The sequence below is a fragment of the Bacillus sp. EB01 genome, from assembly GCF_000613125.1.
GTDB lineage: Bacteria > Bacillota > Bacilli > Bacillales > Cytobacillaceae > Bacillus_D.
This window is the reverse complement of sequence record NZ_HG964497.1, coordinates 1,956,295-2,013,965: the sequence shown is the minus strand read 5'-3', so window position 1 is coordinate 2,013,965 and position 57,671 is coordinate 1,956,295. Positions and strand designations below refer to the sequence as shown.

41 protein-coding genes and 1 riboswitch are annotated in these 57,671 nt (G+C 42.1%); of the genes, 19 read left to right on the top strand and 22 right to left on the bottom strand.

Annotated features, from left to right (window positions below; translation table 11 throughout):
* Positions 1-93 precede the first annotated feature (93 nt).
* Complete coding sequence (locus TY16_RS08960; protein WP_043931520.1) at positions 94-1,257, bottom strand: FtsW/RodA/SpoVE family cell cycle protein; 1,164 nt, start codon at positions 1,255-1,257, stop codon at positions 94-96.
* A 548-nt stretch (positions 1,258-1,805) separates the two neighbouring features.
* Here TY16_RS08960 and TY16_RS08955 point away from each other — a divergent pair.
* Positions 1,806-2,588: an undecaprenyl-diphosphate phosphatase gene (locus TY16_RS08955; RefSeq protein ID WP_043931518.1), complete on the top strand. Its 783-nt coding sequence runs from the start codon at positions 1,806-1,808 to the stop codon at positions 2,586-2,588.
* Between the two features lie 22 nt (positions 2,589-2,610).
* Here the strand turns inward: TY16_RS08955 and TY16_RS08950 are convergent, their stop codons facing one another.
* Positions 2,611-3,252: a DUF998 domain-containing protein gene (locus tag TY16_RS08950; protein ID WP_197028375.1), complete on the bottom strand. Its 642-nt coding sequence runs from the start codon at positions 3,250-3,252 to the stop codon at positions 2,611-2,613.
* A gap of 82 nt (positions 3,253-3,334) precedes the next feature.
* Positions 3,335-4,000, bottom strand: coding sequence for an FMN-dependent NADH-azoreductase (locus tag TY16_RS08945; RefSeq protein ID WP_043931516.1), 666 nt, complete (start codon positions 3,998-4,000; stop codon positions 3,335-3,337).
* 388 nt (positions 4,001-4,388) lie between these two features.
* Here TY16_RS08945 and TY16_RS08940 point away from each other — a divergent pair, with 388 nt between their 5' ends.
* The 6 genes from TY16_RS08940 to TY16_RS08915 all read left to right on the top strand — a co-directional run bounded on the left by TY16_RS08940 (position 4,389) and on the right by TY16_RS08915 (position 10,515).
* Positions 4,389-5,336, top strand: coding sequence for a substrate-binding domain-containing protein (locus TY16_RS08940; protein ID WP_043931515.1), 948 nt, complete (start codon positions 4,389-4,391; stop codon positions 5,334-5,336).
* Positions 5,329-6,174 (top strand): substrate-binding domain-containing protein, encoded by an 846-nt coding sequence (locus tag TY16_RS08935; RefSeq protein WP_043931513.1) that lies wholly within the window; start codon positions 5,329-5,331, stop codon positions 6,172-6,174. Before TY16_RS08940 ends, TY16_RS08935 begins: the two co-directional genes overlap by 8 nt.
* Before the next feature lie 641 nt (positions 6,175-6,815).
* Entirely contained in the window at positions 6,816-7,514 is a 699-nt protein-coding gene (locus TY16_RS08930) for an ABC transporter permease (RefSeq protein WP_043931512.1), read from the top strand.
* Positions 7,511-8,245, top strand: coding sequence for an ABC transporter ATP-binding protein (locus TY16_RS08925; protein ID WP_043931511.1), 735 nt, complete (start codon positions 7,511-7,513; stop codon positions 8,243-8,245). Before TY16_RS08930 ends, TY16_RS08925 begins: the two co-directional genes overlap by 4 nt.
* A 112-nt stretch (positions 8,246-8,357) precedes the next feature.
* A complete protein-coding gene (locus TY16_RS25155) occupies positions 8,358-8,837 on the top strand; it encodes a hypothetical protein (protein WP_052342658.1) in 480 nt (159 codons plus the stop codon).
* Between the two features lie 514 nt (positions 8,838-9,351).
* Entirely contained in the window at positions 9,352-10,515 is a 1,164-nt protein-coding gene (locus TY16_RS08915) for an SDR family oxidoreductase (RefSeq protein WP_155922332.1), read from the top strand.
* Between the two features lie 362 nt (positions 10,516-10,877).
* On the opposite strand, the gene TY16_RS08910 is transcribed toward TY16_RS08915, so the two are convergent.
* Positions 10,878-11,228 (bottom strand): hypothetical protein, encoded by a 351-nt coding sequence (locus TY16_RS08910; RefSeq protein WP_155922194.1) that lies wholly within the window; start codon positions 11,226-11,228, stop codon positions 10,878-10,880.
* 279 nt (positions 11,229-11,507) lie between these two features.
* Here TY16_RS08910 and TY16_RS08905 point away from each other — a divergent pair, with 279 nt between their 5' ends.
* The 3 genes from TY16_RS08905 (at position 11,508) to TY16_RS08895 (ending at position 17,310) form a co-directional block, all read left to right on the top strand.
* The gene (locus TY16_RS08905) at positions 11,508-14,753 is read left to right on the top strand and encodes a glycosyltransferase (protein ID WP_043931509.1); all 3,246 of its coding nucleotides are present in this window, start codon (positions 11,508-11,510) and stop codon (positions 14,751-14,753) included.
* A 344-nt stretch (positions 14,754-15,097) separates the two neighbouring features.
* Positions 15,098-15,763, top strand: coding sequence for a hypothetical protein (locus TY16_RS08900; RefSeq protein ID WP_043931508.1), 666 nt, complete (start codon positions 15,098-15,100; stop codon positions 15,761-15,763).
* A gap of 23 nt (positions 15,764-15,786) precedes the next feature.
* Entirely contained in the window at positions 15,787-17,310 is a 1,524-nt protein-coding gene (locus tag TY16_RS08895; protein WP_043931507.1) for a glycine betaine uptake BCCT transporter, read from the top strand.
* A 54-nt stretch (positions 17,311-17,364) separates the two neighbouring features.
* Here the strand turns inward: TY16_RS08895 and TY16_RS08890 are convergent, their stop codons facing one another.
* Positions 17,365-17,631 (bottom strand): hypothetical protein, encoded by a 267-nt coding sequence (locus TY16_RS08890; protein ID WP_155922193.1) that lies wholly within the window; start codon positions 17,629-17,631, stop codon positions 17,365-17,367.
* Positions 17,632-17,874: 243 nt separating this feature from the next.
* A complete protein-coding gene (locus TY16_RS08885) occupies positions 17,875-18,309 on the bottom strand; it encodes a MarR family winged helix-turn-helix transcriptional regulator (RefSeq protein WP_043931504.1) in 435 nt (144 codons plus the stop codon).
* Between the two features lie 304 nt (positions 18,310-18,613).
* Here TY16_RS08885 and TY16_RS08880 point away from each other — a divergent pair, with 304 nt between their 5' ends.
* The gene (locus tag TY16_RS08880) at positions 18,614-19,888 is read left to right on the top strand and encodes an MFS transporter (RefSeq protein ID WP_043931502.1); all 1,275 of its coding nucleotides are present in this window, start codon (positions 18,614-18,616) and stop codon (positions 19,886-19,888) included.
* Positions 19,889-20,430: 542 nt separating this feature from the next.
* On the opposite strand, the gene TY16_RS08875 is transcribed toward TY16_RS08880, so the two are convergent.
* Entirely contained in the window at positions 20,431-21,369 is a 939-nt protein-coding gene (locus TY16_RS08875; protein WP_043931501.1) for a hypothetical protein, read from the bottom strand.
* 294 nt (positions 21,370-21,663) lie between these two features.
* On the opposite strand from TY16_RS08875, the gene rluF reads away from it, so the two are divergent.
* Complete coding sequence (gene rluF, locus TY16_RS08870; protein WP_043931500.1) at positions 21,664-22,371, top strand: 23S rRNA pseudouridine(2604) synthase RluF; 708 nt, start codon at positions 21,664-21,666, stop codon at positions 22,369-22,371.
* Between the two features lie 256 nt (positions 22,372-22,627).
* The gene (locus TY16_RS08865; protein ID WP_043931498.1) at positions 22,628-24,073 is read left to right on the top strand and encodes a DEAD/DEAH box helicase; all 1,446 of its coding nucleotides are present in this window, start codon (positions 22,628-22,630) and stop codon (positions 24,071-24,073) included.
* 111 nt (positions 24,074-24,184) lie between these two features.
* Here TY16_RS08865 and TY16_RS08860 read toward each other — a convergent pair whose 3' ends face one another.
* The 5 genes from TY16_RS08860 to TY16_RS08840 all read right to left on the bottom strand — a co-directional run bounded on the left by TY16_RS08860 (position 24,185) and on the right by TY16_RS08840 (position 30,592).
* Positions 24,185-25,063, bottom strand: a complete 879-nt coding sequence (locus TY16_RS08860) for a DMT family transporter (protein ID WP_043931497.1) — start codon at positions 25,061-25,063, stop codon at positions 24,185-24,187.
* A 138-nt stretch (positions 25,064-25,201) separates the two neighbouring features.
* On the bottom strand, positions 25,202-26,443 hold the full coding sequence (fabF, locus tag TY16_RS08855; RefSeq protein WP_043931495.1) for a beta-ketoacyl-ACP synthase II: 1,242 nt from the start codon (positions 26,441-26,443) through the stop codon (positions 25,202-25,204).
* A gap of 514 nt (positions 26,444-26,957) precedes the next feature.
* On the bottom strand, positions 26,958-28,133 hold the full coding sequence (locus TY16_RS08850) for an amidohydrolase (protein WP_043931494.1): 1,176 nt from the start codon (positions 28,131-28,133) through the stop codon (positions 26,958-26,960).
* A 2-nt stretch (positions 28,134-28,135) separates the two neighbouring features.
* Positions 28,136-29,365 carry a Zn-dependent hydrolase gene (locus TY16_RS08845; protein WP_043931492.1) on the bottom strand — a complete coding sequence of 410 codons (1,230 nt, stop codon included), beginning with the start codon at positions 29,363-29,365 and terminating at the stop codon, positions 28,136-28,138.
* 18 nt (positions 29,366-29,383) lie between these two features.
* Positions 29,384-30,592 carry a hypothetical protein gene (locus TY16_RS08840; protein ID WP_043931490.1) on the bottom strand — a complete coding sequence of 403 codons (1,209 nt, stop codon included), beginning with the start codon at positions 30,590-30,592 and terminating at the stop codon, positions 29,384-29,386.
* A gap of 767 nt (positions 30,593-31,359) precedes the next feature.
* On the opposite strand from TY16_RS08840, the gene TY16_RS08835 reads away from it, so the two are divergent.
* Entirely contained in the window at positions 31,360-32,256 is an 897-nt protein-coding gene (locus tag TY16_RS08835; RefSeq protein ID WP_043931489.1) for an EamA family transporter, read from the top strand.
* A 65-nt stretch (positions 32,257-32,321) separates the two neighbouring features.
* Here the strand turns inward: TY16_RS08835 and TY16_RS08830 are convergent, their stop codons facing one another.
* On the bottom strand, positions 32,322-33,671 hold the full coding sequence (locus TY16_RS08830) for a M20 family metallopeptidase (RefSeq protein ID WP_043931488.1): 1,350 nt from the start codon (positions 33,669-33,671) through the stop codon (positions 32,322-32,324).
* 25 nt (positions 33,672-33,696) lie between these two features.
* The gene (locus TY16_RS08825) at positions 33,697-34,929 is read right to left on the bottom strand and encodes an MFS transporter (protein WP_052342657.1); all 1,233 of its coding nucleotides are present in this window, start codon (positions 34,927-34,929) and stop codon (positions 33,697-33,699) included.
* A gap of 394 nt (positions 34,930-35,323) precedes the next feature.
* On the opposite strand from TY16_RS08825, the gene TY16_RS08820 reads away from it, so the two are divergent.
* Positions 35,324-36,505, top strand: coding sequence for a NupC/NupG family nucleoside CNT transporter (locus TY16_RS08820; RefSeq protein ID WP_043931486.1), 1,182 nt, complete (start codon positions 35,324-35,326; stop codon positions 36,503-36,505).
* A gap of 152 nt (positions 36,506-36,657) precedes the next feature.
* Here the strand turns inward: TY16_RS08820 and TY16_RS08815 are convergent, their stop codons facing one another.
* A complete protein-coding gene (locus TY16_RS08815; protein WP_043931484.1) occupies positions 36,658-37,512 on the bottom strand; it encodes an MBL fold metallo-hydrolase in 855 nt (284 codons plus the stop codon).
* A 313-nt stretch (positions 37,513-37,825) separates the two neighbouring features.
* Between TY16_RS08815 and TY16_RS08810 the strand changes: the two genes are divergently transcribed.
* Positions 37,826-39,211, top strand: a complete 1,386-nt coding sequence (locus TY16_RS08810) for an amino acid permease (protein ID WP_043931483.1) — start codon at positions 37,826-37,828, stop codon at positions 39,209-39,211.
* Positions 39,212-39,427: 216 nt separating this feature from the next.
* Here the strand turns inward: TY16_RS08810 and TY16_RS08805 are convergent, their stop codons facing one another.
* From TY16_RS08805 to ligD (TY16_RS08795), 3 genes are all read right to left on the bottom strand, one after another.
* On the bottom strand, positions 39,428-40,177 hold the full coding sequence (locus TY16_RS08805) for an SDR family NAD(P)-dependent oxidoreductase (RefSeq protein ID WP_043931482.1): 750 nt from the start codon (positions 40,175-40,177) through the stop codon (positions 39,428-39,430).
* Between the two features lie 767 nt (positions 40,178-40,944).
* Positions 40,945-46,290 (bottom strand): OmpL47-type beta-barrel domain-containing protein, encoded by a 5,346-nt coding sequence (locus TY16_RS08800; RefSeq protein ID WP_043931481.1) that lies wholly within the window; start codon positions 46,288-46,290, stop codon positions 40,945-40,947.
* A 282-nt stretch (positions 46,291-46,572) separates the two neighbouring features.
* Positions 46,573-46,655, bottom strand: a riboswitch (cyclic di-GMP riboswitch).
* Positions 46,656-47,040: 385 nt separating this feature from the next.
* Complete coding sequence (gene ligD / locus TY16_RS08795) at positions 47,041-47,991, bottom strand: non-homologous end-joining DNA ligase (RefSeq protein ID WP_331281056.1); 951 nt, start codon at positions 47,989-47,991, stop codon at positions 47,041-47,043.
* A gap of 66 nt (positions 47,992-48,057) precedes the next feature.
* Here ligD (TY16_RS08795) and ligD (TY16_RS08790) point away from each other — a divergent pair, with 66 nt between their 5' ends.
* Complete coding sequence (ligD, locus tag TY16_RS08790) at positions 48,058-48,957, top strand: non-homologous end-joining DNA ligase (RefSeq protein ID WP_231505588.1); 900 nt, start codon at positions 48,058-48,060, stop codon at positions 48,955-48,957.
* Positions 48,958-49,329: 372 nt separating this feature from the next.
* On the opposite strand, the gene TY16_RS08785 is transcribed toward ligD (TY16_RS08790), so the two are convergent.
* The 4 genes from TY16_RS08785 to TY16_RS08770 all read right to left on the bottom strand — a co-directional run bounded on the left by TY16_RS08785 (position 49,330) and on the right by TY16_RS08770 (position 53,828).
* Complete coding sequence (locus tag TY16_RS08785) at positions 49,330-50,070, bottom strand: DUF4230 domain-containing protein (RefSeq protein WP_043931479.1); 741 nt, start codon at positions 50,068-50,070, stop codon at positions 49,330-49,332.
* A gap of 356 nt (positions 50,071-50,426) precedes the next feature.
* Positions 50,427-51,506, bottom strand: coding sequence for a GGDEF domain-containing protein (locus tag TY16_RS08780; protein ID WP_043931478.1), 1,080 nt, complete (start codon positions 51,504-51,506; stop codon positions 50,427-50,429).
* Positions 51,507-51,760: 254 nt separating this feature from the next.
* Positions 51,761-53,134 carry an ATP-binding protein gene (locus TY16_RS08775; RefSeq protein WP_043931477.1) on the bottom strand — a complete coding sequence of 458 codons (1,374 nt, stop codon included), beginning with the start codon at positions 53,132-53,134 and terminating at the stop codon, positions 51,761-51,763.
* A complete protein-coding gene (locus TY16_RS08770; protein ID WP_043931475.1) occupies positions 53,112-53,828 on the bottom strand; it encodes a response regulator transcription factor in 717 nt (238 codons plus the stop codon). The genes TY16_RS08775 and TY16_RS08770 overlap by 23 nt, the downstream gene beginning before the upstream one ends.
* Before the next feature lie 1,368 nt (positions 53,829-55,196).
* On the opposite strand from TY16_RS08770, the gene TY16_RS08765 reads away from it, so the two are divergent.
* Both TY16_RS08765 and TY16_RS08760 read left to right on the top strand, forming a co-directional pair.
* Complete coding sequence (locus tag TY16_RS08765) at positions 55,197-56,573, top strand: sensor histidine kinase (RefSeq protein WP_043931474.1); 1,377 nt, start codon at positions 55,197-55,199, stop codon at positions 56,571-56,573.
* A gap of 105 nt (positions 56,574-56,678) precedes the next feature.
* Positions 56,679-57,308 carry a hypothetical protein gene (locus TY16_RS08760; RefSeq protein WP_043931473.1) on the top strand — a complete coding sequence of 210 codons (630 nt, stop codon included), beginning with the start codon at positions 56,679-56,681 and terminating at the stop codon, positions 57,306-57,308.
* Positions 57,309-57,671: the final 363 nt, after the last annotated feature.

The following is a 57,671-nucleotide window of genomic DNA, read 5'->3' as shown; positions in this document are numbered from 1 at the left end:
CACGTGTTGCCAATAAAAGCGAAAAGGGTGCCTCCTTGCGGGGGCACCCTTTTCAATTTACAAGTAAACCTTTATTCGGTTTATTGAACATCGTTATTCTGATGTTGAGAACATATAGCGTTTATAGTGGTAACGGATTGAGAAAATAAGAGCAATGGCCAGCATGTTACCCATGAGAGAGCTTCCTCCGTATGAGACGAACGGGAGCGGAATACCGGTTATAGGCAAAAGCCCTATGGTCATGCCAATGTTCTGGAAAACGTGGAAGGTGATCATCGAGATAACACCGACACAAATGTACGTATAATAATTGTTTTTTGTTTCCATTCCTACCTTTGTAATATGGTAGATGAGCATAAAGAACAAGCTGATCAAGACACTTGCGCCGATAAACCCGAATTGCTCACCGATGACGGAAAAAATGAAATCAGTATGGCTTTCGGGCATATACACCTCAAGTTTGCCAATCCCCTTCCCTTCCGTTTGTCCGGATCCGATTGCAAGCAGTGACTGTGTCAGCTGGTAGCCAATTGTACTCTGGTAGTTAAACGGGTCAAGCCACGAGTATATCCGGCCAAACTGGTATTGCTGGACGCCAAGATATTTTTCAAGCAGTTCGGGCTTCCAAATGACAAGCGACAGGATTCCTCCTGCTAGGAGTGCTCCTCCCCCGAAAATTGGGACAAGCAGCTTCCAAGTGATGCCAGCGATAAAAATCATTCCAACCATGATTGCCAGGAACACAAGCGAGGTACCAAGGTCAGGCTGCTGCATGACGAGAAGTAATGGCACGAATGTCACTGCGCCAATCTTTAAAAGAAGCATAAAGTCGGTACCAAGTGACTTTATCGGGTTATTCTGATGATGGTCCCAAATGACACGGGACAGCGCTAGAATAAGAAATACCTTAACGAACTCCGACGGCTGGAGCGAGCCAATCCCAGGTGCGCGGAACCATGATTTCGCGCCATTTATACGCGGTGCGATTGATTCAGGTGCAATAATGACCGCAATCAGCAGGACGAGGCCAAAGCCGTATGCGTACCAGGTCACTCTCTTAAGCTGATCGGAATCAAGCGTAATCACAGCTGCGATAATCCCGCAGCCCACCGCATACCAGACAATCTGCTTAACAAGAAAATTGCCCCCATACTGCCCCGAACTCGTCTGCGCACTATAAATCGCCACACAACTAGCCAAAAACAACAAAAACAAAATCAACACAAGACTATAATCAATTTTAGAAGGCTGCTTCATTCGTAGAAATCTCCTTTAAAAACAGGGGTCAGACCCCTCAAATGGACAAACCGCCCTTTTTGTCCTCCACACACGGACACCGGATGGACGGTGACCAATGAGATGTGGTTGTTTGTTGGCGGACTACAATAGTTCATTATATTTTTTTCTGGGGGGATTCTCAATTATTTGCATTGGTTTGGTTAAAATTGGCTGGTTTTCTGAGGAAGGATTGGTATGTTTAACCGTCATCCAGCAACACTTATGAAAAATGAAATTCCTTGTATTCAAAGTTCACGCGACATCCATTCTTCAGCCATTAGAGAAGCCCACCCCTGATGAAATTTCATTTTACCCTCGATTTGCCAATATTTATCCTTGACGCTTTGAAATCCCGACCACTACAATAAAATGGTGCGTATTGGAAATTCACTGTTAGTGTTTCCACCAAAATGCTATTCACCCGAACTATTTATAGTTTTTTTAACATACATATGTAGGGGCATGTCTCGCCCCAAGCGTCTATCATTAAAGACTACTTTTCGAACATTACTACTTGGAGGTACGTTATGCTATCAAAAATTGAAGCGTTTATCCTTGGGTTGATTCAAGGCTTGACCGAGTTCCTGCCCATCAGCTCGACCGGTCACCTGTATCTGGGCCGTAACTTATTCGGGCTGCAGGAAGCGGGCCTGCTGCTCGACACGATGCTGCACGTTGGGACCCTGGCCGCCGTTTTCGTATTCTACCGGCATGAGTTTTTAAAAATCCTCAAAAATCCGTTTGGCAAGCTGACCTGGCTGCTTGTGATTGGAACCATTCCTGCTGTGGTAGTGGGTTTGACACTGGAGGACTATATTGACGAGATCTCCAAGACCGGCTCGACGATAGGCTGGGAATTCCTGATTACCGGTGTATTTTTGTGGATGGCCGATTCAATCAAAAACGGCCACAAGAAAATGGAGGACATCTCCTACAAGGATTCATTCATTATCGGACTTTTCCAGGCTGCGGCGATCATGCCGGCCATTTCCCGTTCCGGATTCACGATTGTCGCCGCGCTCTGGCGAAAGCTCGACCGCGAAACGGCAGCCTACTTCTCCTTCCTGCTTTCAACACCAGCAATCGTGGGCGCTGTATTGCTGCAGTCGCTTGACTTGATGGAAGGAGGCGGCGAACAAATTTCATTGTCAGCGCTAATCGTTGGCATCATTTCATCCGCGATTTTCGGCTATATCGCCGTGAAATGGATGATCGGCTACCTAAAAAACCACTCCCTAAAGCCATTCGCAATCTATGTGTGGATACTTGGCGCAGTGGTTCTCGCATTCCAGTTCACAGGGAAGTTTTAACACAAAAACGCGGCTCAGGAAATTACTCCTGAACCGCCTTTTTTTCAAGAAAAGTATAGTAAAAAGACAAGAAAAAAATAAATGCCTGGATTGTATAGATGACCAATCGCTCCGTCAAACCGAGAATATTCAGTCCTAGATTCATTGAAATCGGGTTCAAAACCCCAAACAACGTAATCAAAGTCGCAAAAGCAAGGCTGATTTTCCCCAACCGGAACATCCTTTCCTGCTTCAAAAACCCCAATGCCAGCAAAAACGAAGCAGCTATTATAGTGAAAACGACCATAAGGGTAACAACCAAATGCATGGCATTTTGAAAACTCATTTCAGTTTTGTCGCCTGTTAACGGAAACAACTGATACCCGATAAACGAAGCAACTTGCATAATCAGCAAAATGACAGAGCCAGCTTTTAAAAAGCTATGGTATTCCCGAAATGCTTTAAAAACCAGCGCACTCACCATTAAAATCATGCAAATGCCATACACCATCCCAAATCCACTAAGCAGCTCCGCATTGGGTGCCCCGTCCGCAGTAAGTGTACTTATATCCGTCGTAATCGGGTTATACTCCGGCCACAAGAGGTTCCCCAAAATGGTGTGCAGCAAATAAAAGACCACGCCAACCATCCCAAGAGGCATAAAGAATTTCATAATTCTCTCCATAACCAAACCCCTTCTTCCTACCAAAAAAACTCCCTATGGAATCTGCCAGAGGGAGCCTTTTTGCATGAGTGTATTCTATAAATTATTCAGCTGTGACCTTGCTGCGAGCCATCTCACGCGCCGCTGCTGCAGCCTTATCCTTTGCCGCTGCCATAATCGCTGGCACTTCTTTCGGGAAGTGGTCGACACCTTCTGCATAGACAGTCGGCAGCACTTCCATCCCAAGAAATCCAAGTGCGGTAGTCAAATACTGGTCGCCGAAATTAAAGTCCTTCAGAGGGCCTTCAGAATAAATGCCGCCGCGGGTCTGCAGGTGGATCGCTTTCCGGCCAGTCAACAGCCCATGACGATTGCCAGGATCCGGATCGAACGTCTTTCCAGCAATGAACAGGTTATCCATAAACGACTTCAGAATCGCAGGCGAACCAAGATTCCAGATCGGCGAAACAAATACATAGTAATCATGGTCGATAAACCGGTCAGCCAGAGCATGCATCTCAGAAATCTGCTTCTGCTCGCCCGCCGAAAGATCCTCAAATTGCTTGCCCATAAAGCTCAACTTCGCGCGGGCATAAAGCATATCCATATCAATAACCGGAATATCCATATCATAAAGGTGCATATGAGTGACTTCCACATCAGGCTGCTCCTGCTTGAACGCCTCAATAAAGGCATCCCCAAGCTGCATCCCTTTCGAAAACTTGCTGTCCGGTTTCGGGGTCGCAGTAACATAAAGAAGCTTTGCCATAAAAACATCCCTTCCTCTATAAACGATTTTTCATACTACCTTCCATTTTAAAGTAAAAACCATCTGTGTAGCATTGAACAAACCGTGACGTTTGTGGACATTGTGTGAAGGCCCTTTTTGGAAAAAGGGGTCGACGCCCTCTAGTCTCCCCTCGTTATCCCGATGCGAACGCCACAAATTTACCTCGGGAACGTGCTCCATAACCACGGAAAATTAGTCAAAAGAAACCCAACAAAACCAAACAAAACTTAACGAAACTAAATAAAAGTCAACAAAATGTAACAAAACTCACTTCCGCTTTATTTTGAAATCGTTTACTATGAAACTATCATATTAAACGGCCAAATGTTATGAACAAAAAACTTATCTATTAAAGGAGGCTTCTTCCGTGGAGATAAAAGCGTATACGCCGGATGAAGTGGCTCAAATTTTTCAAATATCGAAGCACACTGTGTACGAGCTCATCAAGCGCGGCGAACTGCAGGCGTTTAAGATCGGTAATAAAATGCGGATTGAACATGAAGAGATGGAGCGGTATAAGGAAAGTATGAAGGCGCCAGCCCGAAAGCCAGTCCAGGAAACGGCCCAGCCAGCCGTAACTCAGCACATCCAGACTCGGCTTGCCGGAAGCCATGACTTTCTCGTAGAGCATCTGGTCAAAGAAGCATCAACTACGCTCCGCGTCCAGGTCCAGCCTACCTATATCGGCAGCCTTGAGGGCCTGATGATGCTGTACCGCGGCCAGGCAGACATTGCCGCAATGCACTTGCTCGACCCGATGTCCCACGAGTATAACCTGCCGTTCATACACCAGCTGTTCGTCTATGAAACGATCAGCGTCATGCGCTTTGCGGCGCGGGAACAGGGCTTTATCGTTGCAAAAGGAAATCCGAAAGAGATTCATGATTTTAAAGATCTGACCCGCAAGGATATCAAGTTCATCAATCGGCAAAAAGGCTCAGGCACACGGTTTCTGCTCGATTCAAAGCTGATGGCGGCAGGAATCAGTCCGTCGGACATCAACGGCTACGATACGGAGGAATGGACGCACCTGTCGACTGCCTCCCATATTGCCCGTGGTTCTGCCGATGTGGTGTTTGGAATCCGCTCGGCCGCAAGCCACCTTGGCCTTGACTTTATCCCGGTTGCCAAGGAGCAGTTCGACCTTGTATTCCGGTGGACCGGAGAAAACCGCGAAACGCTTACGAAACTCGTTGCTTTTTTACAAAGCGAAGAATTTAAAAACAGCCTTTCCAATCTGGAGGGCTATTACATCGAAGAACTCGGCAGCATTGTATTCCAAACGAAACACCAGGAGGAATCAATAAATGCTTAAAAATCGTTATTTACACATCATCATGGCGCTCTTTCTTCTCTTCCTAGCCGCATGCGGCAGTTCGGATAAAACAGCAGGTGCCAACAAGGACGAGCCCAAGGAGCTTATTCTCGCTACAACAACCAGCACCCAGGACAGCGGGCTTCTTGACGAGCTGCTGCCGATTTTTGAAGAAAAGTATAATGCAAAGGTAAAAACAATTGCTGTCGGAACTGGCCATGCGCTTGAAATGGGCAAACAAGGCGAGGCTGATGTGCTTTTGACACACGCCCCTGCTTCCGAGCAAGAACTCGTTGATGCTGGCGATGTTACCAACTACAAGCGTGTTATGTACAACGACTTCATCGTGGTCGGCCCGAAGAGCGATCCTGCTGGTGTAAAAGGCCTGCCAACTGCTGATGCATTCAAAAAGCTGTTTGATTCAAAAGCGATTTTCGTATCGCGCGGAGATGACTCCGGCACACATAAAAAAGAGCTTGGCATCTGGGGTAGTCTTGGCATCACACCTGCTGGCGACAACTACGTCTCGACTGGCCAGGGCATGGGACCTACCTTGCAAATCGCATCTGAAAAACAAGGCTACACCCTGACTGACCGCGCTACATTCCTGGCGCAGGAAAAGAATCTGAAGGATGTTGCCATCATTGTTGAAGGCGACAAGGACTTACAAAACATTTACCACGTCATGCAAGTCAATCCTGAAAAGAATAACAAAATCAACTCTGAAGGCGCCAAGCAATTCGTCGAATTCATGATTGCCGACGAGACCCAAAACACAATAGAAGAATTCGGCAAAGAAGAATACGGCCAATCCCTATTCTTCAAGTACACCGAATAAGAAGACTGGGAAGAAACGAAATTCCTGCTTATGGAGTAGGTAACTTCCATAAAAAGGGGCTTTCTAGAAGTTTCTGATCTACCGAGATAGAGTTTTGTCTAGAAAAAGCGGTTTACTCGAAGTTTCTGCTCTCGCAAGGCTAGGTTTTGTCTAGAAAAAGCGATTTACTCGAAGTTTCTGCTTTCACAGGCCTAGGTTTTGTCTAGAAAAATGCATGTTCTGGAAGTTCCCATTCTCTCCCAGGGGGCAGAGATGATTCCAGTCTGCCAAACCAAGATCGTGGGCTCTAACCTTTATTAAATGAATGTAGACCAGAATAAACCCCTATTCTGTTTCTATATAAAGATCCTTTCCGTTAACTAGCCCTCGTTTTCGCCAAGAACGGGGGTATCCCTATATTTACGGGGCTTCCCTTAGTCTCCCTGAAATTCAAGGGGTAACTTCCTTTAAGTATTTTTTTATAGTTTAATAGTATTTGAGAACGTATCTATTATAGGTTGTTTTAGACTCCAATTCTCCTTCCTTATGGACAAACTGATACACCAATCTGTCCAAGGTCTTGACAACACGAACGACGGTTCACCAAAACGTGATAAGAACCGTCCCTAATTAACCAAATTACCCAGAAAGGCCTGGCTGCGATGGATTTGATTGTTGATGGTTTTCAGAAAGCGATTGAGATGCTTTTGTCGGGAGACAGTGAAATAGTCGGGATTACGCTGTTGACGCTGAAGGTCTGCTTCCGGGCAATTCTATTCAGTACGCTGGTCGGGATTCCGCTCGGGATGCTGATTGGGCTCAATCAATTCCGGGGACGGCGCATTGTCATGGTTTTCATCAACATCGGGATGGGGATACCACCCGTCGTTGCCGGTTTGACGATTACGATGCTCCTATGGCGCTCGGGCCCGCTCGGAGACTTGTCACTGCTCTATTCGCCGACTGCAATCGTCTTGGCACAAATCCTCGTTTCGCTGCCGATTGTGACCGGACTTACGGCATCTGCATTCCAGGGGCTTGACCCGAAGCTTATTTTACAAATCAAAGCACTTGGCGCAACAAGGATGCAATCACTCTGGCTGCTGATAAAAGAAACCCGCATCGCCATCCTGGCCGCTGTCATGGCGGGCTTTGGGCGCGTCATTTCCGAAGTCGGCGCGGCGATGATGGTCGGAGGCAATATTAAGGGTGACACCCGGATTCTGACAACCACTATCGTGATGGAGGTCGGCAAAGGGAACTTCGATGTCGCCATCGCCTTGTCATTCATTCTCATGACGCTCGCATTCTTGATTACGTTTTTCCTGACAACCCTGCAGCAAAGGAAGCGTCCGCTATGATTCCATACTTGCAATTCCATAATATTGAACAGTATTTTGGCCAAAGAAAGGTGTTGAATATTCCCGAGTTTACGATTTACAGCGGGGATTTTCTAGGTGTCATGGGACCGAATGGTGCCGGCAAGAGTACGTTTTTGAAAATCGCCTCCTTCCTTGAAGCGCCTGCATCCGGGACGATTTTTTACCGCGGCGGGGCTGTCCCCTCCAGTGGCGCACCGCTTGATTTAAGGCGGAAATTTTCAATCGCCCTCCAGCAGCCCCTGCTTTTGGACACGACTGTTTTTCAAAATATTGCAGTTGGGCTAAAGCTTAGAAAGCTTGACCGCCGTGAAATTAGCGAGCGCGTTGAAGTATGGATGGACCGTTTCCAGATCAGCCACCTGGCCCGAAAAAATGCCCGGTTCCTGTCTGGCGGCGAAGCACAGCGTGTATCGATTGCGCGTGCGATGATTATCGAGCCGGAAATTTTGTTTTTGGACGAGCCATTCTCTGCGCTCGACTTTCCGACAAAAATCAAGCTGATGGAGGATTTCCGTGAAATCTTTGCGGACTCCGGAACGACAGCGATGTATGTCAGCCACGACCTTATGGAAGTGAAATTCCTGACATCCAGGCTTGCCATTATGGTAAACGGAGAAATCAAGCAGACCGGGCCGACTCCTGATGTAATTGAACAACCGAATGAGGAAAGCGCATCGTTTCTGGAAGTATGGAGGAAATACAAGGTTTAAGATTTCGTCTGGCGAACGGATGCCAAATAGACGGCGAAGTGGATTCCAAATAGACGCCCAACCAGTGACATTTGGGTGCCTGATATGAACCTTTTTAAATGGAGATGAAGCAATGAAGCCGTATAAAACAGCCCTATCTAAAATTATCGTACTCATTCTAATTGGGGTAGGAATTTTGCTGCTGCCTCTACTCGATCTGAAGGGACTGCGCTCCAATCTATCCAGTTTTGCGGCTTTAGTGGTAATGGGCCTTTTCTTCCTGGGCATCGGCCTATTCTTGCTTCGAAAACGAATCAACGGGCCTGGTTTCTTTTGGGATGATGAAGGCGTGGTTGTTGATTACAATGGAAATAAAATTCTTTGGGATGAAATCGAGGATATCCAGTTGCGGCGTTCGGGGGACGGCTATCGTTCCACAGTCATCTATACGCACTATTACCAACATGAAACCATTCGATTAAGGCATGGCAAAAAGCTGCCATCTCCCGACCATTCTATTCAATGGACATGGATTTCACAGCCGAAGGAGTTTCATAAACAGTTGATGGAGGCGTGGGAAACACGATCCCAACAGTCCAATCAGATATCATGACAAAGGGAAGCTTCCGCAAAACTGGGAGCTTCCCTTTTGTTCATATATTCCAAACTGCGCGGGCAAGTTTTACCCGCTGGAGGATTCCCTGTGCATAACTTTGCCTCCACTTTCTGAAAAATTTGATTTCCATTGTGGATAAGTAGTTTTTTCTGTGGTTATGTGGACAAAATCGGTGATTTATGGGGATAAACTTTGAATAGTTCGACTTTTTCGACCGATCAACTCTCTCCTATTTGAATGTGGGGTGGTGGAAGAATTGTGAATAAAGGCGATAAATTTTGATACAAGGGTTATTTGTTATAAGTAAAGTTAAATTGATCTCCGAATAAAAAGGGAGCCTCTTTCCCTTTGTTGGTTAACTTTTTCGTATCTTATAGTGAATAGCTGTTATAGCATACATGGTTAGTGCGTCAATCTGCCGGGTAAGTGTTAAAGGTACACCGAAGACTGAGGAGGGAATGCAATGGAATCAAGATCATTAAAAGGTCTAAAAAAGCTGCCTTCAGCCGATATGTCGATTGAGCGCCCTACGAGCAAGAAATTTAGCAAACTGAAACTGAAGAAACTTAAAGATCAGGTTATCGTCATAACTGGCGCATCAAGCGGCATCGGGCTTGTTACGGCGCGGATGGCCGCTAAACAAGGGGCAAAGGTTGTTGCTGCCTCAAGAAATGAGCAGGCTCTTTTGCAGCTGGTCAGTGAATTGAATGCCCAAGGCTGTATGTCCGCCTATTGTGTTGCCGATGTTGGCAAAGAGGAAGAAGTGAAAAGAATCGCCAAAACAGCCATCGATACATTTGGCGGCTTTGATACGTGGGTAAATAACGCCGGGGTTTCTATTTTTGGAAAAACAACCGATGTGAAGACTGACGATATGAAGCGTATGTTTGATACAAATTTCTGGGGGACAGTGTACGGCTCAAAAATTGCGGTCGAGCATTTTACACAGCGACGTACCCCGGGGGCGCTTATTAATGTTGGCAGCCTGTTCGGTGACAGAGGCACGGTTGTGCAATCAACTTATTCTGCTGCCAAATTCGCTTTGCACAGCTGGACGGAAAACCTGAGGATGGAGCTGGAAAAAGAAAATGCGCCTGTATCGATAACCTTAATTCATCCTGGCAGAATAGATACGCCTTACAACGAGCACGCGATGAGCTATCTGGAAAAACAACCTTCGCATGTAGGCATGATATATGCACCTGAGGCAGTCGCTGAAGCGGTTCTCTTTGCGGCGGCCCATCCAAAGCGGGATATGTACGTCGGATCTCAGGCGAAAATGATTGCAACACTAGGCAGATTCGCTCCCCGTGTGATGGACAAATGGATGGAATTGACGATGTTCCGCACCCAACATGACGACAGGCCATCTAAGTCCAGGGAGGAAAGCGCGCTATACGAGCCGGGTTACGGAATGCATGAAAGAGGGACAAACTCGGGCCGGGTACGGAAGAGAAGCTGGTATGTCAAGGCCACCAAACGCCCGCTCATCACCGTACTCGCCGCTGCCGGGGTTGGTGCTTCGATATGGGCCGTTTCGAAAAACAGAAAGAAAGATTCTGAAAAGCAGGTTGTCACCAATAGTCAAATGGTTTCAAATGGAACATTCCAACCTGTTCCGGCTGACAATGTAAAACTCGAACCAGTTCCCAATCCAGGCGGTTACCATCTTTAATTGTTATTTAAATTTTTGAGGCACCGTGCTTGCTAGCGGTGCTTTTTAATTGTGTGGCGGCGGCAGAGGCGGTGGTTTGACCGATAAAATACTTCCTGGACCGATAAATTTTCTTTTAGACCGATAAACCAGAAAATCGTTCTATTAAAAGAACAATTAAAACCTCCTCCATTCCCCTATAATGCTCAAAACTCCCGATTCTCCAGTATTTCCCTGCGGATTACCTGGTTAGTCTGCGAGTACTACTAGCTTTTTTACGATTTACCTAGTAAGTCTCCGAGTATTGCTAGTGGAAAGTTACTAGTAAATCGACCCGGTTAGCAAAAAAGTATTAAGCCCACTACTCTAACAACTATCTCCTTCTACTTTTTCCTACTGAAATCCACATAAATGACATTCTCCCCAGGTTCAAATTCCAATATATTTAGGTTGAATCCTGGCTTGAGTTCATTTAGAAGCAGCTCCTTCAATTGGGTTTGTTTTGCTGGGCCTATCCCTGGTATTGGGTCGGAAATAATGATTTGATAGTCTGGCTGGTCTTTATAAAATCGAATGATTCCCGACCCATTTCTTTCCTTTTTTCCAATCGCTAGGGCGAATTCAAAATGCTGTTCAACATAGGAGGTCAAATCAGGCAGTCCGAGTTCCTGATAAATCTCCGGTATCGGATAATAGGTTGGAGGGCCAGTAAATCCAACGCTGATCAGTTCCAAATCGAAAACCCCTTTTCCACAGTCCTTAGTGTATTTTTCCGATAAAGGCATATATTTATTACCGCTTTTGCGAAGAGTTATGAGGACTCTGTCCCGAAGCATCCCCCAATCCTCATTTTAAAAATTTCCCAAGTAAAAGACTCTTTAATTAATGAACTAAAGTCTTGAAGCATACATATATTACGTGCGCCAAAATTTAGATTATGTACAAAAATTATATCCTTTTTATAACTAATCCCTTTACCACCTTGTGAGAACATCAATGAAAGGGGGAACCAGATGTCAGAGAACTACAGGAGGTTCGTGTTTCAGGATTATTCCGGCAAGCGCTGGAACAGATTAATGATTATCTTGCTTTCCGTATTTATTTTCTTATCTATCCTTCTGTCGATCATTGGTTTCAGCCTATTCCAGAATCCTGTTCTTCCCCAGGTTACCTTTGGAGAAAAAGAGGTAATTCAGGCAATCAATGAGCCTTTAAATAAACCAGGGAAACCTGCCAGGCTTGGCGTCAGCCTTCAAAAACCATTTAAGATTCAGAAGGGTGAACTATATGGTTTTTACCTGGCTAATGATGTTATTAGCAAGAAAACCGTAACAAAAAATATCAAGGCTCTCGGTGTTCTGGTTCCAAATTGGTACTGGCTTGATTCCAACCATCAACTTCAAACGAATAAGGAAAAAGATATTATAAAGCTGGCAGAGAAAAATGGCGTCAGGATCATGCCCCGCTTCTCTTTGCAAAAGGGTACTAGTGAGGCAGGTTTCCAGAAACTTCTCAAATCGGCTGAATCCCGGCATGCGTTAATCACCTCCCTGCATAAGGCGGTCAAAAAGGATCAGTTTGCCGGTATTAATATTGATATAAAGCAAGTCCGCACCGAAAACCGGGAACACTTTACCGCTTTTGTCTCCGAAATATATAAACTTTTTCATGCTGACGGCCTTAAGGTAACGGTAACTGTTTCCCCCGACCACCAAGCCTATGATTATAAAAAAATAGCTGCGGTTTCGGATCGGGTAATTGTTAAATTTTTCAAAGAGTTGCCCGAAATGGAGCGTCCCGGGCCAGTCGCCTCTATCGATTGGTTCCAGGAAACATTGAAAGAGCTGCCAATCCCTCCCGAAAAAATGATTATTTCGCTAAGCAATGAGGGTTACGAATGGGATATGGACAAACAAGAAATGGTCAATTGCCTAATGTTTCATGAAGTAATGAAGGCCGCTTCGCTTTCAAGCCTAACAGTTCAATGGGATCCTCAAAGCAACAATCCGTATATACGGTTTACAAAAAACGGCGTGCCTCATTTAATCTGGTTTCTTGATGCTGCCACTTCATATAATCAGATTAGGCTTGGGTTAGCGCATGGTGTGAAAGGTGTTGGCATTGAGCAACTGGGATATGAAGACCCTGGTCTATGGAAGTATTTGAGCGACACATCCCGAATGGAAGCCAACACTAAAAAATTAAAGAAAATGGAAAACCCTATCCCCATCATCAGTATAGGAGGCGGGGAAATCATTCGCCTATCTTCAAAATCTCAGGAGGGAAGCAGAACCATTCAACTCGACTCGAATGGCTTCATTACCAGTGAATCGTACACAGCCTATCCTCTTCCCTACTACATTGAACGGTACGGTGAACAACAAGGAAAAGTCATTGTCCTATCCTTCGACGATGGTCCCGATCCGGCCTACACACCGAAAATACTCGATATTTTAAGCAAGGAAAGCGTTCGCGCCTCCTTCTATGTTGTTGGCCGCCAGGCAGCGCTTTATCCAGATATCCTTGAACGAATTCACCGAGAGGGACATGAATTAGGCAATCATACATTTAGCCATACGGATATCCAAAAAGATGGGCCTTACATGCTGCAGGCTGAGATAAATTCAACCCAGCGGCTGATCCAGCAGATTACCGGATATTCTGCAATTCTATACCGGCCCCCTTATACACCGGACTTGTTAGTCGAAACCGCCAAAGAGTTAACTCCTTTTTTACAGGCTCAAGAATTAGGCTATACGATGGTCGGCTCCTACATTGACACGAAAGATTGGGACACAGGTTCGAGTAATCAAATCGTTAACAGGATGCTCAATAATTTGGAAGCTGGCAGCGTTGTCCTTCTCCATGATGCCGGTGGGGACAGGTCGGCTACCGTCGAAGCACTTCCAAAAATGATAAAAGTATTGAAGAATGAAGGATATACGTTTGCCACCGTTTCTGACTTGATTGGGATGCAAAAGTTGGATATTATGCCTCCAGCCGAAGAAGAGGCCTTTCCCTTTCTGTTATTTTATAAAATAGCCGATATACTGTTTATCTGGACAATACAATTTTGCTCTGCCCTTTTCATGCTTGGTATTGCCTTGGGAATCATACGGTTGATCATTTTGTTCTTTTTCAGTCTGAAACACGGCAGCAGGAAGCCCCTGCCCAAACCTCCACCATCATATGAACCTTTCGTCAGTATAATCATCCCCGCCTATAACGAAGAAAAAGTCATCATTCCAACATTAAAATCCATTCTAAAAAACCAATACAAGAACTATGAAGTGATTATCGTAAATGATGGATCGACTGATAACACATACAAAGCGGTTAAAAAAATTACGAAAAGCAATCGAATCGTCCGCCAGTTCATTAAAGAAAACCAAGGAAAAACAGCAGCTCTAAATAGTGGCATTTTAGTTTCACGTGGGGATATTATCATTACCATGGATGCAGATACCTCAATCGCACCGGAAGCTATTTCACATCTCGTCAAGCATTTCCAGGATGAGAATGTGGCTGCTGTAGCAGGAAATGTAAGAATCGGAAATTCACAAAACATGCTTACCCTTTGGCAGCATATTGAATATGTTACTGGTTTTAATCTTGAGAAGAGGGCATTTCATGAATTGAATTGCGTTACTGTTGTTCCAGGCGCAATCGGTGCCTTGCGAAAAAACGCCATCATGGAAGCGGGTTTATATGAAGATGATACGTTGGCAGAAGATACCGATATCACACTTAGATTAATCCGGATTGGTTACCGTATTCATTATGAGCCAAATGCTTATGCATACACCGAGGCACCGGAAATTCTTAAGAGCTTGATAAAACAGCGTTTCAGATGGTCCTACGGAATATTGCAATGCTTATGGAAACATTCGGGAGCTATTTTCAGCCGAAAACATAAAGGGCTTGGATTCGTTGGGCTGCCATACATGTGGTTCCAATATGTTTTTCAGGCCTTCTCACCGCTCATCGATATCGTTTTCCTTATTGGATTATTCGGAGATACAAGAAAAATCATCACATATTATCTGTTATTCTTCCTCGTAGACCTGCTCGTCAGTGTTTACGCATTTAGGCTTGAACGAATCTCCTTCAGGCCGCTTATCCATTTGGTTGTCCAACGTTTTATATATCGCCAGCTATTGGTCTTTGCCATTTGGAAAGCATTCATCTTCGCTGCAAAAGGAATCATGATCGGGTGGAACAAATTGCAGAGGACAGGAAACGTGAGGCTTCCTGGTTAAGGAGGAGCACAAGTCCAACACTGGGTTTACACGGGGCAGGAGCTGAACAAGGTGTGGCTGGAAGCAATAGGAAAAGACAAAGGTATTCGATTATTTTATTAACAGGGGGCCAAAGAGTCCTCTGTTTTTTTTTCGGAAATTGCTTTTTTATTGTGGATAAGTGACTTTTACTGTGGTTTTGTGGACAAGTTTTAGGGAATTTTGTGGGTAACACATGTAATTCAGTTTTTCTAATTCTTCAAAGTTTGTTGATAAGTACTCTATCCTCATGTTTTTACTAAAAAAAGGCATGCTAACAAAACCGGCGTTGTGCGCCTGTAGTACGAGAAGAAGGGTGATTTGCTGTGAAACTGTATCAAGTAAGAAAAGGGCAATTCGTATACTATAACAATGAGTTGCACAAGGTATATGGAGTAAAACCGATGTATAAACTATCCATCCATCTTGTTAAGCTGCGGGATTTGTCTCAGCATATTACGAATGCTGCCAGTGTTGAAAGATACATACCAAAAGAAAATGACAGCTTTATTTTTGACCATAAGGTATACACACTCAGGAATCAGCAAAAGCCTGTACCGGGGGATTTTATTTTAATCAACAATCCCGCCCCTGACACACTGGACCACTATTCGTTAAATGAAATTGAAGTGGTGGAAACGGTTGATAATAAAGGGGTTATCACAAGTGATTTGAACGGGATCAAGCATACCGAGTATTTATTAATGGCTCCTGGCCGTGCCCCTGACAGCACTCCGATTGATTATCAGGACATGTCGAACGTGATGGAAGACACTGAAGAAATTGCTGGACAAATCACCCATCCCTACGGCGACCTATCTGTACAGATTGGGGATGTTTTTAAAAAGAATGATCGGGATGTTTTGATTGAAGCAATGGTGATTGCAATCAAGGGCCATACCATTTATCTCGGGGGCGGTTTTGAGGTGCCTCATGAAGAATTACTCGATACGGATAAGTGGGAATTTCAATACAATCCATTCAATAACTGAACAACCATTGCCAGGAGGTTCTTATGGAAAAATTTAAAGGAAATAGTGTTTTCCTTATCTCATTATTGCTTACCCTCATTTTCATCATATGGGGAGTTTTCTTCACAGACAGTTTAACCAGGGTCACCAATGCCGTTTACAATGGCTCAATCGATTACCTTGGCTGGGTATATCTTGGTTCCACTCTATTCTTTGTAATTTTTTCGGTCTATTTGCTGTTTTCAAAGTATGGAAACATCCGGCTTGGCAGGAAAAATGATACGCCCGATTTCAGTACCGGTTCGTGGCTTGCGATGTTGTTCGGCGCAGGAATGGGTATCGGAATCGTCTACTGGAGTGTTGCTGAACCCATTACCCATTACACAGCTCCTCCCTACGGAGAAGCGTATACAGTTGAAGCCGCAAACACCGCGATGAAGTATACATTTTTCCATTGGGGACTTCACCCATGGGCTATCTATACGATAATTGGCCTGGCGCTTGCTTTTTTTCAATATAACAAACGGCTGCCTGCGTCAATCAGCTCGGCGTTCCACCCCTTATTAGGGGATAAGATTCACGGACCAATTGGAAAAACGATCGACATTCTCTCCATCTTTGCAACGGTCTTTGGTATCGCCACCTCCCTGGGGCTTGGCGCGATGCAGGTTACTGCGGGGATGCACGATATTTTTGGCATTCCCAATACGCTGTTTGTCCAGCTGGTCGTTATTGCTGTCGCAACCGTAATTTTCATTATTTCCATTAATACTGGTCTGGAGAGGGGGATAAAATATTTATCCAACTCCGCCATCATCCTGTCTTTTTCAATTATGATGCTGATTCTTTTTGTCGGGCCAGCCTTGACTGTGGTCAAAGTATTTTTTAATACAATGGGGCTTTATGTGAATGATTTTGTAAAAATGAGCCTAAGGTTAACACCTTTTAGCGAGGGCGGAGAATGGATTGCCTCCTGGACGTTATTTTATTGGGCATGGTGGATTGCCTGGGCGCCATTCGTCGGCATGTTCATTGCGAGGATTTCAAAAGGACGGACGATAAAGGAATTTGTAATCGGGGTACTCGTTGTCCCGACACTTGGAACATGCCTGTGGATGTCAGTCTTTGGGGGCGCGGCACTTGAACTGGTTCAGGATCCCGCGAACCGCGATTTGGCTAAAAATATAGCTGAAAACGTATCGTTGTCGATTTTTATCTTCTTTGATTATTTTCCTTTAAGCTCGCTGTTAAGCATATTGGGCTTTGCGGTCGTAGCGATTTATTACATCACTGTCGCAGACACCGCTACATTCGTGCTAGGAATGCTGAGCGAAGGCGGAACGCTTAATCCTTCAAACAAGATAAAAATGACCTGGGGTGTCATCCAATCCGCTGTTGCGGCCGTATTGCTGCTAGCGGGCGGGCTGACCGTATTGCAGACAGCATCCATCGCGGCAGCCCTCCCCTTCGCCTTCATCCTGCTCGCCATGAGCTACTCACTAGTGAAAGGCTTGAATATGGAATTGGAAGTGCAAAGGAGCACAAAACGAGGAGCGCAGCGTCCGTGAATGATTTGAAAAGGGAAAGCTCGCATATTGGTATGCGGGCTTTCTTTACAGTCTTTATCTATTCAAAAAGCAAAATCTATCAACTAGCCAATAAATGCTTTTAGGGGACAGCTTATCATATTTTTCATTAAGATGTTTTCTAAAGAGAGCTCCTGATTCAACCACCGATTTTTGATTATCAGGAAATGAATTTATCTCATCAATTAAAAAGCTAATTTTCGCAAAATCTTCAAAAGGCATTTCAGTCGGTTTTTTCATAAATGCCCATTTGCCCGACCATTTCTGAATAATTGAATTAACTTCATCCCAATCAATTTCCACTTTTAACGCCTCCAGCTTTTCTGGAAATACCTCCCGGAAATAGGAGGAAAGTGTTACCACAGCCCTCCACGACGAATCACTACAAGTAACTGGCTAGTTCTTTCTCGGCGATAATCCCACCCGCTATATGGTACGGCATAAGTTCGGTCGCTATAGGAGTCTCTCACCTTCCTCTGCAATTAACTTGATACCAAACAATTTCTTCCCTTACAGCAACACTGTTTCGAAAATTTCATCTTCGTTTTATCCAATTGATTTCTGTAAAGAGTTTAGTGTATCTAACAAAACTTTATATTTATCTGTTCCGATATCATTTACTATTTTTTCTTGTATTTGCAGCCAAATTGGAGTCGCTTCGTTTAATTTTATATGACCTGCATCTGTTAGTGAGATCGTTTTTGTTCTGGAATCCTGTTTATTTTTCGCAATTGTGACATAGCCACTATTTTTTAATATATTGACATTGCGCGTAACGGTAGTTTGATCAAGCAGCATAACCTCTCCTAAATAGCTTATTGAAATATCTTTATGCCGGGCAATGTTTACTAGCATAGAGTATTGTGTCACTTTCAAGCCAGTGGGCTGCAGCAGCTTATCATAAAATTGAGTAACAACTCTTGCTGTTTTTCTAAGGCTTACACAAGCACACGTGTGTAATAACGAGTTCGTATCATTCATTAAGGTACTCTCCTTTCTACTCCATCCAGACTTCAAATGTTCATTCCGGTACGTGAAGGTTAATGGTAAATATTTATTGACATTTATGGTTATACATCCCATTATATATGTATATACATGGATTTGAAAGGGAAAAACTCGTTTCATGTTATAAATTTGCTTTTATATGTACATACATACAACTGGATGAAGGAAGATAATTTATATACTTCATCTTCCTGATAGATTTTTAATCTACTTCTTGAATCTCTTTTTAAAAAATCAAAGTGCAGAATTACTAAAATTTAAGATTGCAGGTGAGGCTGTGAAACGTATTCATTATAGCTGGTTTATTCTTTCTATTACATTCTTATCGATTATAGTTGCCGGTATTGCCATATCATCATCAGGGGTTTTTATAGATTCCTTTGAGAACGAATTTGGCTGGGAGCGGCCTATTATTACTCTTGCTTTCGCAATTAGTCTTTTTTTATATGGTATATCAGGTCCATTCATGGCAGCCTTATTAGAAGTGATGGGGCTGAAAAAAATGATGATTGTTTCAATGGCAACGTTGCTGGCAGGCCTCATGCTTACGTTAATTATGAACGAGTCATGGCAGCTGATTATTATTTGGGGCGTTATTATCGGACTGGGAGCGAGTCTTTTTTTAACTGTAGTGAGTCCATATGTAGCGAATCATTGGTTCGATAAAAGAAGAGGTCTTGCAGTAGGTATATTAACAGCGAGTACAGCAACAGGCCAGTTAATTCTACTTCCTGTCTTAGCGGCTTTAATCGATCATTATTCGTGGCGTTTTGCGATTGGTTTAATAATAATCCTTAGTTCCATCATGCTGATCATACTCCTTTTATTTATGAAAAACACACCAAAGGATGTTGGCATTCTTCCATATGGACGTGAAAAAGAAATACAAGAGCAGATTGAAGAAAAAAAGGAAAATCCTATTGTTTTAGCTTTCAATGGTTTACTGGAAGCTGTGAAAGTAAAAGAATTTTGGTTATTGGCTGGCAGTTTCTTTATTTGCGGGCTTTCAACAAGCGGTTTGATTGGCACTCATTTTGTTTCTTACTGTATAAGTTTTGGAATACCTTTAGTTACAGCTGCTTCGTTTCTTTCGTTTATGGGAGTTTTTAATCTGATAGGAACAACCCTATCCGGCTGGCTGTCCGATCGTTTTGATAATCGATGGCTATTGTTCTGGTACTACGGTTTAAGAGGGGCTTCTCTTTTGTTACTTCCTTATGCCTTAAATCAAGGGTCAATGACTATGCTAATAATCTTTACTGTGTTTTATGGATTAGATTGGATTGCAACTGTTCCTCCAACCATAAGTATCTCAAGACAAATCTTTGGGACTAGAAAAAGCGGAATAATTTACGGTTGGATTTTCGCATCCCATCAAGCAGGTGCAGCAGTTGCTGCGTTTGGAGGGGGACTAATCTATAAATTTTTCAACACATATACTTGGGCGTTCTTCCTGGCAGGAGTTTTCTGTTTAGTAGCAAGCTTATTTGTGATAGTTATAAAAAAACAACATTCAAGTCCCTTAACAAAAGAAGGAATACTGAATATATAGAAGACCTCCAACCATTTTCTATTATCGTAAAAGTAGTTTTGTTTGTACAATCCCTATCGTTTCTTTTAAAAAATTGGATCTTTACCAAAAGTAGCGGTTTAAATCAGTTTGTTGAACTCCTATGCAATAGCTGTGCAGCCAGCGATAAAAAATAAGCGGAGATTTTCCGCCTATACTACCGCATGAGGGTTTTATCGGGTGAAATAAGCAGAAATATTTCCCTTATGTAACGTACAATCCCCTTAATAAGCGTTTTTAAAGTCAATAGACGGAATTTCTCCGTCTATTTGGGCTATTTTTAAGACGATTTACTATATAAGCGGAAATCTTCCGCCTATTTATACTAGTGTTCGATAATCTATAATCGGGTATCCACCCAGCTGTTACAGGCAGATCCTCATTTTATTAAAGATGCGGCAAACCAGCATCTTTTTATCGAGGAGAGCCAAAATTTAATAGGAAAATGACGTGTGCCAATACACATGTCATTTTTTTTGTAAATTATTACGAATTCTCTGGAAAACGGAATTTAAATATGGCAGTTAACACTTCTCGATTATCTCCAGCTTTTCCTTATGGATTGCGTCCAGCTTCTTCATTTCCTCCGCATATTTTCCGTTTAGCGCTACTAACACATCTCTTACTTTATCGGAATGGCTATCAGTCTGGTCAATCATATCATTAATTTTATTTTGAACCATATAGTCAGCGATGAACCCATCAAAGAAGAAATCGGCGAACCTTAACATCTCAGAGATATGGATATCTTGATTTAAATCGATCTTTACATCGAGCAATTCTTTTTGAAAAAGCCGCATGCTTTTGCGGGCCTGATATAAATCCTCTTCGGCATCTGCTATATGCTGGTGTTTAACCATGCCGGAAATGGTACCGCCGCCAAACATATCCCACTGGCCCCATGCTGCTGCCTTATCCAGGGACTCTAAAGCCGTTTCAAGATTCTCCCTGACACGATTTCCGGCTGTTATTGCCTCTTTAAGTTCGGCCAGGCTGGCTTGAAGTGTACCTTCCTTTTCAGACAATTGAAATAGCTCGGCTGCATAAGGGGATGTGCTCTCTTTAATCATTTTTTCTTTTTGTTTAAGGAGGTGTTGGTACTCCTGTTTGGTAGATTCCACGGCATGGAGCTTTTCTTGCACCATTTTGATAGCTTGCTCTATATCCTCTTTTGCTTTCTCAGCTTCCATTAACGCGTGCTCAGCCGCAATCAATTCTTGCCTTTCCTTTGTTAGTTTCTCTTCCTTTGTACCTGCCAATTTTGCAAATAAATAGGACAAACCAAAGCGTTCCAGCCTCTTCACGTCTTCTTGCTCTATCTGAAAATTAGTATTGAGTTCTGAAACTCGCTCCTCTACCCTATCCAATTCTTCCTGATAATCCGCAAGCTGAATGTTATATTTCGTGACCTTCCTCAGCTCACTCTGTATCTCAAATAGCCTCGCATTGATCTCTGAAAACATCGGCTCCCCCTCCTGTTCGTCAGTACATATACGACCTTATTAAGTAAAAGTTTCCAGATTTTTCATCTAATTATCTACTTGTCATTCATCGCTCGCTTTTATGTATGACTTGATTCCGCTACCAACCTGTTTGCACTAGTTTTAGGACTTAAATAGAAATGGATTTGGGAACATTAAATATGAAAGCTAGTCTTCCGCTCTCATAAATTTAACAACAGTCTTGTTTCATTCTTCATCATCAGGATAAAGTATGGTTAAATGGATTAATACGATATCTACTTAAGGATGGTTTGCATGCGGATCAATAAATATATTAGCGAGTCTGGAAAAGCTTCCAGGCGGCAGGCGGATAAATTAATCATGGATGGACGTGTTACCATCAATGGGAAGCGGGCTGAAATCGGGAGCCAGGTTAATCCTGGGGATAATGTTTTAGTAAACGGAGACCCCATCCGTGTTGCCAGGAACAATGTTTATATTGCTTTAAATAAACCTGTAGGCATTACGAGTACGACCGAAAAAGGTGTTAAGGGAAATATTGTTGATTTGGTTAACCATCCATTACGGATATTTAATATTGGGCGCCTGGATAAAGATTCAGAAGGCTTAATTCTGCTTACGAACGATGGCGACATTGTTAACGAAATTCTCCGTTCTGAGAATAGGCATGAAAAGGAATATATCGTTTCGGTTGACAAGCCGATTACACCTGAATTTTTGAAAAAAATGTCTGAGGGTGTAAAGATCTTGGGCACTAAAACACTTCCTTGTGAAGTACGGCAGTTATCAAAATTCGATTTTCAAATTATCTTAACGCAGGGGTTAAACAGGCAAATCCGCCGTATGTGTGAGGCGCTGGGCTACGAGGTTTACAGGCTTCAGAGAGTGCGGATCATGAATATTACCTTAGGAAATCTACCTCCTGGACAATGGAGAGACTTATCTAAGAAAGAGAAGACTCAACTATTCAGAGAGCTCGACTATGAGGCAAAGGAATGGTAACGAGGCTGAAATAGAGCATTGTATTCTAAACGATTACAATGCTCTTTTCTTATTTGCAGAATATGGGAGTTATTTATGTACGGTTCACCATCATCTAAATGAGGTCTTTATGTGCAGTTATTCCGATAAAATCTATAAAAAAGCCAATTTGTCCGGCTCTTTTCAAGTATAATGAACCATATTCAGATCATGCATATGATATTTCTTGGAGAGAATTCTATACATATGACGAAAAAACAAAAAACGAGGTTAAAAAATGAGTAAAAGAAGTTTTGCGGATTTTCAGGTAAGCGAAGAAATAAAAAGAGCACTGGCTGTGTTAAAATACGAGACCCCGACAGAAGTTCAAAGTGAAGTCATTCCATTAGCGATGGAAAATCAGGATCTTGTAGTAAAAGCTCAAACCGGAAGCGGAAAAACTGCCGCTTTTGGGATTCCTGTTTGCGATTTGATTGAATGGGAGGATAAAAAACCACAGGTCCTAATTCTTACCCCAACTAGGGAGCTTGCGGTTCAAGTCCGCGATGATATTACAAATATCGGAAGGTTTAAACGGATTAAGGCAGTGGCCGTCTATGGAAAAGAACCTTTTACGAAACAAAAGGATGAATTGAAACAAAAAACGCATGTAGTCGTTGGTACGCCTGGCCGTGTCATGGACCATATTGAACGAGAAACCCTCGTTTTGGAACAAATAAAGTATCTTATCATAGATGAAGCGGATGAGATGCTTAATAGAGGTTTCATCGATGAAGTGGAGGCGATCATCAAAGAGCTGCCTTCAAACCGGGTAACCATGGTTTTTTCTGCTACCTTGCCTAAAGATGTTGAAAATCTTTGTCATAAATATATGAAAGACCCTGTTCATATTGAGATTGAATCAACCGGGGTAACGGCTGAAACAATTGAACATTTTTTAATTGAAGTGAAGGAAGAAGAAAAGATCTCACTCCTTAAAGACATCACAGTTGTAGAAAATCCAGACAGCTGCCTGATTTTTTGCCGAACTAAAGAACACGTTGATGCTGTGTATAGTGAGCTAGAAAAAGCTAAATATCCATGTGAAAGACTCCATGGCGGACTAGAACAAGAAGACCGTTTTGCTGTTATGGAAGGTTTCAAAATGGGCAACTTCCGCTATTTGGTGGCCACCGATGTAGCTGCCAGAGGTATTGATATTGATAATGTGACACTTGTCATCAACTATGACGTCCCTATGGAAAAAGAGAGCTATGTGCATCGAACCGGGAGAACCGGTCGTGCAGGAAATAAAGGAATGGCCATTACGTTTCATACACCATTTGAAGGAAAGTTCATTAAAGCAATTGAAAAATATATCGGCTTTGAAATCCCTACTATAGAAGCTCCCAGCCATCTCGAAGTGGCTGGTAGAAAAGCTGCCTTCGAAGAAAAACTTAGCGGCAGGCGCGTGGTAAGAAATAATAAGACTGCCCGAATCAACCAAGATATTATGAAGCTCCATTTCAGCGGTGGTAAAAAGAAGAAAATTCGTGCTGTTGATTTTGTTGGAACGATTGCAAAAATCCCAGGAGTCACAGCAGATGATATCGGCATTATAACCATCCACGATCATATGTCATATGTTGATATTCTTAATGGAAAGGGCTCACTAGTATTACAAGCCATGGAGAATGCGACTATCAAAGGAAAGAAGTTAAAAGTGAGCAAAGCAAATAAATAACATTAAGTCCTCTCATTTTAAAAAGATGAGGGGAGAGAACTCGACTACGAACCAAAAGAATGGTAACAAGGCTGAAAAAGAGCATTGTAAATTATCAATGCTCTTTTTATATTAATGGCTATTTAGCTTTTTCCGCTGATACGTAGATAATACTACGCCTCCGACTATAAATACTGATCCTAAGATTTCCGCTCCAGTTATGGGTTTGTATAGCAAGATCAATCCCATGATCATAGCTACAAAAGGTTCTAGATTGGATAATATCGAAGCCTTTGACGCATCAACATATCTGATGTAATTATTCCAAATCAAATTAGCCAAACCATGAACGACAACGGCAGTCCCAATCAGAAAAGCCCAATCCGAAATGCTATAGCTTATTTTTATAGGAGTATCTAGTAAAAAGGCAAAAGGAATCGACACAATCAAGCCTACAACATTGGAATATAAAGTTATTGTAAGCGGATCAATTCTATTCGACAGAAGCCGTGTCATAATGATCATTATCGCGAAGGTTATCATCGTTATCACAATCCAGAACAGGCCTTTATCGATATGCAAAGAAGATATATTCCCTTTTGCTACAACAAAATAAATCCCCATAATTGCCACAACTGACCCAATCAACATACGGATTGTTAATTTTTCTTTTAAAAAAATCGCAGCCAATACACCAGTTAATATAGGGGTAGTTGCCAAAATCAATGCAGATGTTGTTGGATCGGCTGTTTGCAGTCCTATAAAAAAAGACCACTGGTTTATAAAAACACCAATAACCCCTAGTAGAATAACTGCGAGCAAGTCGGATTTATTCACTCGTTTAAAGTGCTTTTTGTATGAGGATATCCCAATTAAAAATAGGACAATAAACAAAAGTCTAAGCATGGTTAACATTGTTGGTGAAAAATCCTGGACCAACAGCTTGCCAAACACAAAATTGCTTCCCCAGACTAGTACGCAAAATGTCAGCCAGGCATATGCTTTTACCATTTCAACACCCTTCCTACTCTGAAATGCCAACTGTCCTATTTTATACTTGGAAGGTATATTAGTATACCTTTTTGCTTTCGAAGCAGTAGAAATACCCAAAATAAAAAACGGCAAATATTTGCCGTTTTATAACGCGGTTTACTCACTAAACTTTTTAAAAATCAATGTAACATTGTGACCGCCAAAACCTAGTGAGTTTGATAGAGCGATTTGAATATCCTTCTCCTTAGCCACGTTTGGAACATAATCTAAATCAAGTTGTTCATCGGGTGTTTCATAATTAATTGTTGGAGGAAGAATCCCTTCCTTTATGGCTAATACAGAAAACATTGCTTCTAGGGCACCCGTTGCCCCCAGCAAATGTCCTGTCATCGATTTCGTCGAACTTACTGAAAGAGAATACGCGTGTTCTTTGAAAACTTCCTTGATCGCTAATGTTTCATATAAATCATTATAATAAGTAGATGTTCCATGAGCATTGATATAGTCCACTTGTTCCGGAGAGATTTTGGCATCTGCTAATGCTTGTTTCATGGATCGTTGGGCACCTTCTCCTTCAGGTGCAGGAGTTGTAATATGATGGGCATCTCCGGTAGCACCATACCCAATGAGCTCCCCATATATGTGAGCATCCCGGGCAAGAGCGTGATTTAACTCTTCTAACACCAAAATTCCAGCGCCTTCCCCGATAACAAATCCATCTCGATTTTTATCAAATGGCCTGCTTGCTGATTTTGGATCGGGATTCTTCGAAAGAGCGGTCATATTAGAAAATCCTGCAACTGTCATTTCCGTTATCGTTGCCTCTGTTCCGCCGGCAATCATCATTTCGACATCACCGTGCTGGATTGCCCGGAATGCATCACCTATTGAATTCGCACCTGAAGCACAAGCTGTAACTGAACAATTGTTAATTCCTTTTGCGCCGAGTTCAATGGAAACTTGCCCTGCTGCCATATCCGGGATAAACATCGGTATCGTAAAAGGATTCACTCTTCTTTGGCCCTTCTCTAAAAATTTCCGATGTTGTGCTTCGAACTCACCTAAACCGCCAATTCCTGATCCAATCCAGACTCCGACCCGTTCGGGTTGAATATCGGCACCTATCCTAATACCCGCATCCTTTACAGCCATTTTACTCGCAGCAACAGCGAACTGACTGTACCGGCCCATTCTCCTTGATTCTTTTTTATCCATAAATTCTTCTGGTGCAAAGTTTTTTACTTCTGCAGCAATTTTAATATCAATATTTTCAACATCAAATATGGTAGCCGGGCCAATTCCGGATACACCATTTTTTATGTTAGTCCATGTTGTAGAAGCATCATTCCCTAATGGAGTGACTGCTCCAATACCAGTAACCACTACTCTTCTATTCATTTGTTTCTCTCCTATACTCATTATTCTAATTATAATAACATTATTGTGTGCTGCTTACACTTTGTCCGACCGGCTGTCTTTTTTTAACATAGGTCTGGCGGAGTGATTTAGGATAGGAGAAAACAAGGAGTAAACTAACTAAAAATCTCGCTCAACTGATTGCGCTTCCTACAACCAATCAGGACACACTACACTTTTACGCGAGAAAGCTGGCATTTTAAGAGAGGCTAACCTACTGTCTAGACCAGCCTGATTACGGATCAGGACAACTTTTTATGGAATCGAGACAACTTTTTTGAGATTCAGGACATTTCCCAAACTTTACAGGACAATTTTCAACATATACTGGACAAACTCTATTCCATGCCAAAAACTTTTATATAGCTAGACAGTTCTCAAAGAAAAGATATTCTTTTTGATAATAATAAAAAGGGTGCCAACCCCAACATAGACTCACGTCCACATTTAGTGTCAGGCACCACTTTCCACTATTACTCTATTTACTGCTCATTCCCTATTCGTTCAAATATGTCCATGCGTATTGTGCGTACAGTTCGGCGCCAGTTGCCAGGGCGTCTTCATCGACGTTAAATTTGCCATGGTGATGGGCCCATTGTGTGTCTTTTTCCGGGTTGCCGCTGCCTACGAGGGCAAAGCTTCCAGGGGCTTCCATCATGTATTCACTGAAGTCTTCGCCGCCCATTGTCGGCTTTTCGTGATATATGACCTCCGCGCCAAATGCTTCGGCAGCCGTTTTCTGAACAAGTTTCGCACTGTATTCATCGTTAAGGACCGCCTGGGTGCCGCGCGTATAGTCTACCTGTGCAGTTGCACCATAAGTCGCGGCCACTTGTTCCGCATAGATCTGCAGCTGCTTCTCAATATGGTCTCTTACCGCCGGGTCGAAACAACGCACCGTTCCATCAATTACAGCATTTTCAGCAATTACGTTAAACCGTGTTCCGACAACCATTTTTCCAATCGTCAGCACTGCAGGCTGAAGCGGGTCAATCGTCCGTGACACGACTGATTGAACATTCATCACGAATGACGACGCAACAATCGCTGCATCAATACAAGCCTGAGGTATCGCCCCGTGGCCGCCCCTCCCTTTAAAGGTTACGGTGAAAAGATCTGCCGATGCAAACGATGGCCCCGGTGTGCAAGAAACCGTTCCTGTCGGCAGCTGAGACCAAATATGGATGCCGAATACATTATCCACTCCATCCATTGCTCCCTGTTTTACCATGACTTTCGCACCCGCCGCTACTTCCTCGGCCGGCTGGAAAATCAACCGGACATTGCCAGGCAATTCTTCTTTGATATCATTTAGTGCTTTAGCGGCAATTAGCAGCATCGCCGTATGGGCATCATGCCCACAGGCATGCATTTTCCCCGCTTCTTTTGATGCATATGGCAGATCCGTATTTAATTCTTCAACCGTCAACGCATCCATATCCGCACGCAATGCAACCGTCTTCCCCGGCTTACCGCCTTCGATGGTCGCAATGACTCCTGTTGGTTCTGTTTTGTGGTAAGAGATTCCCAGATTCTCTAGGTATTCACAAACAAAGGCTGTTGTCTTATATTCCTCAAAGGATAGTTCCGGTTCACTGTGGAACTTTCTGCGCAACTCGACTAATTCGTCATTGTACGCTTGTATCGCTTCTTTGATTTTTGCATGGATCATGTTTATTCCGCCTCCGTTAATATCTTAGCTGTTTCATATAAAATCTCTGTAGCTCTTGCGATGTCCCCGGCATCAGACCATTCCTCAGGACAATGGCTGAGGCCGTCCTTGCTGGGAATGAACAGCATCGCCACATCGGTCACATCTGACATAACCATCGCATCATGGCCAGCACCGCTGTTTACCGAACAGTATGAAAGGTTCAATTCGCTGCATGTCTTTTTAAAAAGAGAAAGGATTTCCTGGTTCATTGCCTTTGGCGGCATATATAATTGCCGCTGGACAGATGTCTTGATTCCATTACGATTAAAGGACTCAATCAAGCCGATTACTTCCTCAACCGCATGAAGGACGCGTTCTTCTTTTCCTGACCGTATATCTACCGTAAAAACAACCTTATCTGGAATCACATTTGCACCGTTAGGCCAAACATTCAGGCGTCCGGTGGTGATGACCGTTCCTTCCCCTACATCAGAGGCCAATTCCGGGAACCGAGCAATCATCTTGGCTGCTGCAACTAACGCATCCGTCCGACGGTCCATTGGGGTCGTACCCGCATGGCCTGCCTGTCCCTCAACAGTTACCTCCAGTTGGGTTAATCCAACAATCGCTTCTACCATTCCTATTGGGATACCCTTTTCTTCAAGAATCGGTCCTTGTTCAATGTGGAGTTCCAGGAAAGCCTTAATTGTTTTTGGGTCTCTTTTTTTCGGAAGGAATGGGTCAAGGCCGATCCTCTTCATCGCTTCTTCCGTGGTCACCCCATCTTTATCTTTTAAACTTAGAAACTCTTCCTCACTCAACAGGCCAACGATCCCTCTTGAGCCCATCAGTCCGCCGCCAAATCTGGCACCCTCTTCTTCTATCAGGGCAACTACTTCTAACGGATACTTGGGAGTAAGATTATTTTTTAAAAAAGAATGAGCGACCTCTAGTGCGGCCACTACTCCGGCAGGACCGTCGTAGGAGCCGCCGTTTGGTACTGAATCAAAATGAGAACCGATCAATACACTCGGTGCATCCTTTAACGTACCTTCCAGCCTGCCAAAAATGTTGCCAAGACCATCTTCGGTAACCTCAAGACCATAGTCCCTCATTTTTTGTTTAATGTAATTACGCGCCTGTAAATCCTCTTTGCTATAAGTCAGGCGGGTTGTCCCTTTACCAGGTGTCGCGGTAAATTGGCTCAAAGCCCCGATATGATTTTCAATTCGTTCCTGTAAACCAGTCAACTTGTTTCCCTCCAATTATTACAAGAATCCAACAAAGATGCCTGCAAGGATAACCGAAACGATTGTGACTGTGACAAACCCGCCAACCAGCATTGGCGGCAGCATATGGCTTGTCAGCATGTCCCTTTCTCTTTCATCTTCGGTTAACGACTTAATGACTTCGTTTGTGATAATATAATCGGCCGGAAATCCATAAAGGGCGGTTAACGAAACGGCGAACGCCATATGCTTGCTCACTTTTAAAAGCTTTCCAGCGATAAAGGAGAATATATACATCCCAATAACAGCGAGAACGATTGTACCAATTAACGGGTAAATGATCTCAAGCATCATACCTGGTGTCGCTTGTTTTAAGCCGTCAAAAATAAACAGCATCAGTACCATTAGGGCCATTCCAAAGGCATTTGCCTTTTGAAGTACCTGTCTTTCCAAAAATCCCACACTTGAGGCGATAACACCAAAGAGTAAACAAAGAACGAACGGACTAATCGAAACAACTGGCGCCGCTAAGGTTGATACGAGATAGGCAAGATAACCAACGAGTGCCAGCCTAAAAAGTTTAAAGAAATCTGTGTTGTACTTCTCCGGCAAGTTTTTAAAAAGTTTAAGCTCTGGTTGAGCTGTGGCTGAAGCTGCCGCCGTCTCTGTTTGTGCAGCTTCCATTTCCTTTAAGGCCGCCATTTCTCCGCCGCGATAAAGCTTCAACAGCCTTTCACCCTCTTTTTTCAATACGATTGAGGTGATTGGATAACCAGCAAAACCTTGAACAACATAAATAACGATCGCAAAAACGGAAAGGGTTACGAGGCCTGCTTCCTTTGCGCCCTCCGACATGATAAGCGCGGATACAACCCCGCCAACTAGTGGAGGTATTGCTACTACGACTGTCTTAAATCCGAAAATCAGGCTTCCAATCGTCATTAAAACGGCGATAATGCCAAGGATCCCAAAAAGGGCAATAACAATGGTTTTCCATTGATTTTTCAGTTCTTTTAAAGATAACAATGTTCCCATATTTGTAATTAGCAAATACATCATCATCGTAGCAACAACTGGCGGAACACCCGCGACGGCTACAATATCTTTCGGGAAAAATGTCCAATAACCAAGAAGGAACAGGACAGCACAGACAAACATGGACGGCACCCAGGCCTTTGTTCGTACAGCAACCAGATCCCCCAGCAATAAAATTCCTACAATAATAACCAATGCTAGCATTTGTGACATAAAAACCACTCCACTTTCCCCAAAGTCTTTTAATATTTCGTTCTACGAAAAAAGTTTAATAGAAGAATAATAATACAATCGGATTGTTCAGTCAATTTAAAATATTAATATTATTCAAGTAACCGTTTCCAACACTTTCTCTAGTCGCTTTTGGTAATTTCTTGTTTTTTCTCGTTGGCAGAAAATTATTTAAGAAAAATAAAAAGCCCCCAATTGTAATAGGGACTCTTTAAGTATTATTTAATTTTCTTGGTATGTGCCCAGTCCGGAGCTTTAAAGAGTTTCATCATAATAAACCTGCAGGAGTTTTTTTCAAGGACATTTCCCTATCCTGGCAACATCAAATTGTACTCGAAACCTCTTTTCAAGGACATTTCGATATCCCGGCAACCCTAAATTGTACTCGAAACCTCTTTTCAAGGACATTTCGCTATCCCGGCAACCTCAAATTGTACTCGAAACCTCTTTTCAAGGACATTTCACTATACCAGCAACCCTAAATTGTACTCGAAACCCCTTTTCAAGGACATTTCGCTATCCCCACAGTTTCAAATTGTACTCGGAAATTCCTTTTCAAAAACATTTTTTAATCGGGCTTATTGAGGAGATTGGGACTCAAAGAACACAAGCCATCTTGTTACAAAAGCCGCTATTATGTAATTCCATTTCATAACAGCCCGTTCTTTTGTATAAAGTCAGCAATTGTTCTTGTTTCTATGTTACTATAGGTTAGTTATTTTCAAGCACTTATGGAGGTCACTGCTACAATGAAATTAAATAAAGGAATCTTATTTATATTACTAGGTGCTGGATGTTTTGGCTTCACACCTATATTTGCTAAATTAGGGTTTGGCTACGGTTACTCAGTTGGCCAAATCATTATCGTTCAAATGATTTTTGCCTCGCTTTTATTATGGTCTTTTACTCTACTTAAACGCGGCAGTTTCAAAGAACTTAATAGGAAGAATGTTCTTCAAATTATGTTAACCGGTTGTTTTATCGGACTAACAAGTATTTTTTATTATGGTTCGTTGCAATATTTGTCTGCTTCATTGGCCATCATTTTAATGTTCCAATTCGTTTGGATCGGAATCATTTTTGAATGGATTTTCAGCAAAATAAAACCAGCACCAGTAACATTATTGTCCATCATGTTCATTTTAATAGGGGTCTTTTTTGCTTCGAATATTGTAAATGGAGACATTCAGGGCTTACCTGTTAAAGGGGTTATATTTGGTCTTCTATCTGCATTCACTTATGCAGGCTTTATTTTTTTCAGCGGCAAGGTTGCTGTAAATGTGGATGCATGGACGCGGAGTTCGTTAATGGTAACAGGATCAGCGATTTTAGTCCTGATTTTATTCATGCGTGATATTCCAACTGTACTGCCATTGGAGCAAAACTTATTAACGACTGCTATTGGAGTTTCGTTATTTGGATCAGTTCTTCCGCCATTATTTTTCGCGGTTGGATCACCACTGGTTTCTGGAGGGGTTGCCAACATCCTAACGTCCATTGAATTACCTGTTGCCATCCTATCAGCCAGCCTTATTTTGTCGGAAACTGTGACATCGCTTCAGTGGGTAGGCATAGCAATCATATTAGCGGCTATCGCATTAAATGAACTCGGTCCTAACCTTTTCCGAATAAGAAAGCATTATTAAATCTCCTCGAAAAAACAAACCTGGCCACTCAAATTGAGCCAGGTTTGTTTGTGTTTTATCCATATTTACCTTTTTCGGGGCGGAACTTGTTGTTCAGGAATTAGCGAAAAGTAAGTTTCCCCGCCAAGCCGTTCCTGGTGTTCCGCTTTTGCCTTTCGTAAAATGTCCGGGTTTCCCATGACCTCGATTGCGGTAGCTGCGATTACTTTTCCTGCTTGAAGCATGCCTTTGTGGGCAATAGGCATTGCACCTTGTGAAACAACTTGCCAGGTATGGAAAGGAGTTCCGAGCGCCCAGCAAGCTGTCATACATTGCATGGTTGGAACAATCCAGCTGACATCCCCAACATCTGTGGAGCCTGACAGCATTATTTCTTTTTTGCTTAATTGCGGAATGAGATCAGCTATATGTTTGTCTTTTAATTTCATGGCCGTATTTTTATCCATGCCTGTTAAAGCCGAGTCACGGTCTTCGGGAGATAGCGAATCTCTTATTTCTTTCGCGTACTTTTGGTCAGACTCATCATAGGATGGAACACCAATTGCTGTTAAGTTTTTGTGCATAACCCCAGCAAGTGTGTTATTGGGAATCAAGTCCGAAGCAGCTCCCTCGAACTCTACCTCCACCCTCGTTCCTGTCATCAAGGCCGCACCTTTTGCAATGTCCTCGACCCTTTTATACAAATCCGTTGCTTGCTGCTTTTTCGGAGCACGTATCAGGTAAGCTACTTCAGCATGTGCCTGGACAACATTTGGTGAAGTTCCGCCTGTATCGTCGACCGCATCAAGAGCACTGCGTCCTAAATGAGGTGCGGCCGCGGCATGAGCGCCTTTTCCATTAAAAATAAATCGAACGGCGTAGTTAGCAAGCGAGCTGAAGTTCATAATAATAGGTTTCGTTTCCGGGTGCCAGGAAAGGGCAAAATCCACATCATCAAACAAACCAGCGCGAGCCATATACGCTTTGCCAGATCCATTTTCTTCAGCCGGGCAGCCATAATAACACACCGTCCCTTTCAAGCCTGTTCTCTCCATATACTCTTTTATTGCAACTGCTGCGGCAAAAGCACCTGTCCCCAATAAGTTATGTCCACATCCATGTCCATAGCCGCCGGCTGTAATGGGTTCATTTTTTGTAAGTCCTTTTTTCTGGCTTAAACCGGGCAAAGCATCGTATTCGCCTAAAATGGCCACTAAAGGCTTCCCACTGCCATAACTCCCAATAAAACCAGTTTGAAGTCCAGCAACATCTTTTTCAACTTGAAATCCTTCCTCCGCCAATGCATGACACAAATAGTCAGAAGACTTATATTCCTCAAAATAAGGTTCCGGGGTTGCCCATATTTTATCGCTTAGTTGAATAAATGTTACTTTACGCTTCTCAATATAGTCTGAAATAAAACTATGTATGCCCAAACCTGCCCCCCTCCTTTCGTACACCTTAGCCGCTAGTTTCTTCACTTTTGCTAGTAAGCAATTCCCCTTTTTCATAGTTCATTGTCACAAGAGCTACAGCACATATAAATGCAAAAGCAATCAGCATCCAAAATGCTGCGTTAAACGAGCCATTAAATGCATCCACAATAAATCCAATCGCTAGAGGTGTGATGAAACCAGCAAGCTGTCCGCCTGTGTTAACCAGCCCCATACTAGAACCAGCTAAGGAAGATGGTAAATTTTTAAGTACTATGGCTGGCAATAAAATGACGACGAATGAAATGATCAGCATAATGATCGTTTGATAAATAATAAAAGAAGTTACACTTGAGGCTGTAAACATTAGGTACAGCAGTATCGAAATACAGATACAAGTAACAGCGCCTGCTACTTTTTCGCGCCCTTTTGCTAACTTGTCAATCAAGTATCCGCTTAAATAAATCCCCAAGAGTTGTGCTACTCCCGGAATCGTCTGCAGCCACCCTAATGAAACCAAGTTTAGCCCGCGGACATTCACTAAATAGGTCGGAATCCATGTCGCAAGACCCCAGTTAACAGCGTATAAGGAGAAATACGCAATAAATAAATTCAACATCAAGGGGGTCTTAAACAAATGTTTAAACGAACCCTGTTGAACTCCTATGGAATTCTGAGTATTTAGAGCCTCATCGTTGTTTGGGATCTTAATAAAATACCAATATAATGCTGCAATAATTACCCCTATCGCTCCCATGATTACGAATGTAGTGCGCCAGCCTATCGTTGTAAGCAATCCAACCGAGAGAATTGGGATAATAAGTGCGATAATCCCGGCGGACGACAACATGATAGACATAGCCCGAGCCCGCATCTCTTCCGGAAATACTTGTGAGATGATTTTTGAGCTGGAAGGCTGAAATCCGCCTTCTCCAATCCCAAACAGGAAACGAATGATCACCATTGAAGCCAATGACCATGCGGCACCCGTGAGCCCGGTAAAAATTGACCACACAATGACTGAGGCAATCAGAACTTTCCTTGCACCAAAACGGTCAGCCAGCCATCCCCCAGGCAGTTGCATGATTGCATACCCTGCGAAAAAGCTGCTGAGTAAAAGCCCTGTAAATGACGCACTAAGATTCAAATCTTCCGTAATGGCCAAGACAGCATAATTCATAATATAACGATCTAAATTTCCTAAAGCCCAGCCTAAAAAAAGTAAAGCTAAAATCCAATTTCTTTTGCGTGCTGAAATCAATTCTTCCAACCCCTAATTTCATCTATAATGCTGAATTTTCACTATACGAATAGTTCCCGAGCAAGCCATTAGAATAGGTTTAAAACAGCCTTGGGTTCTTTTTTGCAATGGTCGATTTGCGGCCTTGCAGGGAAGCTGAATACGACAAGAAGACTAACTTCAAATATGGGGTGTTTCGTTATACTTGCTAAGCTTCATCAAAACTCTCCCAGTATTTTTCCCAAAAATAGAAAAAAACGCATTCTTTTTTAATAAGTATGGTTCTAGTTAAGGTTTGGGCAAAATATCCATTGCAATCACTAGTGAAAGAGGTTACTATGTCAAGCGGTGCTTACTAGTAGTAACTAACTATAAGCGCGTGTACATATTGTTTAATTCATCAGGAGGGTTACATATGCAATACGGTATTTCAGCTTTAGGTATTCTTGTTGTATTATTTTTGGCTTGGCTGGCAAGTTCAAATCGAAAAGAAGTAAAATTCAAGCCAATTATCACGATGGTTGTCATTCAAATTCTTTTGTCACTATTACTGTTAAATACAGAATTTGGCCTTATCATCATCAATGGAATAGCAGCTATTTTCACCACACTGCTTGAATATGCAAACGAAGGGATTTCGTTCGTGTTTGGCGGCATGGCAAACAAGGGCGAGGCTCCATTCTTTTTAACAGTGCTGCTGCCAATTGTATTTATTTCTGTATTAATTGGAATTCTGCAATATTTGAAAATTCTGCCGGTCCTTATGAAAGGAATTGGATGGGTATTAAGTAAAGTGAACAGGATGGGTGTGCTTGAATCCTATAACGCAGTTGCTTCCCTGATGGTCGGACAATCGGAAGTTTTCATCACGTTAAAAAAACAACTCGGCCTGCTTTCAAAACAGCGTCTGTATACCCTATGTGCTTCGGCGATGTCTACTGTATCCATGTCCATAGTTGGCGCTTATATGACGATGCTCGATCCAAAATATGTTGTCACAGCAGTCGTTTTAAATTTATTCGGCGGTTTTATCATCGCTTCTATTATTAATCCGTACGAGGTAAAACCAGAAGAAGATATGCTGGAAATACAGAATCAAAAAAAGCAATCCTTTTTTGAAATGATCGGGGAGTATATCCTGGATGGATTTAAGGTTGCCGTTATCGTCGGTGCCATGCTGATTGGCTTTATTGCTTTAATGGCGGCAATCAATAACGTGTTTGAGCTTGTATTTAACGTTTCCTTCCAGAGGCTAATCGGGTATGTTTTCGCTCCAATTGCACTCATAATGGGAATTCCTTTATCGGAAGCGGTTAGTGCCGGGGGAATTATGGCAACTAAACTGGTGACAAATGAATTTGTCGCGATGATGGATTTATCCGGAGGCGATCATCAGTTTAGTGAACGTACGCTCGGGATCCTTTCTGTATTCCTGGTTTCCTTCGCCAACTTCTCATCAATTGGTATTATTACCGGAGCAGTAAAAAGTCTGAACGAAGAGCAAGGCAATATTGTCGCTAGTTTTGGGCTGAAACTATTATATGGCGCCACACTTGTAAGCATACTTTCAGGCATCATCGTTAGCTTTGTTATATAAAGGCGCTTCGTGAACACAGTATTGTGCGTTTAAATGGAACATCTCGTCAAAGCAGATGCAACCTGCCATAAGGATGATTAATAGTTACGAAAAAAAGGCAGTGGGTACTCCCACTGCCTTTTGCTACTAATGAAACCTCATTTATAATAAAATTACCCGCTATATCCATTTACAAAGTCAGCGATTGTTTCCATTTCTTCTTCTGTAAGTTCCCTTTTTACGTACTTTTCATATTCCTCAATTATTTTCTGCTTATCACCATGGCAACTATCTGTGTATTTCGCAATAGTTCTCAGCTTGGCAGCTTCCTGATTAAATTCCTCTTTTGAAATTGGCTGTTGATGCGAAGGGATATAAGTTTCTGCATCAAAAGATTCTAACTCATCTAACAGCCGAAGTGTTTCCTTGATTGTATAGTTTTGTTTTTCGGAATACATATTAGGATAAATGCAGTCAGCAAGAAAGAGAATCTTTTCTTCTTTGACATACACGATGACTGAATCTGAAGCGTGATCCCCTCCAACATACTGAACAATACAGGTTACCCCGCCAAGATCAATTTCCACCTTTTTATCAAATGTTAAATCCGGCAAAACAATCTTAATATCCCGGTGATCTTTGTATTCCTCCTTAATTGCTTTTGCACAAAATTCAATTTCTACTCCTTCTTTCACTCGTGCATCTATTGCCTCGTCTGACCATGAAAACGGGATTAGCTTCTCCATTTCCTTTTTTGTTTTTTCGGAAGCAATCGAAACTGCATTAGGTAATGCAGAAAGACCAAATATATGATCCCAATGCCAATGAGTAAGAACAATTATATCCGGATTAGGAACATCCCTTTTTAAAAGTTCACTGATAAAATAATTTGCATGGTCTTCCGAATTACCGGCATCAATCATTAATGTTTTGTTATTGCCCACTACCATTCCCAGGATGGGCCGGTCGGTTATTGATATTGGAGTGATATACCAAAAGCTCTTGCCTATTTTGTTAATTAAGTGCATAAAGTGCAGCCTCTTTTCTTTTACAAAAGTATAAGTGGTTTTTATCTACTATTTTATTTTCTCAGTTTGTATATGCATCCTATAGACAATATCTTACTATCACGTCTTTGACAATTTTTTTAAAGCATTATAAATTAAAGAACTTTTTCATTTAAGGATAGATATATCCCATTCTGTAAAAACTTTACTTATAGTTTTCTTCGTCAAAAATATTGGTAATTCGACAAAAATTTTGGTAATTCGACAAAATTGATTGACCTTTAAGTTAAAAATATATAGAATTTTATCATATTTTCAAAAAAAGAGGGTTTGTATGAAAAATGTTTTATTCAGAAGAAAAAGTATAGAAGAGTTACTGGAAAGAAAGGGAGCCATCCGTCTAGAGCAATCGCTGGGAGCCTTTGATTTAATACTGCTAGGGGTAGGTGCGATTGTCGGAACAGGTATATTTATTCTTCCTGGGACAGTAGCGGCATTGCATGCTGGACCAGCTATAATCTTCTCCTTTATTATAGCTGCTATTGTCTGTGCATTGGCAGCCATGTGTTATTCAGAATTTTCTTCATCCGTACCAGTAACGGGCAGTGCATATACGTATGCATACATTGTATTTGGAGAATTAGTCGCCTGGTTAGTCGGCTGGGCTTTGCTGTTAGAATATGGCTTGGCTGTTGCAGCTGTTGCAACTGGCTGGTCGGCTTATTTAAGTGCTTTATTAGAGGGTTTTAACGTCATCATTCCAAAGGCCATTTCCGGTTCTTTTAATCCAGCAGATGGAACATACGTAAATGTTCCAGCTATAGCGATTATTTTTGCCACTGCTTTTTTATTATCGCTCGGAATAAAAGAATCTACGAAGTTTAATACAATCATGGTATTTATTAAAGTAGGTGTTATTCTCTTATTTATCGGAATCGGTATTTTCTTTGTGAAACCTGCTAATTGGCAGCCATTCATGCCATTCGGAATAAATGGCGTTATCAGTGGGGCTGCCCTTGTTTTCTTTGCTTATCTTGGGTTCGATGCTGTTTCGTCAGCTGCTGAAGAGGTTAAGAACCCAAAACGTAATATGCCAATTGGAATTATTGGATCATTATTAATTTGTACAATACTGTATGTATCTGTTTCACTTGTTTTGACAGGAATGCTTCCCTATACAGAGCTAAATGTTGGTGATCCAGTCAGCTTTGTTATGCAGGCAGTTAATCAAGATTGGGTCGCTGGGGTTATCTCACTTGGGGCTGTCGTGGGGATGATGACAGTTATCCTTGTAATGGCATATGGCGGAACTAGACTTCTTTACGCGTTCGGCCGAGATGGATTGCTGCCGAAAAGTATGTGCGAGCTTAATAAAAAATATAAAACACCCGTTAAAAATACGTGGGTGTTTGCAACACTTGTAGCCTTTTGCGCCGGTTTCATACCGTTATCCAGCCTGGCAGAACTAGTAAACATCGGAACATTAATTGCATTTACAATCGTGTCAATCGGTGTTATTTTCTTACGGAAAAATAAGAGTATACCATCCAGTGGATTTAAAGTACCACTCTTTCCAATCTTACCAATTTGTTCATTCCTATTATGTCTATTTTTAATTACTCAGCTCTCCCCTCTTACATGGTTGGCATGCGGCATTTGGTTTGTATTTGGATTACTCTTCTATTTTGCTTATGGTAAAAATAAGAGCGTAATGAATTAAATCAAAAGTGAGCTTACGTTGTCGTACAGAGACAATGTAAGCTCACTTTTACTTATGATATGGTTCACTACGGTATATCTAAGTAAAGTTATTAAAGTATACTATTTCATTTATACAGTGCAAATGCTTAGCGCACAAAAATAGGCCACACCTATTGAGATGTGGACTTTTATGAATACTTTTACTGGAGCCTTTATTCTATTTTGAAATTATTACTTATAATGACATCCCAGCATCGACGACCAGTTCTGTCCCAGTAACGCGGCGGGCTTCGTCTGATGCGAGGTAAAGCGCGCCATTTGCAAGATCTTCCGGCTCAACTACTTCACCTAGCGGAATTGTGTCAATATACTTTTTCGCCAGTTCCTCATCATCAAAAATAGCCTGTACCATTGGTGTCCTTGTTGTCCCAGGAATCAATGTGTTTACGCGGATTTTATCCTTGGCAAGGATATTTGAGAATGTGTATGACATTGTGCGTACCGCACCTTTGGAACCTGCATATCCCGGATAGTCGGTTCTTGTCATGATACTGTTGGAAGCCACGTTGACGATGCTTCCGCCTTTGTTCTCCTTCATGTGGCTGACTGCATGCTTGACCATATAGAACGTTCCGTATGCATTGACCTTGAAAATCTTATCGAATTCCTCCGAGTTGAACTGTTCTGCCGGGTCACTTGGACCTGCATAACCAGCATTGTTCACCAGGATATCCAGCTTTCCGAATTTCTCGACTGCAAAGTCATTGATTTTCTTCGCATTCTCTTCTTTGGAGATATCACCAATGATGAACTCTGCTGTACCCCCAGCTTGTTCGATTGCCTGCTTTACTTGGGTTACTCCCTTGTCGCTAACATCTGCAAGTACCACTTTTGCTCCTTCTTCTGCAAAACGCTTTGCGATAGCCGCTCCAATTCCGGAACCGCTTCCAGTAACAACCGCAACTTTGTTTTCTAATCGTGCCATTCCTAATCCCTCCATGTTAGATATTTTTAAACAAAGCCGTTTTGGTTTTGTTTAACTTATTACTATTTCAGCATATCTCAATTTCGAGATAAAGTGGTGGAATGTGCTCACCATTCTGCCGCATATTCTTATCATGTAGATTGCACCTACCGAAACAATGATATATTCTCAAAATCATTTTCATGAAGGTTGTCTCGATATCTGTCTTGGTAACTTTCTTGGTATAACTATTTCTTCCATTAATGAGAGCTTTTAGTTTAGCGACTTTTCTCCTTGGCAGAAGATCCTTCTCCAGTGTTCATTTCGACCTTTTAATTACCTCATTCTTCGGGTTCGCTTCAAGACTCTATTCCAACTTTTTTACGGTTTATTCGACCTTATAGGTCGTGATCCCAGCTTCCTGGGGTTTCTTACCGAAATCAACTTCCACTACCTCGTGACAGGCAAAAAACGCCACGCTACAGACTAAATCCGCCTGTGTCTACGATATTAATTTTAGGATTCCCTTAGTGGGGAGGAAATCTACTAGCACATTTTAATCCACAAAAAAGAGGCCCCCAAAAAGTTACTTTGGGACAGCCTCTTCCCTCTATTAAGTTAGTATCTTTAATATTTCTTCATCTAGAGTTCTTCTACTAATTAGTAAAGTCGCCTTGTAGTTTATCCTTTAAATGGAAGAACCATTCCACAAGTATAAATTTTCCAACCACTAAAGCATAAACCTATTAGTTTATCAGCAGCCGCATCGTGAAGATATTTCCTTCGGTTTATTTCTTGACTTCTACGCTAGCTTTACCAATCACTAAAAAACCATTATTAAGATATCCACGGAAGGTAAGGTTAACTTGTCCTGTCACCCAATCAAATTCTTCACGATTGAATTTGAAATGACCTTTTTCGGCTTGTTTTTCTAAACCTTTATTATCCGCTACAGCGGAAACTCCGTTTAATGTTACAGATGAAACATTAAATGAGGATGATTGATATGTCGTCGGTAGTGAAGCTTTAACCGTAAAGATTCCCTTGTTGCCTTTAATCACTTTCGGCAATACCTCAAGTTCAACCTCAATATAGACCGTGAATGTTTTTTCCACCACAGCAGATAAGCCTGAACCATCTGTTACCTGAACTTTAAGCTTATATTCACCAGGCTGATCTAATGTAATTACATCACCGTACTTATAATTTTGACCATTCAGTGTGACAACTTCTTGAGCTATCCTTGATTGGTAATCATAAGCATCATAATCCAATGTAAAACTTGTGCCAAGCTGATATTCCCCGTCCAATAAAACGGAAACGGTTGGAACTGTTTTATCAATCTTAATTGCTTTTGTTTTTACTTCTTCAGTGTTTCCGACTGCATCAACTGAGTAGTAGGAGATTTCATTGATCCCTTCTTGCTCCACAGTAAAGGAAGTTCCTTCGGTATACTCCGAACCGTTGATTGAATAATACGTTTTTACAGCTCCGCTTAATTCATCTTCTGTTGTAAGTGTTACTGATACGTCTTCGTTTACCCAGACTTCAGGCATGTCAGAGGCAGTTACAGGTGTGGTTTTGTCAATTTTAATCTGTTTTGTTATTGCATCTTCCTTGTTTCCGGCGGCATCAACTGAGTAATAGGAGATTTCGTTGATTCCTTCTTCCTCCACAGTAAAGGAAGTTCCTTCAGTATACTCCGAACCGTTGATAGAATAATACGTTTTTGCAACTCCGCTTAATTCATCTTCTGTTGTTAGTGTTACTGTTACGTCTTCGTTTACCCAGGATTCAGGTGCGTCCGATGAAGTTGCAGGCGTTGTTTTGTCAATTTTAACTTGTTTAATTATTGCTTCTTCCTTGTTTCCGACAGTATCAACTGAATAGTAGGAGATTTCGTTGATTCCTTCTTTCTCCACAGTAAAGGAACTTCCTTCTGTATACTCCGAACCGTTGATAGAATAATACGTTTTTGCAACTCCGCTTGCCTCATCTTGAGCTGATAAGGTTACTGTTACATTACCATTTACCCATGTATCCGGTAGGTTTGCTGAAGTCACAGGAGACGTTTTATCGATATTTACTTCTTTTGTTTTTATTTCTTCCATATTCCCGGCTGCATCAACAGAGTAATAGGAAATCATGTTCTTCCCTTCTTTTTCTATTGTAAGGGAAGTCCCCTCTGCAAATTCCGAACCATTAATAGAATAATATGTTTTTGCTGCTCCGCTTAGTGAATCATTTCTGGTTAATTGCGCTGTAAACGACTGCGCATATACAGGTATTGTATTAATTTCAGTTACCGGGGCAGATTTATCAACTTTTACAAACACTGTTTTAACTTCTTCCAGGTTACCGACCTTATCGATTGAATTGAACTGAATTTTATTGATACCCTCTTGATCAATTAGGATAGAAGTTCCTTTTTGAAGAGGGCCGTCATTTATAGAGTAGAACGTGTTGGCTACTCCCGTTTCATTATCTGTTGCCTGAAGAGTAAGAAGCTGATTTTGATTCACCCATTGTGATGGCGCATTAATTTTTGTTTCCGGTGCCTCTGTATCGATTATTAATTTTGCCAAAACCGTAGCGGACGGTTGAGATTCTCCAAATGAGTTACTGTAAGATGTTACATAATATTCATGATTTGCGTACGAAAGGTTTTGAATGTCGTAAGAAAGATTATTCACGTTTTTAACCAAAAGTACTGGTTTTCCATCAATGATTTCGTAAATGTTGTACCCATTCGCATACGTAACAAAATCCCATGAAATCCGTGCGCTTGTTTGACTTAATAGCCTTAAAGAAGCGGTTGGGGATTCCATAATAGGATAGATAATCGTCCGGTCAACACGGCTGGATGGTGCCGATTCACCAAAACGGCTGCTGTATGCCGTCACTTCAAATGAATGAGTATCCTCAGCCAAGTTATAAATACTAGAAGACAATTGGGTTCCCTTATATATTAATTCTTTACTGCCGCCATTCGCCTTATAAACCCGATATTCAGTTGCAAACGGGACAGCTTTCCAAGAAAGGGTGATATTGTTTACATTAAAGACACTGCCATTGACCGTTGGAGCCTGCATGATGGGCCAGGTTAGATTAAAGTCCAATGGGCTGCCGACTGGAGATTCCCCAAAACGGTCACTATAGGAATGGACAATATACTGGTAATCACCTTCTGGCATATTCGTAAATGAAGTTGAGGTACCTATTATTGTCCTTTTTAAAATCTTCTCTCCATTTTCTATTTGATAAATTTTATACTCCTTTGTAAACGCTGATGGGTTCCACGTAAGGGAGATATCATTGCCATTTTGAATCGTTTTAGCCAAATTGGCGGGTGCCTGCATGATTGGCCAGGTTAAATTAAACTCCAATGGGCTGCCTACCGGAGACTCGCCAAAACGGTCACTGTAGGAATGGACAATATACTGATAATCCCCTTCAGGCATATTCGTAAATGAAACTGACTTTCCAGTTGTTGTCTTTACTAATACTTTATCCCCACCGACAATCTGATAGACTTTATATTCTTTTGCGTATGTGGAAGAATTCCATGATAAGACTATGTCATTGCCGTTAGGAAAAGTTTTTGCCAAATTGGCAGGTGCCTGCATGATTGGCCAGGTTAAGTTAAACTCCAACGCACTGCCTACTGGAGATTCACCAAACCGGTCGCTATAGGAATGGACAACATACTGATAATCCCCTTCAGGCATATTTGTAAATGAAACCGAAGTTCCAGTTACTGTCTTTACTAATACTTTATCTCCTTCGACAATTTGATAGACTTTATATTCCTTTGCGTATGCGGAAGAATTCCATGATAGGACTATGTCGTTGCCGTTAGAGATGGTTTTTGCCAGATTTGCCGGAGCCTGCATGATTGGCCAGGTTAAGTTAAACTGCAGCGCGCTGGCTTCTGTTGACTCGCCAAAGCGGTCACTGTAGGAATGGACAATATATTGATAATCTCCTTCAGGGATATTGGCAAACACAGAAGAAGTGCCATTCACAGTTCTTTCAAAAACCTTTTCGCCATCAATAATCCGATAAATCTTATAACTGTTCGCATAAGTTACTGCGTTCCATCTTAACGTTACATCATTTCCATTAGAGATGCTGTATACGAAATTCAGCGGTTTTGCCATAACAGGGTAAACGATGGAACCATTTAATTCTGCTTCATTCGTAGACTCTCCTAAAAGGGTGGAATAAGCCTTAACAACGAAAGTGAATTCCCCTTCCGGCTGATTTGTTAAGGTTGTACTTGTACCTGTAACCGACCTAATGAATACAGGTTCTCCATCAATCATTTGATAAACTTTATAGCCAGTTGCATATTGCACCGAACTCCATCTCAATGTAAGATCATTTCCATTTGAAATGCTGTAAGTTGGATTGCCGGGTGCAGGAAGTGCTTGTCCGCTTAAAGTTACTTCTACAGGACTACCTTGCTGCGATTCGCCAAAGCGGGTGGAATAAGCGTAAACCTCATATTTATAAGTTCCTGGACTCATATTATTGTAGGTTACGGTTGTGCTTGTTACATTGTTCTTCAATATTTTTTGACCATTAATAATCTCGTAAACTTTATAGCTCGTTGCATAGTCAACAGAACTCCAGTTTAACGTCAGTGCTGTTGGATTTATAGTGGTTCCGGCAACACTTACTGGAGGAACCATCTTTGGATAAACAACAGAAACTATCGTACTTGTTCCTTCTGCTGATTCTCCAAACCTGCTGCTAAAGGAGTAAATTTCGTACTGATTCTCTCCTGCCGGGGCATTAATAAAGGTCGCAGTCGGACTAGATACTGTCGTTTTTAATACTTTTTTTCCGTCTATTAGTTGATAGACTTTATAATTTGTGGCATATTCCGCAATGCTCCAGTTTAAAACTATGTCATTTCCATTTTGAATTTTATATGTGACATCTTTTGGTGCGGACATAGTAACAGTATCAATGCTAAACGACACCTCAGAGCCTATTTCCGACTCCCCAAAACGGTCGCTAAAGGAATAAATCTCATATTGATAATTTCCGCCTTTAAGCATGGGGTAGGTAATTGTTGTGCTACTTGTTGTACTCTTTAGAGTTTTCTCCCCGTCTTTCAGTTCATAAATGTTATACCTGGTAGCATAAGGGACAGACCCCCAAGTAAGAACAACATCATTAATGTTTTGAATTTTGTACGTTGCGTTATTAGGCGGTGTCATCACTATGGAGCCTACTGTTACAGCGACCTGGCTTCCTTCTGATGATTCGCCAAATCGGTCACTGAACGAATAAACTTTAAAAATATACTCTCCGGCAGGAAGATTAGTGAGCGTGCCGTTTGTTCCAGTAACCGTCTTTTTTAATTCCAGCTGGCCATCCACATCCTGATAAATCCGATAGCTGGTTGCATAGGCTGCAGCCTGCCATTTTAAATTTACGTCCGTTCCATTGGTAATTGTAAACGAAAGGCTGGAAGGCTGGCTCATCACTGGATCAGTTACTTCTGCTTTGATAGGAGAAGTATCCGCGGATTCACCGTAGAGAGAGTGAACGGCAGAGACAGAGTATGTAAAAGTGCCTTCTGGTGCATCTACTTTAGTGTAAGTTGTTCCGGTGGTTGAAGTTAATAGTGTTCTTTCTCCTGAATCAGAAATTTGATATATATTATACTTTTGCGCATATTGGGATGTACCCCAATTAAGTACAATATCATTTCCATTTCGGATTGTTGAGCTCAATGATGAAGGCGCCTGCATTTGAGGGTAAATAATTTCCACAGACACTGGCGCAGAAGGACCAGATTCCCCTTCACTTGTTACAGTGGAAACAACATATCTATAGAATCCTTCAGAAAGATCATTTAAGCTGTAACTTATTGCAGTTGTACTTCCTAGTAAAGTAAGCTGTCCATCCTTGATTTCATATACTTTATAACCGGTTGCTCCGTATACTGAATTCCATGACAACTTTCCATCATCGGGTGTGATTGTTTGATAAGCCAGATTGGCAGGCGGCAGCATGCTGCCGTTTTCTGCTGCCAGCACTGTCCCAAGTGGAAGCGTAAATTGATACAAAAGCAACAGTGCTGCAACGAAAAATTGAATACTGAACCATTTTTTCTTCATATCTCTGATTTCCTTTCCTATAAACCTCGAAGAGAATGCGGCCTTTTAGTAGATTGTGAGTTTTCCAAAAAGCGTGTTTACCAAATATTTTATATAGGTTGAACCCAACTATTTTGCCAATTTCATTTACCGATCAAGACGAGACTAATTTTTGCAAACTTCATTTCAAGAGAAAGCTGCTTTACTATCACCTCTTTTTATTCACTCTATATAGGACTTTATCCCCAGGAAATATAAAACGCCCTATAAATATATATAGGGCGTTGAAATCTCTTTCAGTAGATTTGCAACTGGCTGGCGTGTCAAAAGATTTAGCCCCTATAGTTTTGCGTCCTACTTTTTCAAGTAGTTTGCCCTATATTGAATTAGGTCTTAATTACTATTACTATTTATAGTTTATGTTTATTTTCCTGACTTGTAAATATATTCCTAGCATATAAAAAAATTTACTTTAACCTTAATAGACCTTTATGTTGATTTGGCTGCCTTAGGAAAGATTAGAGAAGGTTTTTTTGAATGAATTATCTATATAGGGGGGTAGGCTCTCTTTTTACATCTGGCTTCCAAGAAGTATTTGGTTTGCATTTGGTTTACTGCTCTATTTTGAGTATGGCAAAAATCATAGCGTATTGAATGAAGAATAAGAAATGCAGAAGTGAGCTCACGTTGTCATAAAGAGACAATTTAAGCTCACTTTTTTAGATACGATAGAGAGAACAGGGGCCATCAGCGTCTGATGTTACTCCCTTCCTAGGGTCTCTCAAGTAAACACTCTTCCGGCGGGAATTCAATGAATCCCTCAATACTAGGCTGTCGCAACGCTCCGCCTTCTGTCCATTCGGCGAATTTTATCTTTACTGTTTTTTTCGGCTGTACCCAGACAGCATCCGTACGGCGTTGCGGTATCTTATTGAAAGGGAGTTGCTCGGTTACCATTTCTTTCAATTCTTTCGTCAGCTCTTTCCAGTCGCTGACTGTCATTTTCCCCGTGCCTGTGTGTCCCACATACTGCAGTCTTCCTAGAGAATCATATAACCCTAGCAAAATCGAATTAACAGTGTTATGTCTTAGAGTAAAACCGCCAATCACCGCGATGACATCCTGGAAGTTTTTCAGCTTGAGCCAATCTTCCCTTTTTTTCCCTATTGAATAGAGGGAATCTATCCTTTTTAGCACAATTCCTTCCATCTCTTGCTCCTGAACTGCATTAAATAAGCCTTGGGTCTGCTCAACAGACGGAACTAGCTGTATATGTTCATTAGGTGTGATGATAGATGATAATAGCTGGTTTCTTTCACGTAACGACTTATCATGTATCCACACTCCATCTAAGTAAACAATGTCGAATATCATATAGATGATCGGTACAGATTCGATTGCTATCCTTACACGGTCAATATTTCTCAAACCATCTCGCCTCATAACCCGTTGAAAAGAGGGCTTACCATTTCCACCTAAAGAAATCACTTCACCGTCTAAAATGACGGAACGGCTGCTGCAATATTCACTAATGCTCGTTATTTCCGGATAGTGCATTGTCCGTTCGTTCTTTTTTCGATTATAAAGCCGCACTCCGCCATCATCCGCATAGGTAAGAACTCGGACGCCATCCCATTTCACTTGGGCAATCCAGTCTTCTCCATTTGGGATGGCAGCACTAGCAACCGGCTCCATCGGTAAAATAGGTTCCAGATTGATCACTCCACTTTTTAATACATAGTTTAAACAAAATTGATTGAAAATATAGGAAAAACAGGAGGCTTTCTGGTGGAGGAAATTTTCGTTGAGGGCAAAAGAATTGAAATCTCACACCCGGACAGAATGATTTGGGAGTCACAAGGAATAACAAAGATCGACTATATTAACTATTTATTCAATGTGTCACAGTATATGATCGACCATGCAAAAGACAGGCTATTAATGGTGTGGCTTTATCCCCATGGAATAGCTGGCAAGAAAATCGAAAAAAGGTCGGTTCCCCAGTCTGCACCGGATTGGATTACCCGTAATTTCTATAAAAACAAAGAGCGCATGCTTTTAAATGACACTTCAACACTCATTTGGGCCGCAAACTATGGAGCCATTGAATTTCATGTACCGTTTGATCGCCATGATAAGCCCGATTTCCCCCTGGAAATGGTATTTGATTTAGATCCTCCGGATGAATCAAGCTTTACCATGGTAATAGAGGTAGCGTTAAAACTGAAGGATCTCCTTCAATCCCTCGGTCTGCTGTCTGTACCGAAAACATCAGGTTCATCTGGGCTACAAATATATGTACCCATTGAACCGATTTATTCATTCGAACAAACAAGAAAAATAACTGCTTTTATCGCGAATTACTTTCAGGAACAAATGCCGAAGCAGGTTACACTTGAAAGAGTAGTTTCAAAAAGAGGAAACAAACTTTACTTCGATTACTTACAGCTATGGAAAGGGAGAACAATGCCAGTCGTATACTCGCCGAGAGCCAAACGATCTGCAACCGTTGGGGCCCCGCTGACCTGGTCTGAATTAGAAGAGGGCATACATCCTACAGACTTTACCATAAAAAATATTATGAAGAGGATAGATGAAAAAGGAGATTTATTTAAACCGGTAATAACAGAAAAAAACTATCAACCTCTCAGTGAAATTCTAAGCTTTATTGAAAAAAACAATCCATGAAATGTATTTACTAGTATTGAAAGTAGATAAGATCGCTCCTATCTCCTTAAATTTAATCGTTATATATTTTATCCTATTCAAAAGACTTTATTTACTTGGGATATGGTTCACCGGAATGTAGCTAAATGGGGTCCGTCCAAGCCCTTAAATATTTGGGTTTTAACTGCTGCTACTTATGGAAAATAAGAATAATCTCTCTTGTATCCCTTCTAATACTTCTTCTGGCACTTCAAATGTTCATCGAGGCATTAATTTGATGTTCCAGTTTAGAAGTAACAACTATACTATTTAAGAAGTGATACAAAAAATCCCCCCAAACCTTTAGTTTGTGGGGAAACCTTTTAAATCACACACAGGTGCCGCTGCATCCAATTATTTGAAAGTAACCGTTACCGTATAATCTTGATTTTTAAAAAGTTCTTGTAGGACAAGTCGGGCATTATCTTCAGCAGTTTTTAAAAGACCAGCCTGAATGGCTTCCTTTTCCATTTTTTGTTTAGCAAGATCTTCTAGTTTAAACCCTTCATCCCAATTGGGTTCACTGCGAAACAAGCCTTCATCTGAAAAGGCTATAATGTTCTTTGAGTCAATAGATGGTGCCTGGACAATGGAGGCCTGCGGCAAAGTGATATGAATCGTCTTCTTTTTGGTATCCAAAGTAATGTCCTTTTTCGTCAAATCCTTTAAGTCAACACCTGCAGTCACTTCTCCGGGAACGACCATTAATACCGTCCTTTTTGACCCAGGAATATCAAAATCAAAAGGAATGTCTTTGCCAAATAATTTATTATCTTCCTCAGATATAGTCGTTTCCATATGTGCTTTTGCCGTTGCCAATGTAGCTAATTTTTCGATCCTCTCAATGACAGTTACACTTTTTAATGTTTCTCCTTTTTGTAAATATAATATCCCTGTAAATATAACGGCAAGAATAAAGAAACCCACTAGAACATTTCTCAAAATCCTGGATTTACCCAATTGTACGTTTTGCTGCCGATGAGCAGCTCTGGCTGGTTGCAGTGCTATAGTGGCAGCTGTTTCGTTTTGAGTTTGCTTCAGCTGATTAACAATATAATCTAATTCACTTTTTGATATTTTGCCTTCCTCGTTCATACGTTTCCTCCCATATTCAACCTTCATTTTAGAAAAATGAGATTCTGTATCCACAAACTAACAATTTTTCCATAAATCTATTATACTTCCATTCGACATTTTTTGTTGTATCTATTGTTGTTTTCCAATTATTAACAACAAGCTAATATATTTCTATTACTCAAATTTGCTCCTAATTTTAGGAAAACATATTTTGTAAATGCACTATTACTTATGATACGGTATTTTTGCCTGTAAAAATGATCTAGGCAAGTGATATCAATGCCTCAGACTAAAAAACCTCATTTACTTATGATACGGTTCACCGCACCTCATAGAGAAAACTTGTTGGGCCTCCACGCAATTCCGGCAGGCCCCTAAGCACAAACCCGATTTCTTCCTGTATTTTTAGCAAGGTACAGGTGGTCGTCCGCTTTTTTAATCAACCTATCGATATCCTCAATTGAATCTGGGAATGAGCCGACGCCAATTGAAACGGTAATCTTAATTTTTTTCCGGTCGGAGATTTCGAAATCATGTCCTAAGACTCGCGCGCGAACTTCCTCCGCCACTTGCTTAGCCTCCAGCATTGCAGCCCCAGGAAGAATAATAGAGAATTCTTCCCCTCCATTCCGGGCTGCGGTACCTCCCTTTAATCGAGAGACATCAGCAAGGATTTCTCCCAATTGTTTAAGGATTTTATCGCCGTCAGGATGGCCGTACTTATCATTAATACTCTTAAAATAGTCGATATCCATAATCAGAAGTGAGAGCGGCTCGCCGGTTTGTTTGGCGGCAAAAGCTTCTCGATTCCATACTTCATCAAACTGTCTTACATTATTTAGTCCCGTCAGAAAATCTTTCGACGCCATTTCCCGCAATTTGCGGTAATTTTCATTAGAGCGGGCGATGTATTCTGTTACGTAAAAGATACCAAACCCGCCCACCAGGCACACCACACTATAGCTAAGATAAATTTGTTCACCCAGGGACTGATCTTTTACCAGAATAGTAATTGCTGTACAGAAAAGCAGGATATTCGCCAAATTCAAGATGTTGAATTTTACAAACGCAGGCATGCTCTGCTTTTTCCCAAGATAGCTGCCAAGGAAGGACAGAATCACCATCACAAAAAGTGCAGTCAAAGATGATGGATTAATCCCGAAGACCAGGAAACGGATAGCAGTAATGATCACCGCGGCAACCAGCCCGCTTGAAAGCCCTCCATAAAGTACAACAATGATGATTGCAAAATTACGGATATCAATTATCGTATGCTCCGCCACTTTAACGGAATAGAACATTAATATGGACCCGAGCAGCCCCCCGGCAATCCCGCCTAACAGCTTTGTTTTCAAATTTACCTTCATTGATTCCATTTTAAATAACTGTCCCGCCACAGCCAATGACGCTATTATAATTGCAATATTCGCAATAATATCTTTGTACATAAACATGTTGAACTCCTTTCATACCTTTCCTATTCTACAACATCGCTACAAGGAATAATGTGACTTTTTTTAACATTTTTCTACAATATTAGAGTCAAAATGTAAAAACATTCACCCACCTTGACTGGTCTACTGGAATTCATACCAATCGTACTCTATTAAAGCTTTCTACTAAAATAGTAAAAGCCCATGAACGATCGCATTCATGGGCTTTGTTCCATTATTCACTTCTAACCTGTCCAGGCACTATTTTATAACTTCTACTCCTCTTCTCTCGGGAACCAGAGTGTGAAGGTCGTGCCTTTATTCAGCTTGCTTTTCACCTGGACTCGGCCTTTATGTGCTTCCATCAGCGCTTTTACAATAGAAAGGCCAATTCCTGCGCCGCCGGTCTTCCTGTCACGCGACTTGTCACCGCGGTAGAAGCGTTCGAAAATATGTGGCAGATCTTCCTCGGCCATGCCGGCACCTTCGTCCTCGACTATAAACCCGACCGAATAGGCATTGTCTCCGTTAACTGACAAAGTGACCTGCTTGCCTTCAGGCGTATACTTCAAAGCATTGTTAATGACATTGGACAAAACCTGGCTCACCTTGTCACGGTCGCCGTAAAACCATTCCTCTTCTTCAGGCTCAATGTAATTTAGCTTGACGCCTTTGTCATGGAAAGCCGGTGAGAACATTTCCCACATCGACGACAGCACCATACCTGCCTCCATTTTGACAAGCTCAAGCTGGATTTGCGGATTCTCGGCGGCCAAAAGCTTCTCAAGCTCATTGACAAGACGGACGAGCCGCATCAATTCGAAATGACTCTGCTTAAGCCGCTGCGGCGTCGGCTCCCAAATCCCATCCTGGTAAGCCTCGATCTGACTTCGCAATGTCGCAAGCGGTGTCCTCAGTTCATGGGCCAGGTCGCCAGTGAAATTTTTGCGGAGCATCTCTTCTTTTGACAATGACTCTGCTAAATTATTAAACGAGATTGCCAGCTGCTTAATTTCATCTGGCAGCCCACCAAGTGGTACCCGGATGTCAAGGTCATGCTTTTGCAGCTGATCCGCAGCAAATTGCAGCTTATTCAGCCCGGACGTTAATGTTTTTGAAAAAATTGCAGAGAAAATAATCGCAATGATCACCGTTAAACAAACAGCAAGTATGATATACAACTGAATAGTCTGAAGGAAATTCGATTCCTCCTGGACAAAATCAACAGAAAAGAATGCGACAACCTCGCCTGCCCTTTCACTATTGACAACCAAGGGATAGGACTTTGAATCCAGTCCTTCCTCATTCGCGGGTACCGCGACACCCATACTATTCAAAATCGTTCTAAGCTGCAGCGTGTTGTGCCGCACTCGCCCATTATTATCGTAAATCTGAAAATAAAGCTCCTCGCTCAGGGCATACTCATGGGTCAGCCGCTTAAGCTGCTCGCTGTCAAACCTTCCTGACCGCTGATAATCTGCCTTCGCCTGATTGATGACCCTCTCAATCTTATGCTCACGGCCTCGCTCCAGGTAGTTGTTGAAGCTCTTGTCAAAGCCCCATTGAATGAATATGCTCACAACTACAATCCCGATCATCGAGACAAGCAGCATGTAAAAAAGGACCCTAGCTCTTAGCGTTCGCAGCATGCGGAGTACCCCCGAATTTGTAACCCATCCCGAACACGGTCAGTATGAACTGAGGCTGCCTCGAATCATGCTCGATCTTTTTCCGGAGATTCTTGATATGCGTATCAACACTCCGCTCATAGCCCTCGTAATACATGCCTTCATCCTGGATTTTTTCCAGAAGGTCCATCCGGCTGTACACGCGGCCCGGATTTTCCGCCATATTCGTCAGCAGCTTGTACTCAATCGGGGTCAGGCTGACAAGCTCACCACCACAAGTCACTTCTTTTTTCTCCGTATCAATTGACAGACCGCCATCGAACTCAAGCTTCTCCGGCTTCTGCTCCACCGTCTTCTTCATGCGCCGCAAAATTGCCTGAATCCTGACAACTACCTCACGAGGCGAGAACGGCTTCGTCACATAATCATCCGCTCCAATCACAATCCCGTTGATCTTGTCCTCCTCGGTCCCCTTCGCCGTCAGCATCAAAATCGGCACATCCGAATCCATCCTGACCAGGCGGCAAACCTCCTCGCCGGAAATATCCGGAAGCATCAAATCTAGCACTATTAAATCAGGGTTTTCCGACCTGGCTTTCTTCAGCGCGTCAACCCCATTATCAGCCTTCACAATCTCATAGCCCTCTCTTACAAGATAGGCTTCCAGCACTTCCATAATCATCTGTTCATCGTCAACAAGCAGAATTTTCACCATAATCATACACTCCTTCCGACACTTCCATCATACCATTGCGAGTTAATTCTTTTTATACGTTTTTCAACTCTTTTAAGTCTTTTTTGAAAAAATCCGACGCTTGCACTTTTTGGTTTAATCTAGCTCCACAAGGAGGACTTCCCCGAAATTACATCGCACGAAATTACGCGATAGCGTAATGAGGAGCGCCTAGCGCCTAGTGTCCTTCGCCCTTCGCCCTACGATAAGTCAACATCGAATCGCTTTCGCTCTTCGTGTTTCCTTTATCTCAGTTGGAGAGACTCCAGGCCATACGGCGCTGACCAGGCGCTTTCGCTTTTGAGGTCATCTTCACAAAAATCACATAAGTTCTTCATAGCATCCACATTCTTATTTTCTATTATAAAGATGTAGCAAGGGTATAAAACCCAACACTACACAACAGGAAAACCAAATCCTGGATTGTCTGGAACCGCAGGCAAACAGCAAGCATGGTGGGGCCGTGCAAGCAGTTGGCAAGCACTCCAGAGCAAATCAGAATTCTTGAATACGCAACATGACTCTAAATTGTTTTACCCAAGTTTGAACTATCTAGCTTTACCCTTAATTAACCTCCCTTTAATAATAAGGTGTCCACACGGTGGGCACCTCCTTTTTTTGTTGTTTAGGGACGTTTCCCCTATGCCAGCAAGCACACAGGCACTGCCCCTTCTTCTTCACAAAAACCACATAAGTTCTTCATACCATCCACAAAATAATTTCTTATTATTAGGGTGTAGTTAAGAGAAGCCCAGAGCTTCTCAAGCAAACTCTTTTAACAATTTTGAAATGCCGACAGAATCGAACCCGACGCAAACATAGTGGGGCTATGCGGGCTGAAGCGGAGAATCTGCCAGGCAAATCAGATTTAATATGTTTTACCCAAGTTTGAACTATCTGCTTTACTTAATTAACCTCCCTTAATTCGGGTGCCGGCGACGCTGGCACCCCATTTTTTTGCCCTTTTTTTGTCAAAAGCCTCCCCCAATGGTGTATTCTATAGCTACAGTAAAGCCGGATAAACTTTTTTTGCATTGCGCCTGCGCTCTTAATGAAGCTTTATCGGCAGCCCCAACGGCTGAATCACATTCACCTACACAACACTGTTAACAAATAATTGGACAGCACTCTTTTTTAAATTGGAACCGGCACTGGCTCTAGCGTTACACTTTTGATCTCGATTGCCGCGCCTATTGGTTCGCTAAAATGAACGATTCTGATGCTTATCGGTCAAATTAAGTAGTATATCGGTCGTTTCGTCTGGTTTATCGGCCAAATCTAAAATTTATCGGTCAATTGTCATTTTTATCGGTCAAATACCCGTTCAGCCTAACTCCCGGAGGGTACCCCATGAATAAAATTTCCTTTAAAATCGGTTTTTTCTTTTTCCTGGCCATTTTCCTGTTAGAAACGATTTTGATGGTCGCGCTTCACAACAATATCATCCACTCGCGGGTCCACGACGAACTCAGCGCGTTGCAAACCCGCGGCAACAACCACCGCGAAATCCTTGAGGAGAACTTTCACGAGGAAACGATCCGGCATATTGCTTTGATGGAATCGCGCACCGATACAATTGTCATCCTGGCTGATTCGTACGGTACCATCCTTATGTCCTCAAACGAGGTAGTGCCTGCAATGGAAGCTGTCATGTCCAAGCGTCCTGACGACATTCCCGAACCTGGGATGATTCTTGAAGATGACTGGAAGGACAAGCCGTTTATCGCCTCCGCCTCTCCGGTAGATTTGCAGGATGGAACCAATGGAACGGTGTTTATGTTTCAGGGAACCGAAAAAATCAAGGAGCTCATCTCTGGGATGAACCAGCACTTCTTGATTGCCGGACTTTTGTCGCTTTTGTTCATGATTGGCGTCATCTTTTTCCTATCACGCTTTTTGACCGAACCACTCGTCCAAATGAACGAAGCAACCAAGAAAATCAGAAAGGGCGATTTCTCCGTCACCTTGCCCAAGCGCTCCCGTGACGAAGTCGGTGAACTTGGGGAGTCAATTGAAATCCTTGCACATGAATTGGATATTTTAAAAAATGAACGCAATGATTTCCTTGGGTCCATTTCACATGAATTGAGAACGCCGCTCACATATATCAAGGGCTATGCCGAAATCGCCCAGCGTAAGGAACTTGAACCTGCGGAGCGCAACAAATACCTTACCATCATTACCGAAGAAGCCGGAAAGCTGGCCAAGCTCGTCAAAGAACTGTTCAACCTGGCAAGGATAGACGAAAACACCTTCTCCATCGACAAATTGGATGTCGAGCTCAAGCCTTATCTTGAGGGCATTTTTAGCAAAGCTGCTCCTGCCTTCAACGACAAGCAAATGAATCTCGATCTCATATGCCCAGAAAATATCTCGGTCAGCATCGATCCAATCCGCTTTGAGCAGGTCATCATCAACCTGATCGAAAACGCACGCAAATACTCCGATCCGGGCAGCATGGTAAGTGTCACCGTTTCAAGAGTTGAGGGAAATCGACAGTCCGAGCATGTCAGGATTGCAGTCCGCGACCGCGGCTGGGGCATTCCAAAAGAAGACGTTCCCCGCATCTTTGAACGCTTTTACCGTGTTGACAAATCCCGAACCCGCGCCCTCGGCGGCAGCGGCCTTGGCCTTGCAATCGCCAAAGAACTTGTTGAAGCACATGGCAGCACCATCTCTGTCAGCAGCGAACAAGGCCAAGGAACGGAATTTGTTATTGAACTATAGAAATTTCTGTGGCCATCCTGACTTTTGGGATGGCCCATTTTCAAAAAAGAAGGACAATTTTGTAGAAATATAGAATATAGTTTATAAAGTTTAGGAGGCGAACAAATGGTTAATCAAATCGATCGTTTTAAATACTACGAGGAATATGGAGAATATGACGGCTGGCTAACTGTTAACAGCACGGCTTCCCTGTTTGGGACTGATGAGATTGAAATCGTTGGCAACTGTAAGACCAAGCCCCCTCTATCAACCAAAGAGCTCGATACAATAAACTTTTTAAAGAAAGAATTTCCTCAAATTTATAAAACGGTACTCGATACACTGTTTGCTTTGCAGGAAGATGGACCGATCAAATGGGAAATTTTCAACTCGGAAGACTATTCATTTAGCCCAATCACTTTTTCAAACAGCAGTGAAATCCATTCCTATATCGGCAAACCCGCGTTCCAGATTCTGACCGACACCGTGAAAGATGACTATGCATACTTTGCAATATCCTTTTTTAAAGATAATCAGTTATCAATCGAACATGGCTTCACGTTCGTCTTTTATAAAAACAGCCTCATCCATCTCGACTTCACTGACGATATTTCCACAGTGGAGGGAATCTACTACTACGAACAAGACCCCGCCAAGTGGAAGGAAGGCTTATGGAAAGTGATGTTTGGAGGCGTCAAAGAAAGGAACCAAAACGATAAAGAACTAATCCGGTCCAAGTGGCTCCAGGAGGCATAACTATTAAGAGCTAATGGCTCTTTTGACTGTATACCGGTTCTATTGGATTATTTCACCTCTCCCGGACCCTGTTTAATCTATTAGACCGGCTCTATTGGATTAATCCGTCTCTCCCGAACTCTGATATCTATAAGACCGGGTCTCATAGATTAATCTCCTTGCTCCAAACTCCGATTAATCTGTGAGACGGGCTCTATTGGATTAATCTCTCTTACCCATACACCGATTATCTATGAGACGGGCTCTCTTGGATTAATCTCTCTTACCCATACACCGATTAATCTCCCTCGGTTTAATTCAATTTTCTCCCGAATACTCGCTTATTCGCAGGATTGCACATTCTTTGGAAAAGGTACGTTGGCT

Excerpts from the sequence above, each read along its gene's own strand:
- TY16_RS08960 (WP_043931520.1), bottom strand. The coding sequence starts at position 1,257 with ATGAAGCAGCCTTCTAAAATTGATTATAGTCTTGTGTTGATTTTGTTT.
- TY16_RS08955 (WP_043931518.1), top strand. The coding sequence starts at position 1,806 with ATGCTATCAAAAATTGAAGCGTTTATCCTTGGGTTGATTCAAGGCTTG.
- TY16_RS08950 (WP_197028375.1), bottom strand. The coding sequence starts at position 3,252 with ATGGAGAGAATTATGAAATTCTTTATGCCTCTTGGGATGGTTGGCGTG.
- TY16_RS08945 (WP_043931516.1), bottom strand. The coding sequence starts at position 4,000 with ATGGCAAAGCTTCTTTATGTTACTGCGACCCCGAAACCGGACAGCAAG.
- TY16_RS08935 (WP_043931513.1), top strand. The coding sequence starts at position 5,329 with ATGCTTAAAAATCGTTATTTACACATCATCATGGCGCTCTTTCTTCTC.
- TY16_RS08930 (WP_043931512.1), top strand. The coding sequence starts at position 6,816 with ATGGATTTGATTGTTGATGGTTTTCAGAAAGCGATTGAGATGCTTTTG.
- TY16_RS08925 (WP_043931511.1), top strand. The coding sequence starts at position 7,511 with ATGATTCCATACTTGCAATTCCATAATATTGAACAGTATTTTGGCCAA.
- TY16_RS25155 (WP_052342658.1), top strand. The coding sequence starts at position 8,358 with ATGAAGCCGTATAAAACAGCCCTATCTAAAATTATCGTACTCATTCTA.
- TY16_RS08915 (WP_155922332.1), top strand. The coding sequence starts at position 9,352 with ATGTCGATTGAGCGCCCTACGAGCAAGAAATTTAGCAAACTGAAACTG.
- TY16_RS08905 (WP_043931509.1), top strand. The coding sequence starts at position 11,508 with ATGTCAGAGAACTACAGGAGGTTCGTGTTTCAGGATTATTCCGGCAAG.
- TY16_RS08895 (WP_043931507.1), top strand. The coding sequence starts at position 15,787 with ATGGAAAAATTTAAAGGAAATAGTGTTTTCCTTATCTCATTATTGCTT.
- TY16_RS08885 (WP_043931504.1), bottom strand. The coding sequence starts at position 18,309 with ATGAATGATACGAACTCGTTATTACACACGTGTGCTTGTGTAAGCCTT.
- TY16_RS08875 (WP_043931501.1), bottom strand. The coding sequence starts at position 21,369 with ATGTTTTCAGAGATCAATGCGAGGCTATTTGAGATACAGAGTGAGCTG.
- rluF (WP_043931500.1), top strand. The coding sequence starts at position 21,664 with ATGCGGATCAATAAATATATTAGCGAGTCTGGAAAAGCTTCCAGGCGG.
- TY16_RS08865 (WP_043931498.1), top strand. The coding sequence starts at position 22,628 with ATGAGTAAAAGAAGTTTTGCGGATTTTCAGGTAAGCGAAGAAATAAAA.
- TY16_RS08860 (WP_043931497.1), bottom strand. The coding sequence starts at position 25,063 with ATGGTAAAAGCATATGCCTGGCTGACATTTTGCGTACTAGTCTGGGGA.
- fabF (WP_043931495.1), bottom strand. The coding sequence starts at position 26,443 with ATGAATAGAAGAGTAGTGGTTACTGGTATTGGAGCAGTCACTCCATTA.
- TY16_RS08850 (WP_043931494.1), bottom strand. The coding sequence starts at position 28,133 with ATGATCCATGCAAAAATCAAAGAAGCGATACAAGCGTACAATGACGAA.
- TY16_RS08840 (WP_043931490.1), bottom strand. The coding sequence starts at position 30,592 with ATGTCACAAATGCTAGCATTGGTTATTATTGTAGGAATTTTATTGCTG.
- TY16_RS08835 (WP_043931489.1), top strand. The coding sequence starts at position 31,360 with ATGAAATTAAATAAAGGAATCTTATTTATATTACTAGGTGCTGGATGT.
- TY16_RS08820 (WP_043931486.1), top strand. The coding sequence starts at position 35,324 with ATGCAATACGGTATTTCAGCTTTAGGTATTCTTGTTGTATTATTTTTG.
- TY16_RS08815 (WP_043931484.1), bottom strand. The coding sequence starts at position 37,512 with ATGCACTTAATTAACAAAATAGGCAAGAGCTTTTGGTATATCACTCCA.
- TY16_RS08810 (WP_043931483.1), top strand. The coding sequence starts at position 37,826 with ATGAAAAATGTTTTATTCAGAAGAAAAAGTATAGAAGAGTTACTGGAA.
- TY16_RS08805 (WP_043931482.1), bottom strand. The coding sequence starts at position 40,177 with ATGGCACGATTAGAAAACAAAGTTGCGGTTGTTACTGGAAGCGGTTCC.
- TY16_RS08800 (WP_043931481.1), bottom strand. The coding sequence starts at position 46,290 with ATGAAGAAAAAATGGTTCAGTATTCAATTTTTCGTTGCAGCACTGTTG.
- TY16_RS08785 (WP_043931479.1), bottom strand. The coding sequence starts at position 50,070 with ATGAACGAGGAAGGCAAAATATCAAAAAGTGAATTAGATTATATTGTT.
- TY16_RS08780 (WP_043931478.1), bottom strand. The coding sequence starts at position 51,506 with ATGTTTATGTACAAAGATATTATTGCGAATATTGCAATTATAATAGCG.
- TY16_RS08775 (WP_043931477.1), bottom strand. The coding sequence starts at position 53,134 with ATGCTGCGAACGCTAAGAGCTAGGGTCCTTTTTTACATGCTGCTTGTC.
- TY16_RS08770 (WP_043931475.1), bottom strand. The coding sequence starts at position 53,828 with ATGGTGAAAATTCTGCTTGTTGACGATGAACAGATGATTATGGAAGTG.
- TY16_RS08765 (WP_043931474.1), top strand. The coding sequence starts at position 55,197 with ATGAATAAAATTTCCTTTAAAATCGGTTTTTTCTTTTTCCTGGCCATT.
- TY16_RS08760 (WP_043931473.1), top strand. The coding sequence starts at position 56,679 with ATGGTTAATCAAATCGATCGTTTTAAATACTACGAGGAATATGGAGAA.